This window comes from Pseudomonas serboccidentalis, assembly GCF_028830055.1.
GTDB classification, from domain to species: Bacteria; Pseudomonadota; Gammaproteobacteria; order Pseudomonadales; family Pseudomonadaceae; genus Aquipseudomonas; species Aquipseudomonas serboccidentalis.
On record NZ_CP101655.1, the window covers coordinates 2600498 to 2657612 of the forward strand.

The 57115-nt window shown below is 60.0% G+C and carries 53 protein-coding genes and 4 tRNA genes; 31 read left to right on the top strand and 26 right to left on the bottom strand.

Features of this window, described 5'->3' with window-relative positions:
* From msrQ to NN484_RS11835, 6 genes are all read right to left on the bottom strand, one after another.
* A partial coding sequence (gene msrQ / locus NN484_RS11810; RefSeq protein ID WP_215502119.1) for a protein-methionine-sulfoxide reductase heme-binding subunit MsrQ occupies positions 1-610 on the bottom strand: 610 nt, incomplete at its 3' end.
* Positions 610-1623: a protein-methionine-sulfoxide reductase catalytic subunit MsrP gene (gene msrP / locus NN484_RS11815; RefSeq protein ID WP_274659159.1), complete on the bottom strand. Its 1014-nt coding sequence runs from the start codon at positions 1621-1623 to the stop codon at positions 610-612. The genes msrP and msrQ, both read right to left, overlap by 1 nt.
* 63 nt (positions 1624-1686) lie before the next feature.
* A complete protein-coding gene (gene pssA / locus NN484_RS11820; RefSeq protein ID WP_127651995.1) occupies positions 1687-2544 on the bottom strand; it encodes a CDP-diacylglycerol--serine O-phosphatidyltransferase in 858 nt (285 codons plus the stop codon).
* Positions 2545-2692: 148 nt separating this feature from the next.
* Complete coding sequence (gene ilvC, locus NN484_RS11825) at positions 2693-3709, bottom strand: ketol-acid reductoisomerase (RefSeq protein WP_003228216.1); 1017 nt, start codon at positions 3707-3709, stop codon at positions 2693-2695.
* 48 nt (positions 3710-3757) lie between these two features.
* Positions 3758-4249: an acetolactate synthase small subunit gene (gene ilvN, locus NN484_RS11830; protein ID WP_003205610.1), complete on the bottom strand. Its 492-nt coding sequence runs from the start codon at positions 4247-4249 to the stop codon at positions 3758-3760.
* A gap of 2 nt (positions 4250-4251) precedes the next feature.
* Positions 4252-5976 (bottom strand): acetolactate synthase 3 large subunit, encoded by a 1725-nt coding sequence (locus tag NN484_RS11835; RefSeq protein ID WP_098968456.1) that lies wholly within the window; start codon positions 5974-5976, stop codon positions 4252-4254.
* Between the two features lie 399 nt (positions 5977-6375).
* Here NN484_RS11835 and NN484_RS11840 point away from each other — a divergent pair, with 399 nt between their 5' ends.
* Positions 6376-6792 (top strand): DUF4124 domain-containing protein, encoded by a 417-nt coding sequence (locus tag NN484_RS11840; protein ID WP_274659160.1) that lies wholly within the window; start codon positions 6376-6378, stop codon positions 6790-6792.
* Between the two features lie 99 nt (positions 6793-6891).
* Here the strand turns inward: NN484_RS11840 and NN484_RS11845 are convergent, their stop codons facing one another.
* Genes NN484_RS11845 through mrcB form a run of 3 tightly spaced genes read right to left on the bottom strand, consistent with a single transcriptional unit; the run spans position 6892 to position 10326 of the window.
* A complete protein-coding gene (locus tag NN484_RS11845) occupies positions 6892-7227 on the bottom strand; it encodes a YqcC family protein (protein WP_215502122.1) in 336 nt (111 codons plus the stop codon).
* Positions 7227-7985 carry a tetratricopeptide repeat protein gene (locus NN484_RS11850; RefSeq protein ID WP_127651993.1) on the bottom strand — a complete coding sequence of 253 codons (759 nt, stop codon included), beginning with the start codon at positions 7983-7985 and terminating at the stop codon, positions 7227-7229. Before NN484_RS11850 ends, NN484_RS11845 begins: the two co-directional genes overlap by 1 nt.
* Before the next feature lie 16 nt (positions 7986-8001).
* A complete protein-coding gene (gene mrcB, locus NN484_RS11855; RefSeq protein WP_127651992.1) occupies positions 8002-10326 on the bottom strand; it encodes a penicillin-binding protein 1B in 2325 nt (774 codons plus the stop codon).
* Between the two features lie 116 nt (positions 10327-10442).
* Between mrcB and NN484_RS11860 the strand changes: the two genes are divergently transcribed.
* From NN484_RS11860 to NN484_RS11875, 4 genes are all read left to right on the top strand, one after another.
* Complete coding sequence (locus NN484_RS11860) at positions 10443-11999, top strand: bifunctional aminoglycoside phosphotransferase/ATP-binding protein (RefSeq protein WP_274659161.1); 1557 nt, start codon at positions 10443-10445, stop codon at positions 11997-11999.
* Positions 12000-12090: 91 nt separating this feature from the next.
* On the top strand, positions 12091-12435 hold the full coding sequence (locus NN484_RS11865) for a pentapeptide repeat-containing protein (RefSeq protein ID WP_064589208.1): 345 nt from the start codon (positions 12091-12093) through the stop codon (positions 12433-12435).
* Positions 12436-12723: 288 nt separating this feature from the next.
* The gene (locus tag NN484_RS11870; RefSeq protein WP_064392505.1) at positions 12724-12996 is read left to right on the top strand and encodes a TfoX/Sxy family protein; all 273 of its coding nucleotides are present in this window, start codon (positions 12724-12726) and stop codon (positions 12994-12996) included.
* 15 nt (positions 12997-13011) lie between these two features.
* Complete coding sequence (locus tag NN484_RS11875; RefSeq protein ID WP_274659162.1) at positions 13012-13812, top strand: Crp/Fnr family transcriptional regulator; 801 nt, start codon at positions 13012-13014, stop codon at positions 13810-13812.
* 226 nt (positions 13813-14038) lie between these two features.
* Here NN484_RS11875 and NN484_RS11880 read toward each other — a convergent pair whose 3' ends face one another.
* Genes NN484_RS11880 through NN484_RS11895 form a run of 4 tightly spaced genes read right to left on the bottom strand, consistent with a single transcriptional unit; the run spans position 14039 to position 17587 of the window.
* Complete coding sequence (locus NN484_RS11880; protein WP_274659163.1) at positions 14039-14893, bottom strand: ChaN family lipoprotein; 855 nt, start codon at positions 14891-14893, stop codon at positions 14039-14041.
* A gap of 20 nt (positions 14894-14913) precedes the next feature.
* Positions 14914-15681: a heme ABC transporter ATP-binding protein gene (locus NN484_RS11885; RefSeq protein ID WP_215502126.1), complete on the bottom strand. Its 768-nt coding sequence runs from the start codon at positions 15679-15681 to the stop codon at positions 14914-14916.
* Positions 15681-16664 (bottom strand): FecCD family ABC transporter permease, encoded by a 984-nt coding sequence (locus NN484_RS11890; RefSeq protein WP_164747911.1) that lies wholly within the window; start codon positions 16662-16664, stop codon positions 15681-15683. Before NN484_RS11890 ends, NN484_RS11885 begins: the two co-directional genes overlap by 1 nt.
* 50 nt (positions 16665-16714) lie before the next feature.
* A complete protein-coding gene (locus NN484_RS11895; RefSeq protein ID WP_274659164.1) occupies positions 16715-17587 on the bottom strand; it encodes a heme/hemin ABC transporter substrate-binding protein in 873 nt (290 codons plus the stop codon).
* A gap of 162 nt (positions 17588-17749) precedes the next feature.
* Here NN484_RS11895 and NN484_RS11900 point away from each other — a divergent pair, with 162 nt between their 5' ends.
* A complete protein-coding gene (locus NN484_RS11900; RefSeq protein ID WP_274659165.1) occupies positions 17750-18067 on the top strand; it encodes a Rieske (2Fe-2S) protein in 318 nt (105 codons plus the stop codon).
* Here the strand turns inward: NN484_RS11900 and sfsA are convergent.
* Together sfsA and NN484_RS11910 are read right to left on the bottom strand one after the other, a co-directional pair.
* Entirely contained in the window at positions 18064-18777 is a 714-nt protein-coding gene (gene sfsA / locus NN484_RS11905) for a DNA/RNA nuclease SfsA (RefSeq protein ID WP_127651984.1), read from the bottom strand. The two genes, NN484_RS11900 and sfsA, sit on opposite strands and share 4 nt — an antisense overlap.
* A complete protein-coding gene (locus NN484_RS11910) occupies positions 18777-19949 on the bottom strand; it encodes a pyridoxal phosphate-dependent aminotransferase (RefSeq protein ID WP_274659166.1) in 1173 nt (390 codons plus the stop codon). Before NN484_RS11910 ends, sfsA begins: the two co-directional genes overlap by 1 nt.
* 334 nt (positions 19950-20283) lie before the next feature.
* Here NN484_RS11910 and dksA point away from each other — a divergent pair, with 334 nt between their 5' ends.
* From dksA to NN484_RS11990, 16 genes are all read left to right on the top strand, one after another.
* The gene (gene dksA / locus NN484_RS11915; protein WP_127651982.1) at positions 20284-20727 is read left to right on the top strand and encodes an RNA polymerase-binding protein DksA; all 444 of its coding nucleotides are present in this window, start codon (positions 20284-20286) and stop codon (positions 20725-20727) included.
* A gap of 197 nt (positions 20728-20924) precedes the next feature.
* Positions 20925-21821: a tRNA glutamyl-Q(34) synthetase GluQRS gene (gene gluQRS, locus NN484_RS11920; RefSeq protein ID WP_127651981.1), complete on the top strand. Its 897-nt coding sequence runs from the start codon at positions 20925-20927 to the stop codon at positions 21819-21821.
* A 77-nt stretch (positions 21822-21898) separates the two neighbouring features.
* Entirely contained in the window at positions 21899-22075 is a 177-nt protein-coding gene (locus NN484_RS11925; RefSeq protein ID WP_003176118.1) for a hypothetical protein, read from the top strand.
* Complete coding sequence (locus NN484_RS11930; RefSeq protein ID WP_007963899.1) at positions 22059-25013, top strand: sensor histidine kinase; 2955 nt, start codon at positions 22059-22061, stop codon at positions 25011-25013. The genes NN484_RS11925 and NN484_RS11930 overlap by 17 nt, the downstream gene beginning before the upstream one ends.
* A gap of 22 nt (positions 25014-25035) precedes the next feature.
* Positions 25036-26472: a sigma-54-dependent transcriptional regulator gene (locus NN484_RS11935; RefSeq protein WP_274659167.1), complete on the top strand. Its 1437-nt coding sequence runs from the start codon at positions 25036-25038 to the stop codon at positions 26470-26472.
* Positions 26473-27206: 734 nt separating this feature from the next.
* Entirely contained in the window at positions 27207-28607 is a 1401-nt protein-coding gene (locus tag NN484_RS11940) for a polynucleotide adenylyltransferase PcnB (RefSeq protein WP_274659168.1), read from the top strand.
* A 3-nt stretch (positions 28608-28610) separates the two neighbouring features.
* On the top strand, positions 28611-29096 hold the full coding sequence (gene folK, locus NN484_RS11945; RefSeq protein ID WP_274659169.1) for a 2-amino-4-hydroxy-6-hydroxymethyldihydropteridine diphosphokinase: 486 nt from the start codon (positions 28611-28613) through the stop codon (positions 29094-29096).
* A 404-nt stretch (positions 29097-29500) separates the two neighbouring features.
* Positions 29501-30301, top strand: coding sequence for a 3-methyl-2-oxobutanoate hydroxymethyltransferase (gene panB / locus NN484_RS11950; RefSeq protein WP_127651977.1), 801 nt, complete (start codon positions 29501-29503; stop codon positions 30299-30301).
* Positions 30298-31158 (top strand): pantoate--beta-alanine ligase, encoded by an 861-nt coding sequence (panC, locus tag NN484_RS11955; protein WP_274659170.1) that lies wholly within the window; start codon positions 30298-30300, stop codon positions 31156-31158. Before panB ends, panC begins: the two co-directional genes overlap by 4 nt.
* A gap of 211 nt (positions 31159-31369) precedes the next feature.
* Positions 31370-31750, top strand: a complete 381-nt coding sequence (gene panD, locus NN484_RS11960) for an aspartate 1-decarboxylase (RefSeq protein ID WP_003228271.1) — start codon at positions 31370-31372, stop codon at positions 31748-31750.
* Positions 31751-31980: 230 nt separating this feature from the next.
* Complete coding sequence (pgi, locus tag NN484_RS11965) at positions 31981-33645, top strand: glucose-6-phosphate isomerase (protein WP_127651975.1); 1665 nt, start codon at positions 31981-31983, stop codon at positions 33643-33645.
* 231 nt (positions 33646-33876) lie between these two features.
* Positions 33877-35814 (top strand): acetate--CoA ligase, encoded by a 1938-nt coding sequence (gene acs, locus NN484_RS11970; protein ID WP_274659171.1) that lies wholly within the window; start codon positions 33877-33879, stop codon positions 35812-35814.
* Between the two features lie 51 nt (positions 35815-35865).
* On the top strand, positions 35866-36738 hold the full coding sequence (locus NN484_RS11975; RefSeq protein WP_274659172.1) for an oxygenase MpaB family protein: 873 nt from the start codon (positions 35866-35868) through the stop codon (positions 36736-36738).
* Positions 36739-36855: 117 nt separating this feature from the next.
* Complete coding sequence (locus NN484_RS11980; RefSeq protein ID WP_274659173.1) at positions 36856-37872, top strand: class I SAM-dependent rRNA methyltransferase; 1017 nt, start codon at positions 36856-36858, stop codon at positions 37870-37872.
* A gap of 191 nt (positions 37873-38063) precedes the next feature.
* Positions 38064-41012: a DUF748 domain-containing protein gene (locus NN484_RS11985; RefSeq protein WP_274659174.1), complete on the top strand. Its 2949-nt coding sequence runs from the start codon at positions 38064-38066 to the stop codon at positions 41010-41012.
* Positions 41012-41308: a DUF2845 domain-containing protein gene (locus NN484_RS11990; protein WP_274659175.1), complete on the top strand. Its 297-nt coding sequence runs from the start codon at positions 41012-41014 to the stop codon at positions 41306-41308. The genes NN484_RS11985 and NN484_RS11990 overlap by 1 nt, the downstream gene beginning before the upstream one ends.
* A 235-nt stretch (positions 41309-41543) precedes the next feature.
* On the opposite strand, the gene NN484_RS11995 is transcribed toward NN484_RS11990, so the two are convergent.
* Both NN484_RS11995 and NN484_RS12000 read right to left on the bottom strand, forming a co-directional pair.
* Entirely contained in the window at positions 41544-41900 is a 357-nt protein-coding gene (locus NN484_RS11995) for a BON domain-containing protein (RefSeq protein ID WP_127651967.1), read from the bottom strand.
* Between the two features lie 294 nt (positions 41901-42194).
* Positions 42195-42635 carry a pilin gene (locus NN484_RS12000; RefSeq protein ID WP_127651966.1) on the bottom strand — a complete coding sequence of 147 codons (441 nt, stop codon included), beginning with the start codon at positions 42633-42635 and terminating at the stop codon, positions 42195-42197.
* Positions 42636-42861: 226 nt separating this feature from the next.
* Between NN484_RS12000 and pilB the strand changes: the two genes are divergently transcribed.
* From pilB to yacG, 5 genes are read left to right on the top strand one after another with little or no spacing between them, the layout of a single operon-like run.
* On the top strand, positions 42862-44562 hold the full coding sequence (gene pilB / locus NN484_RS12005; protein ID WP_215502138.1) for a type IV-A pilus assembly ATPase PilB: 1701 nt from the start codon (positions 42862-42864) through the stop codon (positions 44560-44562).
* A 2-nt stretch (positions 44563-44564) separates the two neighbouring features.
* Positions 44565-45782 carry a type II secretion system F family protein gene (locus NN484_RS12010; protein ID WP_274659176.1) on the top strand — a complete coding sequence of 406 codons (1218 nt, stop codon included), beginning with the start codon at positions 44565-44567 and terminating at the stop codon, positions 45780-45782.
* Between the two features lies 1 nt (position 45783).
* On the top strand, positions 45784-46656 hold the full coding sequence (locus tag NN484_RS12015; RefSeq protein ID WP_274659177.1) for a prepilin peptidase: 873 nt from the start codon (positions 45784-45786) through the stop codon (positions 46654-46656).
* Positions 46653-47276, top strand: coding sequence for a dephospho-CoA kinase (gene coaE / locus NN484_RS12020; protein ID WP_274659178.1), 624 nt, complete (start codon positions 46653-46655; stop codon positions 47274-47276). Before NN484_RS12015 ends, coaE begins: the two co-directional genes overlap by 4 nt.
* Positions 47273-47473: a DNA gyrase inhibitor YacG gene (yacG, locus tag NN484_RS12025; RefSeq protein ID WP_127651961.1), complete on the top strand. Its 201-nt coding sequence runs from the start codon at positions 47273-47275 to the stop codon at positions 47471-47473. The genes coaE and yacG overlap by 4 nt, the downstream gene beginning before the upstream one ends.
* Before the next feature lie 6 nt (positions 47474-47479).
* On the opposite strand, the gene NN484_RS12030 is transcribed toward yacG, so the two are convergent.
* The 3 genes from NN484_RS12030 to NN484_RS12040 all read right to left on the bottom strand — a co-directional run bounded on the left by NN484_RS12030 (position 47480) and on the right by NN484_RS12040 (position 48914).
* Complete coding sequence (locus NN484_RS12030; protein WP_064382081.1) at positions 47480-47695, bottom strand: hypothetical protein; 216 nt, start codon at positions 47693-47695, stop codon at positions 47480-47482.
* A gap of 65 nt (positions 47696-47760) precedes the next feature.
* Positions 47761-48450 carry an energy-coupling factor ABC transporter permease gene (locus tag NN484_RS12035; RefSeq protein ID WP_215502140.1) on the bottom strand — a complete coding sequence of 230 codons (690 nt, stop codon included), beginning with the start codon at positions 48448-48450 and terminating at the stop codon, positions 47761-47763.
* A complete protein-coding gene (locus NN484_RS12040; RefSeq protein ID WP_127651959.1) occupies positions 48447-48914 on the bottom strand; it encodes an FAD/FMN-containing dehydrogenase in 468 nt (155 codons plus the stop codon). The genes NN484_RS12035 and NN484_RS12040 overlap by 4 nt, the downstream gene beginning before the upstream one ends.
* Before the next feature lie 130 nt (positions 48915-49044).
* Here NN484_RS12040 and NN484_RS12045 point away from each other — a divergent pair, with 130 nt between their 5' ends.
* The 4 genes from NN484_RS12045 to NN484_RS12060 all read left to right on the top strand — a co-directional run bounded on the left by NN484_RS12045 (position 49045) and on the right by NN484_RS12060 (position 51781).
* A complete protein-coding gene (locus NN484_RS12045) occupies positions 49045-49671 on the top strand; it encodes a DUF1780 domain-containing protein (RefSeq protein ID WP_003228301.1) in 627 nt (208 codons plus the stop codon).
* Positions 49668-50195, top strand: a complete 528-nt coding sequence (locus NN484_RS12050) for an MOSC domain-containing protein (RefSeq protein WP_274659179.1) — start codon at positions 49668-49670, stop codon at positions 50193-50195. Before NN484_RS12045 ends, NN484_RS12050 begins: the two co-directional genes overlap by 4 nt.
* Before the next feature lie 50 nt (positions 50196-50245).
* Positions 50246-50419, top strand: coding sequence for a DUF3094 family protein (locus NN484_RS12055; protein ID WP_274659180.1), 174 nt, complete (start codon positions 50246-50248; stop codon positions 50417-50419).
* A gap of 63 nt (positions 50420-50482) precedes the next feature.
* Positions 50483-51781, top strand: coding sequence for an NAD(P)/FAD-dependent oxidoreductase (locus NN484_RS12060; RefSeq protein WP_127651956.1), 1299 nt, complete (start codon positions 50483-50485; stop codon positions 51779-51781).
* A gap of 265 nt (positions 51782-52046) precedes the next feature.
* Here NN484_RS12060 and NN484_RS12065 read toward each other — a convergent pair whose 3' ends face one another.
* The 6 genes from NN484_RS12065 to clpB all read right to left on the bottom strand — a co-directional run bounded on the left by NN484_RS12065 (position 52047) and on the right by clpB (position 57112).
* A complete protein-coding gene (locus NN484_RS12065; protein WP_274659181.1) occupies positions 52047-53672 on the bottom strand; it encodes a methyl-accepting chemotaxis protein in 1626 nt (541 codons plus the stop codon).
* 161 nt (positions 53673-53833) lie between these two features.
* Positions 53834-53910: transfer RNA gene (locus tag NN484_RS12070), tRNA-Pro, on the bottom strand.
* 97 nt (positions 53911-54007) lie between these two features.
* A tRNA-Lys gene (locus NN484_RS12075) sits at positions 54008-54083 on the bottom strand.
* A gap of 5 nt (positions 54084-54088) precedes the next feature.
* Positions 54089-54165: transfer RNA gene (locus tag NN484_RS12080), tRNA-Pro, on the bottom strand.
* A 9-nt stretch (positions 54166-54174) separates the two neighbouring features.
* A tRNA-Asn gene (locus tag NN484_RS12085) sits at positions 54175-54250 on the bottom strand.
* A gap of 297 nt (positions 54251-54547) precedes the next feature.
* Positions 54548-57112 carry an ATP-dependent chaperone ClpB gene (clpB, locus tag NN484_RS12090; RefSeq protein ID WP_127651954.1) on the bottom strand — a complete coding sequence of 855 codons (2565 nt, stop codon included), beginning with the start codon at positions 57110-57112 and terminating at the stop codon, positions 54548-54550.
* Positions 57113-57115 lie beyond the last annotated feature (3 nt).

Sequence of the window (57115 nt, forward strand, 5' to 3'; positions counted from 1 at the left end):
ATTGCAAAACCTGCTTTTTAGCCACTAAACGCGGGATTCGACGAGCAATCGCAGGCACACGCAGCAGTAAAAGCACGGTACCTATAAAGGCATAGATCGCCCACTCTTTAAGGTCTGCCCGCACAATCCACAGCATATGCAGCAATCCCAGCCCCAGAATCACGTACACCAACCGATGCAGTTTCTTCCAGCGCGTACCCAGACGACGCTGACTGTAGCGATTGGACGTGATCGCCAACGCCAACAATCCGAGAAAACCCAGCGCACCGACAATAATGTACGGCCGCTTACGCAACTCCACGCCCAACTGAGACCAGTCGAAACCCAGAATGAATGCCATATAGCTGCACAAGTGCAACACCACATACGCAAAACACCACAGCCCCAATTGACGACGCACAGCAATCCACCCCGCCCACCCGGTCAATTTCTGCAAGGGCGTCATGGATAATGTGATCAACAGCAACACCAACGTTCCCAGCCCCAGCCGATCAACCAGCACTTTGCCAGGATCCGGACCGAGCAAATCCGCAAACGCCTGATAAAACCAAAGCAATGGCCATATCGCCACAGCAATGAAAACGCCTACACGCCAGTACGGATATCGCATCAGTAGTTCTTCCGCAGATCGAGCCCTGCATAGAGAGAAGCGACTTCATCGGCGTAACCGTTGAACATCTGCGTATCACGCACGTTCGGTTTGAACAGACTGTTGGGCAACCGTCGCTCCCGCGCCTGAGTCCAGCGCGGGTGATCCACGGCAGGGTTAACGTTGGCATAGAAGCCGTATTCATCTGCAGCAATACTCTGCCAGGTAGTTTTCGGCTGCTCGCTGACCAGACTGATACGCACAATGGATTTGACGCTTTTGAAGCCATACTTCCACGGCACCACCAAGCGTAGCGGCGCACCGTTCTGATTCGGCAGCTCACGGCCATACATGCCAACCGCCAGAATCGCCAACGGGTTCATTGCCTCATCCAGACGCAAGCCTTCTACATAAGGCCAGTCGATCAGGGCGAAACCCGAGCGCTGCCCGGGCATGCTTTTAGGATCCTGCAAGGTTTCAAACCGAATGTACTTGGCGTTAGAGGTCGGTTCGACCTGCTTGAGCAGTGCAGAGATCGGAAAACCGATCCACGGGATAACCATCGACCAGGCTTCAACGCAGCGAAGGCGATAGATGCGCTCCTCCAACTGGTAAGGTTTCATGAAGTCTTCCAGCGCATAGCGCCCGGGCTTCCCCACCTCGCCATCCACGACCACACTCCACGGCTCGGTTTTCAGCGAACCGGCATTGGCTGCTGGATCGCCCTTATCGGTACCGAACTCATAGAAGTTGTTGTAGTGGGTCGCGTCTTTATAAGGCGTGATGGCCTCATCCTTGACGTTGACCGCGCCCCATTTAGTAGACAGGAGCTTATCGGCAAACCAGGTGGGCGCCTTGCCCGGCTCGACATCGGCATAGCGCGCCGCTTCTTCTGCGACAGCCCAACGTGGCAAGCTGCTCACGGCGATGCCTGCCGCGGTGGCTCCGAGCAGCTGTCGACGAGAAAGATAAATGGATTCAGGCGTGACATCCGACTCATGGCAGTCGGACGCTTTGGGGATTTTGATCAGCATGGCAACTCCGCAGCTTTGGAGGACAGATGCACCCATAGACTGCGGAGTATGCGGGAAATTACATCACTCGGCGTTTTTGTGACGACGAAGACGCAACAGGTATTGCACCGGGCCGGAAGCGGCGTAAGCGAGGAACACCAGCAGCAGAATCCGCGGTGGATCACTGAAGACCACGGCGAACACCAGCACCACCGCAAGGATCGCCACGAACGGCACACGGCCCTTCAAATCCAGCTCCTTGAAGCTGTTGTACTTGATGTTGCTGACCATCAGCATGCCGGCAGCCGCCACCATCAAGGCGACCAGGAACGACATCTTCGAACCCTGGATCCCGTAATCACTGAACGCCCAGACGATCCCCGCCACCACACCGGCAGCCGCCGGACTGGCCAGACCGATGAAGTAGCGCTTGTCTGCCGTACCGACCTGGGTATTGAAACGCGCCAGACGCAACGCGGCACCGGCGACATAGATGAAAGCGACCATCCAGCCGACCTTGCCCATGTCGCCCAGCGCCCAGCCGAAGGCCAGCAGCGCCGGCGCCACACCAAAGGCAACCATGTCGGACAGCGAGTCATACTCGGCACCGAACGCGCTTTGCGTATTGGTCATGCGCGCCACGCGACCATCGAGGCCGTCGAGCACCATGGCGACGAAGATCGCGATCGCGGCGAAGGCGAAATACTTGCTCGCGTTCGCAGAGTCCCCGGCGCTCAAGGCAGCCTGGGCACTCATCGAGTTGATGATGGAGTAAAACCCTGCAAACAGGTTCGCAGTGGTGAACAGGTTCGGCAGCAGATAGATACCACGATGCCGGACTTTACGACCTTCTGCGTCGTGCCCTTCTTCGATGTGTTCATCGATGGGCAGCAGGCTTTCGGCGTCAGAAGCCTGGTTCGGCTCTTCGGGACGTTCGCTCATGGACATTACCTTGCAACGTATTTGGAAAGTTTCGACAGGTGTCTGGGACGACGGTTCGGCCACAAACGCTGCAGCTTTATACCAGAACCTCCGGTTCAAACGAAAAAACGCGGCCGAGGCCGCGTTTTTTCATACAAGGGACGACGACTTAGTTTTTGGCTTTGTCGACGATCTTGTTGGCACCGATCCACGGCATCATGGAGCGCAGTTGCTCGCCGATGATTTCGATACCGTGAGCGGCGTTGTTACGACGCTTGGCGGTCATCGAAGGGTAGCCGGTTGCGCCCTCGCTGATGAACATTTTGGCGTACTCGCCGTCCTGAATACGTTTCAGGGCATTGCGCATGGCCTGACGGGATTCGGCGTTGATCACTTCCGGACCGGTCACGTACTCGCCGTATTCAGCGTTGTTGGAGATCGAGTAGTTCATGTTGGCGATACCGCCTTCATACATGAGGTCAACGATCAGTTTCAGTTCGTGCAGGCACTCGAAGTAGGCCATTTCCGGCGCGTAGCCAGCTTCAACCAGGGTTTCGAAACCGGCTTTTACCAGCTCAACGGTACCGCCGCACAGTACGGCTTGTTCGCCGAACAGGTCGGTTTCGGTCTCGTCCTTGAAGGTGGTTTCGATGATGCCGGTACGACCGCCACCCACGCCAGCAGCGTAGGACAGGGCTACGTTTTTGGCGTTGCCCGAAGCGTCCTGGTAGATCGCGATCAGGTCAGGGATACCGCCGCCCTTCACGAACTCGGAACGCACGGTGTGGCCCGGGGCTTTCGGCGCGATCATGATCACGTCGAGGTCGGCACGCGGAACAACCTGGTTGTAGTGAATCGCGAAGCCGTGGGAGAAGGCCAGGGTGGCGCCTTTCTTGATGTTCGGCTCGATTTCGTTCTTGTACAGCGAGGACTGGAACTCGTCCGGGGTCAGGATCATGACCAGGTCGGCAGCAGCAACAGCGGAAGCAACGTCGGTCACTTTCAGGCCGTGAGCTTCGGCTTTGGCAACAGTGGCCGAACCTTTACGCAGACCGACGGTAACGTCGACACCGGAGTCTTTCAGGTTGCATGCCTGGGCGTGGCCCTGGGAACCGTAACCGATGATGGCAACTTTCTTGCCCTGGATGATCGACAGGTCGCAGTCTTTATCGTAGAAAACTTTCATGAATTTCCCCTATATATCCAGGCCGTTCAGGCCATTCGCTAATTTGGTTTAGATGCTGAGTACTTTGTCGCCGCGGGCAATGCCGGTCACGCCGCTACGGACGGTTTCCAGAATCGATGCGGTGCCGATGGACTGAATGAAGCTGTCGAGCTTGTCGCTGGTACCGGTCAGTTGAACGGTATACACGCTGGCGCTGACATCGACGATCTGTCCACGGTAAATATCGGTGGTGCGTTTGATCTCGGCGCGCTGGGCGCCAGTGGCCTTGACCTTGACCAGCATCAGCTCGCGCTCGATATGAGCGCTTTCCGACAGGTCCACCAGCTTGACCACTTCGATCAGCTTGTTCAGGTTTTTGGTGATCTGCTCGATGATTTCATCATGGCCGACAGTGGTCAGCGTCAGACGCGACAGAGTCGGGTCTTCGGTCGGCGCCACGGTCAGGCTTTCGATGTTGTAGTTACGCTGCGAGAACAGGCCGACTACGCGAGACAAAGCGCCGGGTTCGTTTTCCAGAAGCAGGGAAATAATGTGCCGCATGATTAAGTACGCTCCGTCTTGCTCAGCCACATATCGCGCATCGAGCCGTCTTTGATCTGCATCGGATAGACGTGCTCGCTGGTATCGACCGAAATATCGATCACCACCAGACGATCTTTCATGGCGAACGCTTCTTCCATCTTCGACTTCAAATCTTTCGAATCGGTGATGCGCACGCCAACGTGACCGTAGGCTTCAGCCAGTTTGACGAAGTCAGGCAGCGACTCCATATAAGAGTGCGAGTGACGGCTACCGTAGCTCATGTCCTGCCACTGACGAACCATCCCCAGAACGCCGTTGTTCAGGATGACGATTTTCACCGGCAAGCCGTATTGCAGGCAGGTCGACAGCTCCTGGATGTTCATCTGGATGCTGCCTTCGCCGGTGACGCAGGCAACGTCGTCATCCGGGAAGCTCAACTTGATGCCCATGGCCGCCGGGAAACCGAAGCCCATGGTGCCCAGACCACCGGAGTTGATCCAGCGGTTCGGCTTGTTGAACTTGTAGTACTGCGCAGCGAACATCTGGTGCTGGCCCACGTCGGAAGTGATGAAGGCATCGCCTTTAGTCACTTCGCACAGAGTCTCGATCACGGTCTGTGGCTTGATCAGGCTGCCGTCGCCCTTTTCATAAGGGAACAGGCCACGATCACCGCGCCATTCGTCGACTTGCTTCCACCAGCTGGCGACGGACTCCTTGTTCGGGGTCTCGCCGATTTCCTTGAGGATCGCGACCATTTCGGTCAGGACGCTCTCCACCGGACCAACGATTGGCACGTCGGCCTTGATGGTCTTGGAGATCGAAGCCGGGTCGATGTCGATGTGAATGATCTTGGCGTTCGGGCAGAACTTCGCCGCGCCGTTGATCACCCGGTCATCGAAACGTGCGCCAACGGCCAGGATCACATCGGCATGGTGCATCGCCAGGTTGGCGGTGTAGCTGCCGTGCATGCCGAGCATGCCGATGAACTGACGGTCGGTGCCTGGGAAACCGCCCAGGCCCATCAAGGTGTTGGTCACTGGCAGGTTGAGCATTTTCGCCAGTTCGGTCAGCGGTGCGGAACCGTTGCCCAGAATCACGCCACCACCGGAATAGAGCACAGGGCGCTTGGCCGCCAGGAGCATTTCTGCCGCCTTGCGGATTTGCCCGGAGTGACCACGAACGGCCGGACTGTAGGAACGCAGCTTGGCTTTTTTCGGGAAGATGTATTCGAACTTCTCGGCCGGGTTGGTCATGTCTTTCGGGATATCGACCACGACCGGGCCCGGACGACCGGATTGCGCCAGGTAGAACGCCTTCTTCATGACTTCCGGGATTTCCGAGGCGTGCTTGATCATGAAGCTGTGCTTCACGATCGGCCGGGAGATACCGATCATGTCGGTTTCCTGGAACGCGTCGGTGCCGACCATGGTGCTAGGCACCTGACCGGAAATGATCACCATTGGAATCGAATCCATATAGGCGGTGGCGATACCGGTGATGGCGTTTGTGGCGCCTGGACCGGAAGTCACCAATACCACGCCGGCTTTACCGGTGGCACGGGCGTAGCCGTCAGCCATATGGGTAGCCGCTTGTTCGTGACGAACCAGGATGTGGGTCACTTCCGGTTCTTTGAACAGGGCATCGTAAACATGCAGGAGAGCACCACCCGGGTACCCGTAGATATATTTGACGCCTTCGTCACGCAAGAAGCGGACGAGCATCTCACCGCCAGATAAAAGCTCCACGTTGTTCACCTCTAAAACGCCAGAATACCGTCCACAAAAAAGGGGCGGGTCTTAATAGGTTTACTTCTCGGCAGAGCATGAGCGACGGTGGTCGCCGACTACGTCAGCACTGACTGAGCAAGTATTGGGATCGTCCCAAGTGTTGCGGGCCTTTCCCACCCAGCGCGAGGTAACGCGTTGCGGGTGTAACAGGTCGACGCGGATATGCGCCTCATGATCTACCGAGTGGGTCTGCTTCTGGCAGTCCCTCTACAGCGGACTTTGGATTCTTCTGTTTCGCCCTCTCCAAGTCAAGCCGTCAATGTGCTTAATTGTGGGTAAGCACATGAGAACGCAAGAAAAAACCTGAAAACCGCTACTCTGTTAGCGTCAATTGCGCAATTTTGCCAAGGAATCAGCATGCGAACGCTTCTGTTAACTCTGCTGATCGGCCTCAGCCCCTGGTGCTCGGCCGCTCAAATCTACAAATGGGTCGATGCCCAAGGCGTCACGCACTTCGATGCGCAGCCTCCACAAGGTCAGCCGGCCACCACTGTGCAAACGCCCTCCTCGCCCCCGCCGAAACCTGCAGCAATGTCTGGCAGCGGCGCGCTGGGCGATCAGAAAGCTATCGACGACAAGGTCAAGAAACAGGTAGCCGAGCAGCAGGCGCAGCTCAAGGCGTTTTGCGAACAGGCACGGACGAACCTGGCGCAACTGCAGAACAATCCGCGCTTGAGGGAGGAAGTGGAGGGAGAAACGCGGCGCCTCGACGATGCACAACGGCAGGAGCGCATTGTCGAAGCACAGAAACAGATCGCGCAGAACTGCGAATAGCGACGTGTAGGAGCTGCCGCAGGCTGCGATCTTTTGATTCTGTTTTTAAAGCAAGATCAAAAGATCGCAGCCTGCGGCAGCTCCTACAGGGGATCGGCGTTAGCGGGAGGCGGTGATCAGCAGGTCGAACTCTTTGAGCAGCACCTGCAGCTGTCGATCCTTGCCCTGCAGATTGCGCTGGGCAAAGACCATTTCGGCCATTTCCTGAATGCCCGAGGCATTGGGCAGCGGCAGGTCCTGTTCGAGGATCATCTTCATTCGCGGCAGGAAGATCCATTGCAGCCATTGCTCGAAATCCAGCGTGTCGACCGAAAACGGTTCGACACTGCTCAGGGCTTCGACCGACGGCTGAACCTCATCCCACCATCCCTGCGTGCGCAGTTCGCGCTCGATCAGCAGTAACTGGTCGGCGATTTTCGGGAAGCGAGTATCCATCAGAGCGAAACCTTGGCCTTCTGACGGGCCAGCGCTGCACCGGCGGAATCGCCCTGCTTCTCACGGGACTGCGCGATGATTTCCCACAGATTGGCTTGCAGATCCGGACGGCCGTTGGCCATGGTCAGCGCGCGACGGGCAAACTGCTCGGCCTGCGGCGCATCACCTTGCGCCATACGCACCTGCGCCAGACGATAAAGCACTTGCGGCTCACGCGGGGCGACGCGCTGGGCACGCTCCAGGCTGGAGGACGCACCATTGAGATCGCCGCCAGCCTGTTGCTGCTGCGCGGTGGTCAGCAAGGCGAGCACCGGACCGTCCAGTTGCTCGTCCGCCGACAGACCGCCGCCGCTGTTGCTGGCCGAAGGAATGCCGCTTGGCGTCGACGGCATGCTGTAGCTACCAGAGTTGATCGGCGCCGACTCGACCGACGACGGGTTGTACGGCCCCGGGGTGATACCGCCGGAAGCCGGGCCCGGAACGATCGGCGACGTGCTGATCGGCGCCGATGTCGTGGCACCGCCACCTGGCACCATCACCACTACGCCAGTGTCGCCTTGCGGGATGGCCTGGGATTGCGCCTGGCCCTGCACCGGGCGCTTGACTGTCGTCTTGCGGAAACCGCCGTTGGCCGACAGGCGCTCGCTGTTGGACACCGTCGTGCCGGAGTCCACCACCGGGATCGAACCACGCTGTACGGTAGAGCAGCCGCTGAGCAAAGCCACGGCGGTCACCGCTGGAATCAACCACTTGTTCACTTGAAACCCTCTTTGCTTAATTCATCCAGCCCTTGACCCAATCCATCACCGACTCCGGCGAAGCAGGCGTCTCGCTTGCACACGCGGCGCCGGGTGGCGGTTCGCTGCCGCGAATATACGGCATCTGCACTGCCCCCGGACAGTTGGCGTCAGAGCCTTGTCCGGTACGCGAATCGACCCACGCCTGAACGATGTTGTCCGGCTGCGGCATGTCCAGCGGCAGCGGGTCGGCCTTGCGCATGAAACTGGTCCAGACCTGCAGCGCACCGGTCGCCCCGGTAAACGGGGTCTTGCCGTTGTCGTCACGTCCGAGCCAGACCACCGCCAGCAGATCCTGACTGAAACCGGCGAACCAGCTGTCGCGCGAATCGTTACTGGTGCCCGTCTTGCCGGCCAGCGTCAGGGTTTTGGGCAGCACGTTATAGACCGAGCTGCCGGTACCTTCACGCATCACCCGCTGCATGGCGTTCTGGATCAGGTAGATGGACGCCGGATCGAAACGCTGCTCGATCTGGAACGGATAACGCTTGAGCGGCTCGCCCTCGGCAGTCAGTACGCTGCGAATCCCGCGCATCGGCGTATTGAAACCGCCGTTGGCGAGGGTCTGGTACATGGTCGCCACTTCGATCGGGGTCATGCCGCCAGCACCCAGCAACATCGACGGGAACGCCGGGAATTCACGGGTCACACCCAGACGCGCAAGGGTCTTGAGCACATTCGGCACACCGACTTCCAGGCCCAGACGCGAGGTCGACAAGTTGTAGGAGTGCGCCAGCCCTTGATAGAGGAACACCGTGCCGTGGGAGCGTCGATCATAGTTCTGCGGCTTCCACACCTGGCCATCAGCGCCTTTGATCGACAACGGATCATCCGACAGCCAACTGGTCAGCGTGTAGTGGCTCGGTTTCTCCAGCGCGGTCAGATACACCGCGGGCTTGACCAGGGAGCCGATCGGCCGCACGGCGTCCAGCGCCCGGTTGAAACCGGCGTAACTGGCCTGACGGCTACCGATCATCGCCTGGACTTCGCCGGTTTCCGGGTTGGTCACGACCATCGCCGCTTCCACGTCATCGGAGCCCTTGCGTCCGGCCAGCCGCTTGAAGGTGTCGTTGACCGACGCTTCGGCCTTCATTTGCAGAATCGGGTCGAAACTGGTGAAGATCCGCAGGCCTTCTTCGGTCAAGTCTTCGTCGCGATAGTCTTCGCGCAATTGGCGTTTGACCAGATCGATGAAGCCCGGGAACGAGCTGTCGGCGAGCTTGCCGCGCGTCGTCACACCCAGCGGCATTTTCTTCGCCGCTTCGACCTGTTCGGCAGTCGCCACGCCTTGCTGTTCAAGCACGTCGAGCACCAGGTTACGGCGCTCCAGCGCACGCTCCGGGTTGCGACGCGGGTTGTAGTAGGACGGGCCCTTGACCATGCCGACCAGCAGCGCGACCTGATGCAGCTTCAGCTCGGACAATGGCTGGCCGAAGAAGAACTGACTGGCCAGACCGAAGCCGTGCACTGCGCGCTGACCGTCTTGCCCGACAAAGACTTCGTTGAGGTACGCCTCAAGAATTTCCTTCTTGTCGTAATGCAGCTCCAGCAGCATCGCCATCATCGCTTCGGTGAGCTTGCGGCTCAGGCTGCGTTCGTTGGTGAGGTAGAAGTTCTTGACCAGTTGCTGGGTCAGCGTACTGCCGCCCTGGGTCATCTTGCCGCCAGAGGTGTTGACCCAGATGGCCCGGGCAATCGATTTCGGCGACACGCCCCAGTGGCTGTAATAGTCGCGATCTTCAACCGCGACCAGGGTTTCCAGCAGGTACGGCGGCACCTGATCGAGCTTGATCAGAATGCGGTCTTCAAGGTTTTTCGGGTAAATGCCGCCGATCATCAGCGGCTCCAGCCGCACCACGGACAATTTCGAACCATTGAGCCCCGAGAGCTCGGCCACATAGTCACCCGAGAAGCGCACGCGCACCGGCTGGGCTTTTTCCAGGCCTTCATAGAACTGGAAACCACGGGTGTTCAGGTCGACGGTATTGCCGCTGACCGCCGCAGCGCCGGGGCCATTGCTCACGGCTTCGCGGCGATAGCCGAGGGCATCGAGTTCGGTCAGGAAATCGTCCTTGCTGAGCTTTTGTCCGACGAACAGCTCAAGCGGACGCGCGTATACCTTGGCCGGAATAGTCCAGCGCTTGCCGGAGAACTTCTCCTGCACCACGGCATCGAGGTAAACGGCGAAGCCGGCCAGCACCACAAGGCCGACCAGACTGAGTTTAATGGCCCAGCCCAACCATGGGCTCAAGCCCTTGGCAGGTGGTTTTTTCTTGGTACGGGGGGATCGAGTTCGAGTCATGGCGGCGGATTATACGCACTTTATTCATACTCAACAGGAGCGCTCCGAGGTTTGCGTCAGGCTGGCGAGCGGCCATAATGGCGACCTCGAATTTCCCAGTCTCTGAAGGATCGCCCGTGAGCCAGTCCCTGATCGCTGCCCTGCAAAACCCGGCCCTCTACCCGCACCCCGTCGAAGGGTTCCAGGTCATCGAAACCCACATCTCGTGGGTGATCCTCACTGGCCCCTTTGCCTATAAAGTGAAGAAACCGGTGAATTTCGGCTTCCTCGACTTCACCAGCCTCGAATCGCGCGAGCACTTCTGCGCTGAAGAACTGCGCCTGAACCAGCGCCTGACCGATGATTTGTATCTGGACGTGTTGCCGGTCACCGGCAGCGTCGAAGCGCCACAACTGGGCGGCGACGGCCCGGTGATCGAATACGTGCTGAAGATGCGTCAGTTCCCGCAGACCGGCCTGCTCAGCACCTTGCAAGCCAATGGCGAACTGACCACTCGGCACATCGATGAAATGGCCGAGCAAATTGCTCACTTCCACCTCAGCGCGCCGAAAGTCCCGGCCGAACACGACGCCGGCACGCCGGACAGCGTGATGGCCCCGGTCTCGCAAAACTTCGAACAGATCCTGCCGTTCCTCAGCGACAAAAACGATCTGCTGCAACTCGAAGCGCTGAAAGCCTGGGCCGAAAGCAGCTTCGAACGCCTCAAGCCACTGTTCGCCCAGCGCAAGGCCGAGGGTTTCACCCGCGAATGCCACGGTGACATCCACTTGGGCAACGCCACCGTCATCGACGGCAAAGTGGTGATCTTCGACTGCATCGAGTTCAACGAACCGTTCCGCTTCACCGACGTCTGGGCCGACACCGGTTTCCTGGCGATGGACCTGGAAGACCGTGGCCTGAAATCCCTGGCCCGTCGCTTCATCAGCCAGTACCTGGAGCTGACCGGCGACTATCAGGGCCTGGAAGTGCTGAACTTCTACAAAGCCTACCGCGCGCTGGTTCGTGCCAAGGTTGCTCTGTTCAGCATGCCGGCGGACGCCACGCCGGTGCAGCGCGCCACCACCCTGCGCCAGTACCGCAACTACGCCAACCTGGCGGAAAGCTACAGCACCATTCCTTCGCGCTTCATGGCCATTACCCACGGCGTATCGGCAGTCGGCAAGAGCCACGTGGCGATGCGTCTGGTCGAAGCACTGGGCGCGATTCGCCTGCGTTCCGACGTCGAACGCAAGCGCCTGTTCGGCGAGCAAACCGTGGCCAACGACGTGCAGGCCGGTATTTACAGTGCCGATGCCAGCGCTGCCACCTACGCCCGCCTGCATGAAATCGCTGAAGTGATCCTGCATGCCGGTTTCCCGGTGGTGATCGACGCGACTTACCTCAAGCGCGAACAACGCGACAGCGCAGCAAAAATCGCCGAAGCCACCGGCACGCCGTTCCTGATCCTCGACTGCAACGCGCCGCAAGCGGTGATCGAGAGCTGGCTGGCGATTCGTCAGGCGGACAAGAAAGATCCGTCCGACGCCACGCTGGCCGTGATCGAGGCGCAACAGGCCAGTCGCGAAGCACTGACGCCGGAAGAGATCCTGCGCAGCAAGCGCGTGCAAACCAATGAAAGCGGGACCCTGGACACCGTCGTGGCGCAAATCCGCCAGCGCCTGCCGGGCCTGTAAGAAACTATTTCGGTCGTGAAGTCCTCGCTGGCTTCACGGCCGCCAAATAGTGGCACTATACTGGCGTCATAAAACCAACAGGTGATGTGACATGAGCCAGCCGAAACTTCTCGACACCCCGCTTTATGCCTTGCTGCACAAAGACGACATCGCAGGCTTCAACAAGGAACGCCCGAAGGACGGACCGATCGACATGGTCGGTGGCGATTTCCGTGGCCTTGATCTGCGTGAACTGAACGCCGATGGCGTGGATTTCAGGGACGCGTACTTCCGTTCCGCCGATTTGCGCGGTATCGATTTCCGTAATTCATCGCTCGAAGGCGCGAGCCTGGCCCACGCACAGATTTCCGGGGCGTACTTTCCGCCGGAACTGAGTGCCGACGAAATCCTGATGTCGATGAATTTTGGTACGCGCTTGCGTTATCGCACCCGCTGATACACCCATTTTTCCCTGACACAACGCCTCCACCCTGTAGGAGCGAGCCTGCTCGCGAAGACGTAGTGTCAGTCACCATAAATTTGAGCTTTAAACCGCTTTCGCGAGCGGGCCCACTCATACATTGATGTGTGTTTTCTCCCTTCTTTTTGCGTTCGCAGGCCTTTCAAGCTCCCTTTCTTAGAAGCGTTTGCGTTGAATCCGACCAAACAACCACGCTTTTCCTACTGATGGCTACACTCCTGAGAAGATCGCCCACGCACCATTCGGCCGTCGCAAGGAGGCTTGATGAATGATGAACTGCAACACCTGAAGAATCTTGGCAAGACGTCGGCGCAATGGCTGCATGCCGTGGGCATCCACAGCGCCTCGGACTTGCGTCGCCTGGGGGCGGTGGATGCCTATCGGGCCGTGCGTACCCGCGGGTTTCGCGCATCAAAGGTGTTGCTGTATGCGATCGAAGGGGCGTTGATGGATGTGCACTGGAACGACATCCCTGCCGAACGCAAAGACGCTTTGAACAAGCAGCTCGATGCCATCTCTTCGCGTCACAAGAACTGAACAGGCCTGACTGCCATGTACCTGCTTGGGGAACAATCGGTACCAGTCGATGCACTGATCAATCGTTTGCAGAGCTTGCCTGCACGCTGGCTCGAAGGGCTTGCGCCGTGCGGGCCGACGCTGGAGCCGGAAACCTCTGACGATCTGCAGCGACAATTACCCGGCGATCAACTGTTTATGCTGACAGAAGGCGTGATCAACGGCTGCATTGGCGGGCGCGCGATCGTTTATTGGCAGGAAGGCGACTTGATCGGTCTACAACAGGGCCAGGCCTGGTCTGACTGCCGCCTGTGCAGTGACGGACCATTGCGGTTGCTGCCGTATCGACGCACTGAACTGATTCAACACGTGTTTGCCGAGCCTGAGCGGGCCGAGCAATTGCTGGAGTACCTACTGGGGCAGATGGCGATGCTGGCCCATGCGGTGGCCGAACTGAAACCCCGGGAGTTTCGCAGCACCAATGGCTTCAAGCGGGTCGAGAGCGGTGAAGTGTTGATCCAGCAGGGCGATGTTGCCGATCACGTCTTTGTGCTCATCGAGGGGCATGCCGAAGCGTTTGTTGACGGGCACAAGGTTGGTGAAGTGCCAAAGGACGAGATTTTCGGCGCCATGGCAGTGTTCACCGGTGAACCGCGCAATGCCACGGTCATCGCTCGCGAGCCGAGCACCGTGATGCTGATCCCCGGCGATCAGTTTCTGAACATGACCCGCAACAATCCGAAAATCGCTCACAGCCTGATTGAGAGCATGGCCCGGCGCATCGGCCAGCTCAACCAGCAGATTACCCGGATGAGCGCACCCGAAGGTCAGCGTTAAGTCCCGTGTTTCCGGGGCATTCCGGCTATTTAAACGACTAAATCAAGCAAATCGAGAAACAGAGGTTGACTCGTTAATGAGAATCGCTATGATTATCACAACTGGTCGCGAGATCAGTCGATATTCTGAAAAGCCCTTGGTTCGGACTCTCAGATTATCTCCTCATCAGGCTAATCACGGTTATTTGACCCGGTTTTTACCGGGTCTTTTTTTGCCTGTGGAAAAGTCATTGGCCGAACTGTTTGCGCATCTGAGCGCAGTAATCCTGCTTGGGTGTCGCGGGGGTGTACCAGACGTAATCGGCCATCGCGGCGCTGACCTCAGCCCCCTGCTCGGCCAAGAGCAGCACCGTCGGCGCCCGGGCTGCGCCCAGATCCACAACATGCAGCGGCACGCCAACATCCTTGCGCGCATGCCAGGCCCCTGCCAACAGTACGGCTGGCGTGGGCGCCGCGAGCAAGCGTTCGGCCATGCGTCGATCGCGCTGCTGCTGGACGGCAAGCATCGCCGGCATTTGTGATTTTGGCAGCAAGCCGCAGTGTGATTCGCTGATCTGCTCAAGCAGCGTGGTCTTCACCGAAGCCGCATTGCTGAGAGCACCGCTCAGGTCTGGCGGCTGACGATAGAAGGCGCGGATTTCGCGGTTATCCAGATTGGCCGCCAACAACGGATAGGGTTGCGTGAGGGCGAACCGAACGATCGGCCCATAGAGATTCCAATCCCAACCGTCCTCCCAGGCCAATGCGCCGGGAAGATCAGTGGGCGGCGTGACCGCGTGACGAACTTGATCAACTTTCGGCTGTTGATCAGGCGTGAGCATTTCCAGCAGCAAACTGCCTTGGGGCCGCTGCTCACCGAGCGTCTGCAACAGCCACAACTGCACAGTGTGGTGATCAGCGTTGTCATGTTGTTCACCGATGATCAGCTGTTGCGGCTTGGCCAAACGCGTCAGCAGTTCCTCTGCTGTCAGTAACTCGCCGCTGTGCAGATCGCGAATCTCGCCGCTGATCGGCGGGGGCGGCGCGGCAACATGCTGACACCCCGCCAGCAGCAACACGATCAATAGCCACATCCCGCGCATGCCATCACCTCGATGAAAAATCAGCGGGCGATGATCAGCGGATGCCCACGTTCCGGGTGCGGCTGCACCAATACCTCGAGACCGAAAACGGCTTTGAGCGTATCCGGTCGCAATACCTGCTGCGGCGTATCCAACGCCACCGGGCGCCCGCCTTCGAGCAACAACACACGATCACAATAGCGCGCCGCCAGATTCAGATCATGCAGAATGACCAGCACTGCCGCGCCACGATCGGCAAATTCGCGTACCGCCTGCAGCGTCGTATGCTGATGCAGCGGATCGAGCATCGAAGTCGGCTCGTCCAGCAACAAGCTTTGCCCGGCCTGCCCCGGCCACAGTTGCGCCAACACCCGCGCCAGATGCACGCGCTGACGCTCGCCGCCCGACAATGCCAGATAACTGCGACCGCTCAGATGCCCGGCATCCGCCGCCTCCAGTGCTGCCGCGACAATCTCGTCATCGCGCACCCGACCGCTCTGATAAGGCAGGCGGCCCATGCCAACCACCTCCTCGACGCGAAAGGCAAAGTCCAGCGTCGACACCTGCGGCAGCACCGCCAGACGCTGCGCGCGCTGGGTGCCCGTCCAGTGACTCAAGGCCTGGCCCTCAAGCGAAACCTCGCCTTCACTGGCCGTCAGTTCGCCGCACAGGGCGCCGAGCAGCGTGCTTTTACCGGCACCGTTCGGCCCGAGCACACCCAGCACCTCACCCGGTTCAAGTTGCAGGCTGACCTCGCTGAGCACCGTCTTGCGCCCACGACGGATATGCAGGTTGTGCGCACACAGCATCAGGCACGCCCTCGCAACAGCAGATAAAGGAAGAACGGCGCACCGATAAACGCAGTGACAATACCGATCGGCAACTCCGCCGGCGCCAGCGCCAGCCGCGCCACCAGATCCGCCAGCAACAGCAGGCTGGCCCCGGCCAACAGCGACGCCGGCAACAGCACCCGATGATCCGGTCCAGCCAATAAACGCACCAGATGCGGCACCACCAGCCCGACGAAACCAATCATCCCCGCAGCCGCGACGGCCGCACCAACCCCCAGCGCGGTGCAAAACACCAATTCGCGCTTGAGCCGCTCGACATCGATCCCCAGGTGCCCCGCCTCGGACTCCCCGAGCAACAAGGCATTCAGGGCTTTGGCGCGACGCGGCAACCACAATGCCACACCGGTGCTGATGATCAGCAAAGGCCAGAGCCGCGCATAACTGGCGCCATTGAGGCTGCCCAGGTTCCAGAACGTCAGCGTGCGCAGGGTCGCGTCATCTGCCAGATAAGTGAACAGTCCCACCGCCGAGCTTGCCAGCGCCGTCAGGGCGATCCCCGCCAGCAGCATGGTCGCGACGTTGGTCTGACCGTTGCGCCGCCCGAGCCGATAGACCAGCGCGGTCACCCCGAGCCCACCGAGAAACGCACACGCCGATAACAGATACGGCCCGAACCACTCCGGCAAACCTCCAAAAAACGTACCACCGACAATCGCCACTGCTGCGCCCAGCGCCGCGCCACTGGACACCCCGACCAACCCGGGATCGGCCAATGGATTGCGAAACAAGCCCTGCATCGCCACACCGGACAGCGCCAGCACACCACCCACCGCTAACCCGAGCAAGGTGCGTGGCAAGCGAATTTGCCCGAGGATCAGTTCAGCCTGCTCCAGACCGTCCGGCGCCAGCGGCACGCCGAGCATGCGTAACGCAGCACGCAGGGTATCCAACAGCGGCAGACTGACCGGACCCAGCGCCAATGACAGCCAGATGGCCAGCAGACACAACAGTGTCAGGCCGATGAACAGGCTGCGGGGTTTGACCAATGGGGTCATGGGTGGCCCTTGGTCGGGTAGAAACCGTCAGACAGACGCTGCAACGCCGCCGGCAAACGTGGCCCGAGCCCACCGACCAGCAGCGTCGGATCCAGCTCCAGCACCCGTCCGGCCTTGGCCGCGCGACTTGATTGGAGAATCGGGTTTTCCTTGAACAGCGCCGCTTTCGCGGCCGCACCGCTCAGCGCGCGATCGGCGAACACCAGCACCTGCGGATCGAGACCGGCCAGCGATTCCACAGAGAACGGTTTGTAACCGGTATGCGTCGCCAGGTTATGCCCGCCCGCCTGTTGCAATAGCCAGTCGGCAGCAGTGTCTTTACCGGCGATCAACGGTTTGCCGCCGGCATGCCCGATCAGCACCAGCACGCCGGGGGCTTTATGCTCAGTCTGCAACTTGGCGACCCGGGATTTCTGCACCGCGAGTTGCTGTCGATAACTCTCCAGCAACTGAGTCGCCTGCGATTGCGCGCCCAGCAACTGCCCCAGATGCGTGACGTTTTCCTCCAGCGTCGGCAGATCCGGCTGCGCCGAGAACAGTTCAACCCGCACCTTGGCGCTCTTCACTTGGGCAATGACCGGCGGCGGCCCCATTTCTTCGGTGCCGATGAGAATGTCCGGGCGCAGGCTGAGAATGCCTTCTGCCGACAGGCTGCGCTGATAGCCGATGCTCGGCAGTGTCTTCAGCGCCTCAGGATGCTGGCTGGTGGTGTCGACGCCGACCAGTTTCGATTGGCCGCCCAGCGCACTCACCCACTCCGACAGCGCGCCACCGGCACTGACCCAACGTTGTGGCAAATCGGCCGCTAGTGCCTGCAGGCTGGCGACCAGTCCGACACACAGCACAACAACGTGGGTACTCAGGCGCATACGCAGCTTTCCTTGAACAGTTTTCCCGGGCAGCGGAACAGCAGGCCAAGTATCCTTGGCGATGGTTGCGCGTCGTGGGTGAAGGCGGCCATTTGATAATTGTTTGCATTTAAACGTCAAGCTCCGACATTTCCTAAAACGAGCCGACACTTGAGGATAGCCATGAAGTTTTTGTGCGCGGGGGCCGATCTGGCCGAGGCCGGCAGCCGTGGGTTCGACATCAACGGAAACAAACTGTTTGCCGTGCGCCGCGACGGCAAGGCTTATGTATACCTCAACCGTTGCCCGCACCGCGGCGTCGGACTGGAGTGGCAGCCCGACCAGTTTCTCGACTCCAGCAACAGCCTGATCCAGTGCGCCACCCACGGCGCACTGTTTCTGATCGAGAACGGCGAATGCGTCGCCGGCCCCTGCGCCGGGCAGTCCCTGACCGCCATCCCTTGCCGCGAAGATACCCAAGGGCTGTGGATAGATATTTAACCGTTGAGCAAAACATCCAGTCGCCGGTCGATTACCATTTCTTCATGGTTTAACCGTACGCCATAGGCCAACACCTCGACCCCGCACATCACTGCCTCGCGCAGCGCATCCGCGTAGGCCGAATCGATTTCCTCCGCCGGACGCACCGCGTCGATCCCGCTGAGATTGACGCAATACAACTGCACCGCACGAATGCCGTCACGGGCCAGATGCGCCAGCTCCCGCAGATGCTTGGCGCCACGCTGCGTGACTGCGTCGGGAAACGCCGCGACATTCGTCCCGTCGAACCCCAGGGTGACGCTTTTCACTTCCACATAGGCGGGGCCACTCGGGTATTCGAGGCGAAAGTCGATGCGACTCTTTTCCTGGCCGTACGCCACTTCTCGTTTAAGCGCCGTGAAGCCGTTCAACTCGCTGATAACCCCAGCCTGCAACGCTTCTTCGACCAGAGCATTGGCGCGCCCGGTGTTCACACAGAACAACCGGCCCTGCGGGGTTTCACCGATCTCCCAGGTCCCGGGCAGCTTGCGCTTGGGGTCGTTGGAGCGGCTGAACCACACCTGCCCGCCCTCGACCTGGCAATTGAGCATCGAGCCAGTATTCGGGCAATGCAGAGTCATCAGTTCGCCGTTGAGCGTTTCAACATCAGCGAGAAAACGTTTGTAGCGGCGAATCAGCCGCGCCTCTTCCAGGGCCGGATAAAAGCGCATCAGCCTTGCCAGCTCTTCAAGCCACGGGCGATCCGTTCCACCGCTTCCTGTAAGCGAGGGAGGTTTTGCGTGTAGGCAAAACGCACATGGTGACCGGCCTGATAACGCCCGAAATCCAGCCCCGGGGTAAAGGCAACGTGCTCGGTTTCGAGGAAATGTCGGCAGAACGCGAAGGCATCACCGCCGAACTGGCTGATATCCGCGTACAAGTAGAAAGCCCCTTCCGGCTCGACAGCGATGTTGAAACCCAACTCGCGCAACGCCGGCAGGAGAAAGTCGCGACGACGGCCGAATTCAGCGCGGCGCTCTTCGAGGATGGCGATGGTGTCTGACTCGAAACAAGCCAAAGCGGCGTGCTGCGCCATGCTCGGGGCGCTGATGTAGAGGTTCTGCGCGAGTTTTTCCAGTTCGCCGACGGCAGCGTCAGGCGCTACCAGCCAGCCGAGGCGCCAACCGGTCATGCCGAAATATTTGGAGAAACTGTTGAGAACAAACGCGCTGTCATCGACTTCCAGCACGCTCGCCGCGTCGGTGCCGTAGGTCAAGCCGTGATAAATCTCGTCCACCACCAGATGCCCCTGCCGCGCCTTGATGGCTGTGGATAACCCGGCCAGCTCATCACGGGTCAGGATCGTCCCGGTCGGATTGGCCGGCGAGGCCACCAAGGCTCCGACGCTGTCGTGGTCCCAATGCCGCGCCACCAGATCCGGGGTCAGTTGATAACGCACGTCCGGCCCGACCGGAACCAGCTGCGCCGCGCCTTCGACCAGACGCAGGAAATGCCGGTTGCACGGGTAACCGGGATCGGCCAGCAGCCAGTGTTTGCCGGGGTCCACCAGCAAGGCGCTGGCCAGCAACAGGGCGCCGGAGCCACCGGGAGTGATCAGGATCCGTCGCGGATCAATGTTCAGGCCGTAACGTGTTTGATAGAAACCGGCGATCGCTTCGCGCAACTCGGGAATGCCTCGCGCTGCGGTGTAGCGGGTCTTGCCCGCTGTCAGCGCCGCTTGCCCGGCACGGATGATCGGCTCGGCCGTGGTGAAGTCCGGCTCGCCGATTTCCAGGTGGATCACGTCGTGCCCTTCGGCCTGCAATTCGTTGGCCCGCGCCAGCAGCGCCATCACATGGAACGGTTCGATCGCACGACTGCGCGCACTGTAGGACTGAGCCATTGGTTTTCCTTCAACGGGGAAAAAGAGACGATTCTACCCATCTGCCGGAACGAGCGAGAACCCGTCGCGGTCACAGCCTCAAGAACGCTGGACTGTAACGATATGAGCGTACGTTCCAGGATTGACTAAAATCAGAGATTGATCAGGTCTTCATCACTGGATGACATGACTTGCCAGACTTCTGCAAGCGCCACCCGCCGGGGCCTCGACATCCGGGAGTAGCGCAGGCCGAATTGATCTGGTAAGTTCGCCCGCTTGCAGCCGCAGGGCCGGCAGGTGTCGGTGATGGAGCAATCCTGCGCAATGGATTACAAGAGTAGAGGCGGTCCATTTCATGCCCACCCAAGTAAAGCAACAGCAGAATCAGACGATCAGCGGTTTCGAACCTTATGTTCCGGCGAAAGGTGAAGAGTACATGGGCGCCCCGATGCGCGCGCACTTCACCAAGATCCTGAACAAGTGGAAACTGGACTTGATGCAGGAAGTCGACCGTACGGTTGATCACATGAAAGACGAAGCGGCCAACTTCCCTGACCCGGCCGACCGTGCCAGCCAGGAAGAAGAGTTCGCCCTCGAACTGCGCGCCCGCGACCGCGAGCGCAAGCTGATCAAGAAAATCGACAAGACCCTGCAACTGATCGAAGACGAAGAGTACGGCTGGTGCGAGTCCTGCGGCATCGAGATCGGCGTCAAGCGCCTCGAAGCCCGCCCTACCGCGGATCTGTGCATCGATTGCAAAACCCTGGCGGAAATCAAGGAAAAACAGGTCGGCAAGTAATCTCGACCTGAACGAAAAACGGAGCGTGCGAACGCTCCGTTTTTGTTTCTGCCTTTTGCCCCTTGCCTTTGTGGGAGCAAGTCTGCTCGCGAAAGCGGTGTGTCATTCAACATCAATATTGACTGACCCACCGCTATCGCGAGCAGGCTCACTCCTACAAGTTGACCTGCGTATGCCCTGAAAGTAGTTTCGTTTCCATGACTGCCAAAACCGCCCCCGCCTACATCGGCCGCTTCGCCCCTACTCCCAGTGGCCACCTGCACTTCGGTTCGCTGGTCGCTGCCCTCGCCTCTTACCTCGACGCGCGCGCGGTCGGCGGGCGCTGGCTGGTGCGCATGGAAGATCTCGATCCACCCCGGGAAGAGCCAGGCGCACAGGCGGCGATCCTCAAGGCGCTGGAAAGCTACGGTTTCGAGTGGGACGGCGAGATGGTGCGCCAGAGTGACCGGCACGCCGCCTACGCCGACGTTCTCGACAGCCTGTTCAATCATGGTCTGGCCTACGCCTGCACTTGTTCGCGCAAACAGCTGGAACCGTATCACGGTATTTATCCGGGGCTGTGCCGCAATGCCGGGCATGATCAGAAAGACGCGGCGATTCGCCTGCGTGTGCCGGAGCTGGAGTATCACTTCATCGACCGGGTGCAGGGCGAGTTTCGCCAGCATCTGGGGCGTGATGTCGGCGATTTCGTGATTCGCCGCCGCGATGGCCTGTACGCCTATCAACTGGCGGTGGTGCTGGATGACGCCTGGCAAGGCATCACCGACATCGTGCGCGGGGCCGATCTGCTTGATTCCACCCCGCGCCAACTCTATCTGCAAGAACTGCTGGGCTTTCGTCAGCCACGCTACCTGCACCTGCCGTTGATCACGCAACCGGACGGCAACAAGCTCGGTAAATCCTACCGTTCGCCGCCACTGGAAGCCGATCAGGCCACCCCACTGCTGCTGCGGGCCCTGCGTGCACTGGGACAAAACCCCGGTGCCGAGCTGGCGCATGCCACCGCGCAAGAACTGCTGAAATGGGGCGCCAGCCACTGGGATGCGACCCGGATCCCGCGCACACTGACCCTGCCCGAAGCGCAACTGCAATGACGACACTTGCAGTGGCGCGCCCATCCGTTACCATCGCCGCACGTTTTCGGGCACGCGCATAAAAAAGAGAGGCCGGGATGTACATCTATCGCTTGGTCCTGCTTCTGGTCGTGGGAATCTATCTGTTTTCTCCAGCCATCATGGATTGGTGGATCGACGCCACGGGCGCCTGGTATCGGCCGTATCTGCTCTGGTTGATCCTGATTGTCGTGACCTTCATCCTGCAGAGCCAAAAAGATGCCGATGAGCTTTAGCCTGACCCAGATGATCCTGATCAGCGCCGCGTACCTGGCGGTGCTGTTCGGTGTTGCCTGGATCAGTGAACGGGGCATGATCCCGCGGGCGATCATTCGCCACCCGCTGACCTACACCCTATCGCTGGGGGTCTATGCCAGTGCCTGGGCGTTCTACGGCACGGTGGGCCTGGCCTATCAGTACGGCTACGGCTTTCTCTCCAGTTATCTAGGGGTGTCCGGCGCGTTTCTGCTGGCGCCGGTGCTGCTGTACCCGATCCTGAAAATCACCCGCACCTATCAACTGTCGTCGCTGGCGGACTTGTTCGCCTTCCGCTTTCGCAGCACCTGGGCCGGCGCGCTGACCACGATCTTCATGCTGATCGGCGTACTGCCGCTGCTGGCGTTGCAGATTCAGGCGGTGGCCGACTCCATCGGCATCCTTACTGGCGAACCGATCCAGAGCCGCGTCGCACTGGCGTTCTGCGCGCTGATCATTCTGTTCACGATTTTCTTCGGCTCCCGGCATATCGCCACCCGCGAGAAACACGAAGGGCTGGTGTTCGCGATTGCCTTCGAGTCGGTGATCAAGTTGATCGCCCTCGGCGGCGTCGGCCTGTATGCGCTGTATGGCGTGTTCGACGGCCCGCAACAGCTTGAGCTGTGGCTGCTGCAGAACCAGACCGCCCTCGCCGCCCTGCACACGCCCCTGCAGGAAGGCCCGTGGCGCACACTGTTGCTGGTGTTCTTTGCCTCGGCAATCGTGATGCCGCACATGTATCACATGACCTTCACCGAAAACCTCAACCCGCGCTCGCTGGTCAGCGCCAGTTGGGGGCTGCCGCTGTTCCTGCTGTTGATGAGTCTGGCAGTACCGCTGATTCTCTGGGCCGGCCTGAAGCTCGGCGCCACCACCGACCCGGAATACTTCACCCTCGGCATCGGCATTGCCGCCAACAGCAAACCGCTGGCCCTGCTGGCCTACGTCGGCGGATTGTCCGCCGCCAGTGGCCTGATCATCGTCACCACCCTGGCGCTGTCGGGCATGGCGCTGAACCACCTGGTGCTGCCGCTCTATCAGCCACCCGCCGAAGGCAATATCTATCGCTGGCTGAAGTGGACCCGTCGGGCGTTGATCGTCGCGATCATCATGGCCGGTTTCTGCTTCTACCTGATGCTCGGCGCCGGGCAGGACCTGGCCAACCTCGGCATCGTCGCTTTCGTTGCGACCCTGCAGTTCCTGCCCGGTGTGCTTTCGGTGCTGTATTGGCCGACCGCCAACCGTCGCGGCTTTATCGCCGGGCTGCTGGCGGGGATTCTGGTGTGGGTGGTGACCATGCTGTTACCGCTGGTCGGCAATCTGCAGGGCTTCTACATTCCCCTGCTGAACATGATTTACGTGCTGGACGACACCAGTTGGCACATGGCGGCCATCGCCTCGCTGGCAGCCAACGTGCTGATGTTCACCCTGATCTCGCTGTTCACCAACGCCAGCCCGGAAGAAGCCAGCGCCGCCGAGGCCTGCGCGGTGGATAACGTGCGTCGTCCGCAACGCCGTGAGTTGCACGCCGCCTCGCCCCAGGAATTCGCCACGCAACTGGCCAAACCTCTGGGCGCCAAGGCGGCACAGAAAGAAGTGGAGCAGGCCCTGCGCGATCTGTATCTGCCGTTCGACGAACGCCGCCCTTATGCGCTACGCCGACTGCGCGACCGGATCGAAGCCAACCTTTCCGGCCTGATGGGCCCGAGCGTGGCGCAGGACATGGTCGAAACCTTCCTGCCGTACAAGGCCGGCGGCGAGAACTACGTCACCGAAGACATCCACTTCATCGAAAGCCGCCTCGAGGACTACCACTCGCGCCTCACCGGGCTGGCCGCCGAACTCGACGCCCTGCGCCGCTACCACCGCCAGACCCTGCAGGAGCTGCCGATGGGCGTCTGCTCGCTGGCCAAGGATCAAGAGATCCTGATGTGGAACAAGGCCATGGAAGAACTCACTGGCATCGCCGCGCAACGGGTGGTCGGTTCGCGCCTGAGCACCATTGCCAATCCGTGGAAGCAATTACTGCAAGGCTTCATCAACCTGCCCGACGAACACCTGCACAAGCAGCACCTGGCCCTCGACGGCCAGACCCGCTGGCTGAACCTGCACAAAGCAGCGATCGACGAACCGCTGGCACCGGGCAACAGCGGCCTGGTGCTGCTGGTGGAAGACTTGACCGAAACCCAGATGCTCGAAGACAAACTGGTGCACTCCGAGCGTTTGGCGAGCATCGGCCGACTGGCGGCGGGTGTGGCCCACGAAATCGGCAACCCGATCACCGGCATCGCCTGTCTGGCGCAGAACCTGCGCGAAGAGCGCGAAGAAGACGGCGAACTGACGGAAATCAGCGGGCAGATCCTCGAACAGACCAAACGCGTGTCACGCATCGTGCAGTCGCTGATGAGCTTCGCCCACGCCGGCAGCCACCAGCACAGCGACGAGCCCGTCTGCCTGGCCGAAGTCGCGCAGGACGCGATTGGCCTGCTGGCGTTGAACCGGCGCAATTTCGAAGTGCAGTTCTACAACCTGTGCGATCCGGATCACTGGGTCGAAGGCGATCCGCAGCGGCTCGCCCAGGTGTTGATCAATCTGCTCTCCAATGCCCGTGACGCCTCGCCTGCGGGCAGTGCGGTGCGGGTCAAGAGCGAAGCCGGCGAACACACGGTCGATCTGATCGTCGAGGACGAAGGCAGTGGTATTCCGCAGAACATCATGGACCGATTGTTCGAACCTTTCTTCACCACCAAGGACCCGGGTGAAGGTACCGGTCTGGGCCTTGCACTGGTCTATTCCATCGTTGAAGAGCATTATGGACAAATCACCATCGACAGCCCGGCTGATGTACAAAGCCAGCGCGGCACCCGTATCCGGGTGACCTTACCGCGTCATGTCGAAGCGACGTCCGCTGTGAACTGAGACCGTCGAGAGTATCGAATCAATGCCGCACATTTTGATCGTCGAAGACGAAACCATTATCCGCTCCGCCTTGCGCCGCCTGCTGGAACGCAACCAGTACCAGGTCAGCGAAGCCGGTTCAGTGCAGGAAGCACAAGAACGCTTCAGTATTCCCACATTCGATCTGATCGTCAGCGACCTGCGCCTGCCTGGCGCCCCCGGTACCGAGCTGATCAAGCTTGGCCAGGGCAAGCCTGTGCTGATCATGACCAGCTACGCCAGCCTGCGTTCGGCGGTCGACTCGATGAAGATGGGCGCGGTGGACTACATCGCCAAGCCTTTCGATCACGATGAAATGCTCCAGGCTGTCGCGCGGATCCTGCGTGATCACCAGTCGGCACCTGCCGTCGGCGAAGTGGTTGCCGGCAAAGCGAGCAATGGCAGCGGCAAATCGTCTGTCGACAACAGCAACGGCGAGATCGGCATCATCGGCTCGTGCCCGCCGATGCAGGATCTGTACAGCAAGATCCGCAAGGTCGCGCCGACGGATTCCAATGTCCTGATCCAGGGCGAGTCCGGCACCGGTAAAGAGCTGGTCGCCCGCGCCCTGCACAACCTGTCCAAGCGCGCCAAGGCGCCGATGATTTCGGTGAACTGCGCAGCCATCCCGGAAAGCCTGATCGAGTCCGAACTGTTCGGCCACGAAAAAGGCGCGTTCACTGGCGCCAGCGCCGGTCGCGCCGGTCTGGTGGAAGCGGCGGACGGCGGCACGCTGTTCCTCGACGAGATCGGCGAACTGCCGCTGGAAGCCCAGGCGCGCCTGCTGCGGGTGTTGCAGGAAGGCGAAATTCGCCGCGTGGGTTCGGTGCAGTCGCAAAAGGTCGATGTACGTTTGATCGCTGCGACCCACCGCGACCTCAAGAGCCTGGCGAAAATCGGCCAGTTCCGTGAAGACCTTTATTACCGCCTGCACGTGATTGCCCTGAAATTGCCGGCGTTGCGCGAACGTGGCGCCGACGTCAACGAAATCGCCACTGCGTTCCTCGCCCGCCAGAGTGCGCGTATCAACCGTACCGACCTGAAATTTGCCGCCGATGCCGAACAGGCCATCCGGCATTATTCCTGGCCGGGCAACGTGCGTGAGCTGGAAAACGCGGTCGAGCGCGCGGTGATCCTGAGCGAAAGCCCGGAAATCTCCGCCGACCTGCTGGGCATCGACATCGAGCTGAGCGACCTGGAAGACGACGAGTTCATCGGCTTGCCGGCGCAAACGGCGGGTAACACCAGCAACAGCAGCCATGAGCCGACCGAAGACCTGTCGCTGGAAGATTACTTCCAGCACTTCGTCCTCGAGCACCAGGACCACATGACCGAGACCGAACTGGCGCGCAAACTGGGCGTCAGCCGCAAGTGCCTGTGGGAACGCCGTCAGCGCCTGGGCATTCCACGACGCAAGACCGGGGTCACCAGCGAGAGCTGAACGTTACCTGTCGAGTGGGCGGGTAACGCTTGATGATGTGAAAAAACTGTTACCTCAGTCCTTTCACGTAACAGAAGCCGGGGTTATCGGTAACGAAACCCCGGCTTTTTTTCGCCCCGAGAAAACGGTTATATCGACCTAACCCCTTGTTTTATTGGGCTTCGCAAAAGTTGGCACGGCACCTGCTATATGTTTGGTACAAGAACAATAACAAGCAATGCACAAGACAATAAAAATAAGACGAATCGACTCACGCACAATAAAAACAAGACGGCGAGAGGCGCAGCTAACTGATTCTTTTGGAGAGGCGTTGTATTTGGGGCTAGCCCCACGACCAGGCCGAGAACAACAAAAACTGTCCTAAGACAGAGCCTGTACTGGTTGGATCGCAAGATCACTGCAACTCAGCGACCAAAGCAATCCGTTTGCTCTTGGCTCCCGATTGGGAGGGTCATGAAGGGAAAGCTTCATGGCGAGGGCACTCAACAAAAACAAGAAGCCCGAATCAATAATAAAAAGAGCACGCAACTACTTCTGGGGGAGCTTCGGCTCCCCTTGTAGTTTCTCCCTTCTGGAAAAAATCCTCCGTTCTACTCCGCTCCACCCTTGTAGCTTGCGGCTTTCAGCTTGAATCTGCTGTCTCCTACACCATCCCCCGACTAAATGCTAGAATCTGCGCCCATCATGCGGTCATTCTTTGGTATGGCCGAACATTCCTTCAAACAGTGCATCCCATGCTGAAGAAGCTGTTCCAGTCATTCCGAACACCCGTGCGTCGTACGCAACACATCCGCAGCACCCCTGAAGTGCTCAACAGCGGCCAACATTCGCTGCAAAAGGGGCAATTCAGCCGCTACGCGGTCAATATCGTCGAACGCTTGCAGGGCGCCGGCTACCAGGCCTATCTGGTCGGTGGTTGCGTGCGTGACATGCTCCTGGGCATCACGCCCAAGGATTTCGACGTCGCCACCAGCGCCACTCCCGAGCAAGTCCGTGCCGAATTCCGCAATGCGCGGATCATCGGTCGTCGCTTCAAACTGGTGCATATTCATTTCGGTCGCGAAATCATCGAAGTCGCGACCTTCCGCGCCAATCATCCGCAAAACGAAGACGAAGAAGACAGCAATCAGTCTTCGCGTAACGAGAGCGGGCGGATTCTGCGCGACAACGTCTACGGCACCCTGGAAGAAGACGCGCAGCGCCGCGACTTCACCATCAACGCCCTGTATTACGATCCGGTCAGCGAACGCATACTCGATTACGCCAACGGCGTACACGACATTCGCAATCACCTGATCCGCCTGATCGGCGATCCGAAGCAGCGTTACCAGGAAGACCCGGTGCGGATGCTGCGGGCTGTGCGTTTCGCCGCCAAACTGAATTTCGGCATCGAGAAGCACACCGTGCAGCCGATCCGTGAACTGGCGCCGATGCTGCTCGAGATTCCATCGGCGCGTCTGTTCGAGGAAGTGCTCAAGCTGTTCCTTTCCGGCCACGGCGCGATCACCTTCGAAATGCTGGTCGATCTGCAACTCTTCGCCCCGTTGTTCCCGGCCAGTGCCGAGGCGCTGGAATACAACCCGGAATACACCCACACGCTGATCAGCGAAGCGCTGACCAACACCGATCTGCGCATCAAGCAGAACAAACCGGTAACCCCGGCCTTCCTGTTTGCCGCACTGCTGTGGCCTGCCCTGCCGGCCCGTGTGTTGCGTCTGCAGGAGCGTGGCATGCCGCCGATTCCGGCCATGCAGGAAGCCGCGCACGAGCTGATCGCCGAACAGTGCCAGCGCATCGCCATTCCAAAGCGCTTCACCATGCCGATCCGTGAAATCTGGGATATGCAGGAACGCCTGCCACGCCGCAGCGGCAAACGCGCCGACCTGCTGCTGGACAACCCGCGTTTCCGCGCCGGTTACGACTTCCTGCTGTTGCGTGAAAGCGCCGGCGAGCAGACCGATGGCCTGGGCGAATGGTGGACCGACTATCAGGACGCCAACGACAGCGAACGTCGCGACATGATCCGTGACCTCAGCGGCAAGGGCGATGACGCCAGTAATGCACCGCGCAAACGTCGCCGCAGCAGCGGCTCCAAGCGCAAGCGCGCCGGGGCTCCGAGCGCATCGGGCGAATAAGGCATGGAACGCATTTATATCGGCCTGGGCAGTAACCTCGCTGACCCGGTCGAACAATTGCGCAGCGCGCTCAATGCGCTGGGGCAGTTGCCGCAGACCACCCTCGCCGGCGTCTCGGCGTTCTATCAGAGCGATTCACTGCTGCCGGGCCAACCGCGTTACACCAACGCGGTAGCAGCCCTCGACAGTGATCTCGCACCGCTGGACCTGCTCGATGCGCTGCAAGCGATCGAAAACGATCAGGGGCGCGAGCGTCTGGAGCGCTGGGGCCCGCGCACACTGGATCTGGATATCCTGTTGTTCGGCGCTCGACAGATTGATGAGCCACGGCTGAAAGTCCCGCACTACCAGATTCAGGAACGCGCATTCGTGCTCTATCCCCTCGCCGAGCTGGCTCCGCAGGATCTGCGGCTTGCCGATGGCCGTGCGCTGGTCGATCTGCTCGCTGCCTGCCCGTTCGTCGGCCTCGAACGCCTGCCCCACGCCTGACAAAAATCCCCCTGTAGGAGCTGCCGAAGGCTGCGATCTTTTGATCCTGCTTTTGTTTCTAAAAAGCCAGGATCAAAAGATCGCAGCCTTCGGCAGCTCCTACACAGAGAGAGCGTGCAGCATTGCTATTTTTGTCGGACAAAAACCCCGCAAATCAGGCCCGCCGCGCCGCTGAATCGCATCAGTAACGCCGGTAACACTCCCCTCGTAACAATGCGGTAACACATGCAATTGACTTCCTAGGTTCTCCTCACGACTATAGGCGTCCCGCTGCCGCCAACCCGGCACATACGGGCGCAATCCAGGCCTTATAAGCACGACACAAGACCGTGCGCCTGAGTAGATGAAGAATCACGCGCGTTACTCGCAGTAGTTTCCAAAGCGCCTGAACGAGGATTTTTTACATGCCAGCCATCACCCTGACCACGCTCCAGAGCCTCAAGCAGAAAGGTGAAAAGATCACCATGCTGACCTGCTATGACGCGACCTTCGCCCACGCCTGCAACGAGGCCGGTGTCGAAGTGCTGCTGGTGGGCGACTCCCTCGGCATGGTTCTGCAAGGTCACGACAGCACCCTGCCGGTCACCATCGCAGAAATGGCCTACCACACCGCCTGCGTCAAACGCGGCAACACCGATGCCCTGATCCTGGCCGACCTGCCATTCATGGCCAACGCCACCGTCGAACAAACCCTGACCAACAGCGCCATGCTGATGCAGGCCGGCGCGCACATGGTCAAGGTCGAAGGTGCGCTGTGGCTGGCGGAGTCGATCCGCCTGCTGGCCGAGCGCGGTGTGCCGGTCTGCGCGCACATGGGCCTGACCCCGCAAGCGGTGAACATTCTCGGCGGCTATAAAGTGCAGGGCCGCAACGAGAACCAGGCGCGGCAGATGCGTGCCGACGCGATTTCGCTGGAGCAGGCGGGCGCGGCCATGCTGCTGCTCGAATGCGTACCGAGCGAACTGGCTGCGGAAATCAGTCAGGCCGTGAAGATCCCGGTCATCGGCATCGGCGCCGGTAGCGCCACCGACGGTCAGGTGCTGGTGCTGCACGACATGCTCGGCCTGTCGATCACCGGCCGCGTACCGAAATTCGTCAAGAACTTCATGCAGGGTCAGGACAGCATCCAGTCCGCACTGAAGGCTTACGTCAACGAAGTCAAAGGCGTTACTTTCCCTGGTGTCGAACACGGATTCTCTGCATGAACACCGTAAAAACCGTACGCGAACTGCGCGCCGCCGTGGCGCGCGCCCGCAGTGAAGGCAAGCGCATCGGCTTCGTGCCGACCATGGGCAACCTGCACAGCGGCCACATTGCGCTGATCACCAAAGCCACCCAACGGGTGGATTTCGTGGTCGCGAGCATCTTCGTCAACCCGCTGCAGTTCGGCGCCGGCGAAGACCTCGACAAATACCCGCGCACCCTGGCGGCGGATCAGGAAAAGCTGCTGCAAGCCGGCTGCCATTTGCTGTTCGCCCCGACGGTTGAAGAGATGTATCCCGATGGCATGGCCGGACAGACCCGGGTCAGCGTTCCGCAACTGTCTGAAGGCCTCTGCGGCGCCAGCCGTCCGGGGCACTTCGAAGGTGTGGCGACGGTGGTCAGCAAGCTGTTCAACATGGTCCAGCCGGACCTGGCGATCTTCGGCCAGAAGGACTTCCAGCAATTGGCGGTGATCCGCGCGCTGGTGCATGACCTGAACATGCCGATCCAGATCATTGGCGAGCCGACCGTACGCGCCGCCGACGGCCTGGCGCTGTCGTCGCGCAACGGTTTCCTCAGCGAAGTGCAGCGTGCCGTGGCCCCGGTGGTCTATCGCACCCTGAGCACGATTGCCGAGTCGATCAAGCAAGGTGAGCGCGACTACCCGGCGCTGATCGCAGCCCAGGTGCAACAGCTGGAAGCTGCCGGCCTGCGCCCGGATTACCTGGAAATCCGCCACGCCCTGACCTTGCGTCCGGCGACGGCTGAAGACCGCGATCTGGTGATTCTGGTGGCCGCGTTCCTCGGCACCACCCGGCTGATCGACAACCTGCACCTGAATCTCGATACCCCGACTTAAACAACAGCGCAGTACCCCCTGTAGGAGTGAGCCTGCTCGCGATGAGGCCCTGACATTCAGCATCATTGTTGAATGACAGTCCGCTATCGCGAGCAGGCTCACTCCTACAGTGTTTTTCAGCGTTCTGAAAATTGCATTTCAAGCCATATTGCCGCCCCCAAAGCCTTCGGGCACACTGCCCGCCGTTCGATTCCAACCCGGGAAATCCCTCATGCACGCCATCATGCTCAAGGCCAAGCTGCACCGCGCCGAAGTCACCCATGCGGTACTCGATTACGAAGGTTCCTGCGCCATCGACGGCGAGTGGCTGGACTTGTCCGGCATCCGTGAGTACGAGCAGATCCAGATTTACAACGTCGACAACGGCGAGCGTTTCACCACCTACGCGATCCGGGGTGAAGAAGGTTCGCGGATGATTTCGGTCAACGGCGCGGCCGCGCACAAGGCCAAGGTCGGCGATCGGGTGATCATTTGCGCCTACGCCCATTACAGCGAAGCGGAGCTGCTGAATTTCAAGCCGCGCATGCTATACATGGCACCGGGCAATGAGCTGAGCCACACCAGCAATGCCATTCCGGTTCAGGTGGCCTGAGCCGCTTCGACGCGCCAATCCCCTTCCGTTGGTCGGCTTGTTCCCGGTATCGATGTTAAAAAAGTACAGGGAACAGGTCAGAAGAAGTCAAGACAGATCGCAGCGCGAGGTTTACTGTATTCGCCCTGCGTCGAAAAATCGTGTCGATGCATTTGACCCTCGCCCAAACATGGCGTATCGGTCTGTTCTGTGTTCAAAAGGCCGTTCAAGTAAAAAGGAAAACCGCAGCGATGGCGTACTACCGCACTCCTCACGACGTTACCGCTCTGCCTGCCTGGCAAGCGTTGAAAGATCACCGCCAAGCCATGCAGGATTTCAGCATGCGCGAGGCCTTCAACGCCGATCCGCAGCGCTTCAATCAATTCACTCTCAGCAGCTGCGGACTGTTTCTCGATTATTCGAAGAATCTGATCAATGCCCAGACCCGCAATCTGCTGGTGGGTCTGGCCAATGAAGTCGATTTGAAAGGCGCGATCAAAGCGCTGTTCGACGGCGAAATCGTCAATGCCTCCGAAGGCCGCCCGGCGCTGCACACCGCCCTGCGCCGCCCGGTGGGCGACAAACTGTCGGTCAACGGCGTCAACGTGATGCCGGAAGTGCACAAGGTGCTGAACCAGATCACTGATCTGGTCGGCCGCATCCACGATGGCCTGTGGCGTGGCTACACCGAGAAGCCGATCACCGACGTGGTGAACATCGGTATCGGTGGCTCGTTCCTCGGCCCGGAGCTGGTTTCCGAAGCGCTGCTGTCCTACGCGCAGAAAGGCGTGCGTTGCCACTACCTGGCGAACATCGACGGCAGTGAGTTCCACGAGCTGACGCAAAAGCTGCGCGCCGAAACCACGCTGTTCATTGTTTCGTCGAAGTCCTTCAACACCCTTGAAACCCTGAAGAACGCCCAGGCCGCACGCGCCTGGTACCTGGCTCAGGGAGGTTCGGAAGCCGAGCTGTATCGCCACTTCATCGCGGTATCGAGCAACAACGCCGCAGCGGTAGCATTCGGCATCCGTGAAGAAAACATTTTCCCGATGTGGGACTGGGTTGGCGGTCGCTACTCGCTATGGTCGGCCATCGGTCTGCCGATTGCGCTGGCCATCGGCATGTCCAACTTCAAGGAACTGCTGTCCGGTGCCTACACCATGGACCAGCATTTCCAGAGCGCACCGTTCGAACAGAACATGCCGGTGCTGCTGGCGCTGCTCGGCGTGTGGTACGGCAACTTCTGGGGCGCGCAAAGCCACGCGATCCTGCCGTACGACCACTATCTGCGTAACATCACCAAGCACTTGCAACAGCTGGACATGGAATCCAACGGCAAGAGCGTGCGTCAGGACGGCACCTCGGTGTCGACCGATACCGGCCCGGTGATCTGGGGCGGCGTCGGCTGCAACGGTCAGCACGCCTACCACCAGTTGCTGCACCAGGGCACCCAACTGATCCCGGCCGATTTCATCGTGCCGATCGTCAGCTTCAACCCGGTGTCCGACCACCATCAGTGGCTGTACGCCAACTGCCTGTCGCAGAGCCAGGCGCTGATGCTCGGCAAGACCTTGGCCGAAGCCGAGGCTGAACTGCGCGACAAAGGCATGAGCGAAGAACAGGTGCACAAACTTGCACCGCACAAGGTGATCCCGGGCAACCGTCCAAGCAACACCATTGTGGTCGAGCGCATCAGCCCGCGTCGTCTCGGCGCGCTGGTTGCCTTGTATGAGCACAAAGTGTTCGTGCAGAGCGTGGTCTGGGGCATCAACGCCTTCGACCAGTGGGGCGTGGAACTGGGCAAGGAACTGGGCAAAGGCGTTTACAACCGCCTGGTCGGCAGCGATGAAACCAGCGCTGACGATGCCTCCACTCAGGGCCTGATCAACTACTTCCGCGGGCGTCACCGCGGGTGATAGGCTGAAGGGGCGGTTTGCCTGCCCCTACAGCTTGCAACATCGACAGTTCCACGGCACCGGGCCAATCGCAGAATCGGTGGCGTACGCGGTCCTCTATAGGAACTGTCGAAGGCTGCGATCTTTTGATCTTGATCTTAAAAAACAAGATCAAAAGATCGCAGCCTTCGGCAGCTCCTACGAGGGTCGTACAGCTTCCCTCTTGTCGCACAACAAGAATAAGGAACCGTCATGTTCGATATCAGCACGTTCCCCAAAGCCGATGCCGTCCGCCGGGCTGCGCAGTTGAGTCAGGACGACTACAAGCGCCTGTATCGCGAATCCCTCGAACACCCCACAACCTTCTGGGCCGAACAGGCCACGCGCTTTCTCGACTGGAGCACACCGTGGCAGACCGTCCAGCGCTACGACCTGAAGACCGGTGAAGCCTCCTGGTTTGCCGGTGCACAACTGAACGTCAGCTACAACTGCATCGACCGCCACCTCGCGCAGCGCGGCGAGCAGACCGCGATTCTCTGGGAAGGCGACGACCCGGCCGAATCGGTGCAGATTACCTACAAAAAACTTCACCACCATGTCTGCCGACTGGCCAACGTGCTGAAAAGCCGTGGCGTGAAAAAAGGCGACCGGGTGTGCATCTACATGCCGATGATCCCTGAAGCCGCCTACGCCATGCTCGCCTGCACGCGGATTGGCGCGATTCATTCGGTGGTGTTCGGTGGCTTCTCCCCGGATTCACTCCGTGACCGCATTCTCGACGCCGATTGCCGCACGGTGATCACCGCCGACGAAGGCGTGCGCGGTGGCAAGTTCGTGCCGTTAAAACAGAACGTCGACAAAGCCCTGCAAAGCTGCCCGGACGTCAGCACAGTGGTGGTGGTCGAGCGCACGCAGGGCAAGGTCAATTGGGTCGAGGGCCGCGACCTCTGGTATCACCAGGCGGTGCGCGATGTCAGCGACGACTGCCCGCCAGAGCCGATGGACGCCGAGGATCCATTGTTCATCCTCTACACCTCCGGCAGCACCGGCAAACCCAAAGGCGTGTTGCACACCACCGGCGGCTATTTGCTGCAGGCGGCGATGACCTTCAAATACGTGCTCGATTACCGCGATGGCGAAGTGTTCTGGTGCACCGCCGACGTCGGCTGGGTCACCGGTCACAGTTACATCGTCTACGGCCCGCTGGCCAACGGCGCGACCACGCTGATCTTCGAAGGCGTGCCGAGTTATCCGAGCACTTCGCGTTTCTGGCAGGTGATTGATAAACACAAGGTCAACATTTTCTACACCGCGCCGACGGCCCTGCGTGCGCTGATGCGCGAGGGTGCCGGGCCGTTGCAGGAAACGTCGCGGCAAAGTCTCAGACTGCTCGGCAGCGTCGGTGAGCCGATCAACCCGGAAGCGTGGGAATGGTACTTCAACGTTGTAGGAGAACAGCGCTGCCCGATTGTCGACACCTGGTGGCAGACCGAAACCGGCGGCATCATGCTCAGCCCGCTGGTGAGCGCGCAACGAATCAAACCGGGGTGCGCCACACAACCGATGTTCGGCGTACAACCGGTGCTGCTCGATGAACACGGCAAGGAAATCAAAGGCGCCGGCAGCGGCGTGCTGGCGATCAAGTCGAGCTGGCCGGCGCAGATCCGCAGCGTTTACGGTGATCCGCAGCGCATGGTCGACACCTATTTCAAACCCTACCCCGGCTACTACTTCACCGGCGACGGCGCGCGCCGCGATGAGGACGGCGACTACTGGATCACCGGGCGCATCGACGACGTGATCAACGTCTCCGGCCACCGCATCGGCACCGCCGAAGTGGAAAGCGCGTTGGTGCTGCACGACAGCATCGCCGAGGCCGCCGTGGTCGGTTACCCGCATGACGTCAAAGGCCAGGGCATCTATGCCTTCGTCACGCCCATGAACGGCGTCGAGCCGAGCGATGAGCTGAAGAAGGAACTGCTGACCCACGTCAGCAAAGAAATCGGCAGCTTCGCCAAGCCGGACCTGATCCAGTGGGCGCCGGCCTTGCCGAAAACCCGCTCAGGCAAGATCATGCGCCGCATCTTGCGCAAGATCGCCTGCAACGAACTCGACAGCCTTGGCGACACCTCGACCCTGGCCGACCCGAGCGTGGTGCAGGGCTTGATCGACAAGCGCCTCAATCAGTAACGTCCACGGCGCGGTCAACCGGCCGCGCCTGTCCACCATCAATGAGTTGTCATGGAATTCATCCGCAGCCGCATCGAAAACCAACTCATGAGCCTGACCGGGCTGTCCCTCGGTCAGCTCGACCTGGAAAACCCCAAGGGCGATCCCGGGCTGTTCGGCCCCGACTCGATCAGTTGGCAAGTCCATGGCGACTTCAGCAGCATGCTGATCGGCGGCATCAGCGCTTTGCTCCTGCAAGCCCTGCATCCGCTGGCACTGGCCGGGGTCTGGGATCACTCGAATTTTCGTCAGGACATGCTCGGACGTTTGCGTCGCACCAGTCAGTTTGTTTCCGGCACTACCTTCGGCTCGCGTCGCGACGCCGAATGGCTGATCGAGAAAGTGCGCACCATTCACCTGCAAGTGGTCGGCACCGCACCGGATGGCCGGCCCTATGCGGCCAGCGACCCGGACCTGCTGACCTGGGTGCATGTGGCAGAAGTCAGCAACTTCCTCGCCGCGCATCTGCGTTACCGCAACCCGCAGCTGTCGCTGGCGGAACAGGATCGTTACTACGCGGAAATCGCCGTGGTCGCCGAGCGCCTCGGCGCGCGGGATGTCCCGAAATCACGGCAGGCCGTGGCCGATTATCTGCAACGCATGCGCCCGCAGTTGCTGTGTGATGAACGCAGCCGCGAAGTCTTGCGCCTGTTGCTCGACGCGCCAGCCCCGAGTGTTCTGGCGCGGCCGTTTGGCGACCTGATGATGAAAGCTGGCATCGACCTGCTGCCGGACTGGGCCAGCGACATGTTCGATGCGCGACAGAATCCGCTGCAGCGCCAGTTGATCCGCGCCAGCGTCAAACGCAGCGCACCGATGCTGCGCTGGGCGATGCGCAATGGTTCGGTGCAACGGGCCAAACGCCGAATGGGGCTGCTTCGCTGACGCTCAGAGCTGCAAGCTGCAAGCTGCAAGTTTTGAGCTTGAGGCTTGAAGCTTGGAGCTTGCAGCTCAGTAACTGCTAAACTCCCGCGCCCCAATTCTCACCAGCAAGGCGCCCGCATGTCTTCCTTGAATCAGGCGCTGCGCGCCGCTCTCGATCAACGCCAGGACTTGCTCACTGCACTGCACAGTCAGGGCACCGATTGCTATCGGCTGTTCCACGGCAGCCAGGAAGGCGCCGGTGGGTTGACCATCGACCGCTACGGTCCGCAATTGCTGGTGCAGAGCTTTCACCAGACGCTGGAGCGCGATGACCTGCTGCAACTGCACGCCATGGTCAATCAGACGCTGGGCTTCGAAACGCTGCTGGTCTACAACGACCGCTCCCGGGGCAACTCGCGGATCGATCGCGAAGACAGCGTCTACAAAGCCGACGAAGCCGCGCTGGCGGATCTGGTCGGTCATGAGTGGGGCCTGAACTACCGCGTGCGCGGGCGGCATGCCGGGCAGGATCCGCTGTTGTTCCTCGACCTGCGCAACACTCGCGGTTGGGTCAAGGATCACGCCAAGGGCAAAAGCGTGCTCAACCTCTTCGCCTACACCTGTGGCGTTGGCCTGAGTGCGGCTGCCGGTGGTGCGCGTGAAGTGTGCAACCTGGATTTTGCCGAAGGCAACCTGGCGGTCGGTCGCGAAAACGGTCTGCTCAACCCACAGTTGCCCGAGATGCAATTCATCCAGTCCGACTACTTTCCGGCAATCCGCCAACTCGCCGGCCTGCCCATCAGCCAGCGGCGCGGGCAGAAACTGCCGAGCTATCAGCGCCTCGAACAGCGTCAATACGATCTGGTGCTGCTCGACCCGCCCGCCTGGGCCAAGAGCGCGTTCGGCACCGTCGACCTGCTGCGCGACTATCAGAGCCTGCTCAAACCGGCGCTGCTGACCACCGCCGACAACGGCGTGCTGATCTGCTGCAACAACCTGGCGAAAGTCAGCATGGACGACTGGCGCGAACAGGTACTGCGCTGCGCGGAAAAGGCCGGGCGACCTGTGCGCGAGTGGAGCGTGATGCCCCCGGGTGCCGACTTCCCGTCGATGGACCAACAGCCACCGCTGAAAACCCTGATTCTGCAGCTCTGATAGTAATCCCCTGTAGGAGCTGCCGCAGGCTGCGATCTTTTGACTTTGATTTTTAAAAAACAAGATCAAAAGATCGCAGCCTGCGGCAGCTCCTACAACGATTGCGGACAAATCTGAACATTCCTGTAACCGACGATGTACTTCGGAACCAGAATCGCGTGCCATACTCCAAGACACTCCGATTCAGACAGATGAAGCCGCACATGCCCAAAGGATTGATTCGCGCGATTGGCGCCTTGTTGACTGCTCTGGCCCTCTACAGCCTGCTGGGGTTTCTGATTTTGCCGGGCATCGCCCTGCGCATTGCCAACCAGCAGTTGGCCAACTACGCCACGGTGCCTGCACATATCCAGCGCATCGAACTCAATCCGTTCAGCCTTGAAGTCACCCTGTGGGGGCTGGTCATCGGTGAGCCGGGCAAGGAACAAGTCGGCTTCGAGCGGTTGTATGCCAACCTGCAACTCGACAGCCTGTGGACCAAAGCACTGCACCTGGCCGATATCGAGCTGGACAAGCCGAAGACCGAAATCCTCTTCGCCAAGGACGGCCAGCTCAATCTGCTGGGCCTGTTCAAACTTCCAGCCAGCGAACCGACCCCGGCCGACCCGGATGCCAAGCCGTTCCCGCTGCGCATCGACCGCATTCAACTGGCCGGCGGCAATGTGCACTTCGAGGACGCCCGGCCAAGCGAGCCGATCGAATTCCTCTACGACAAACTCGACTTCGAGCTGAAAAACCTCAGCACCCTGCCCGAAGACAACGCTGACATGACCCTGGTCGCCGCTGGCCCGGCCGGTGGACAGATCGACTGGAAAGGCAACTTCAGCCTGATCCCGTTCACCTCCGAGGGAACGCTGAAAGTCACCGATGGCAAGATGAAATCCTTCTGGCCCTACGTGCGTGACGCGGTGCCGCTGGTGCTCGAAGACGGCGTGCTCAACCTCAGTACCGAATACAAACTCAACCTGTCGAAAGAAACCGAGCTGCTGCTGAACAACGTCGCGGTGAGCATTGCGCCGTTCGCGATCAAGGCGCCGGACGGGCGTCCGCTGGCAAAACTTGAACGCCTCGACGTCAGCGAGACCTCGCTGGACCTGGCCAAACAGCAAGTGGTGGTCGGCAAGATCCGCAGCAACAAACTGGAAACCTGGGCCGCACTCGAAGCCGACGGCCAGCTGGACTGGCAGAAACTGTTCGCCAGCCAACCGTCCAAACCCGCGGCCAAGGCAGCAGCCGAACCTGCCAATACCCCGGCAGCCGCCGACTCGCCGAAAGCGCCGCCGGTGCCGAGCAAGCCATGGCAAGTGCTGCTCAAAGACGTGCAGTTGCGCAACTATACGGTGCATCTGGCCGACCGTTCGGCGACGCCAGCGGTGGCCCTGGATGTCACGCCGCTGAACATTGATCTGCAGGATTTCGACAGCCTCAACGGTTCCCCCTTCAAGGTCAAACTCGACAGCGGCCTGGGCAAACAAGGCAAGATCAACGCCGACGGTGTGGTCAATCTCGCCCCGGTCACCGCCCAGCTCAACGTGAAAACCCAGGATATCGACCTGCGTGTCGCGCAGTCCTACATCAATCCGTTCATTCGCCTGGAACTGCGCAGCGGCATGCTCGGCAGTGACCTGAAGGTCAACCTCAAGAGCACCGCGCCACTGGCACTCGGCGTGACCGGGCGTGCGCAGATCGATCAACTGCACACCCTCGACACCCTGAAAACCCGCGACTTCCTCAAGTGGCAGCAAGTGGTGGTCGAAGGCATCAACTATCAACACGGTGACAGCCTGTCGATCGACAAGATCAACCTGTTCCAGCCGTACGCGCGGTTCATGATCAACGATGACCGCACCACCAATATCGACGACCTGCTGATTCCACAGCCCGCCGACGGTGGTGCGAAAACCGCAGCGGCCAAACCGGCCAGCCAGGACAAGCCACTGGGCATTCACATCGGCGCGATCGCGATCAACGACGGTTCGGCCAACTTCGCCGACTTCAGCCTGACCCCGAACTTCGCCACCGCGATCCAGCAGCTCAACGGCCAGATCGGCACCATCGACAGCCGTCAGGCGAAACCGGCCAGCGTCGACATCAAGGGCAAGGTCGATCGCTATGCACCGGTGACCATCAAAGGTGCGGTCAACCCGTTCGACCCGATGGCCAGCCTCGACATCGCCACCAGTTTCAAACGCGTCGAGCTGACCACCCTGACGCCGTACTCCGGCAAATTCGCCGGTTACCGCATCCGCAAGGGCCGTCTCAACCTCGACCTGCATTACCTGATCACCAAGGGCCAGTTGAAGGCCGAGAACAAAGTGGTGGTCGAGCAATTGCAACTCGGCGAGAAAGTCGACAGCCCGGATGCCGTGAGCCTGCCACTGAAACTGGCGATTGCCCTGCTCAAGGACGTCGACGGCAAGATTTCCATCGAACTGCCAGTCACCGGCGACCTGAACAATCCGCAGTTCAGCGTGATGCCGATTGTCTGGCAGACCCTGCGCAACCTGATCGTCAAGGCTGCCGCAGCGCCGTTCAAGATGATTGGCGGGCTGATCAGCGGTGGCAGCTCCGAGGACCTCGGTACCGTGGCCTTTGCACCGGGTTCCAGCGACCTGAGCAAGGACGCCGAGTCCGCTCTGGAGAAGCTGTCCAAAGCCCTGAAGGAGCGTCCGGCCCTGCGTCTGGAAATCGAAGGCACCGCCGCCCAAAGCAGCGACGGCCCGCTGATCGCCGAACAGCGCCTGGAACGCGAATATCAGTACAACTACTACAAGATGCTCCAGCGCCGTGGCGACAAGGTGCCGGCGCAAGCCTCGCTGCTGCAAGTGCCGGAAAACGAGAAAGGCCCGTTGCTCGAAGGCATCTACCGCACCCGCCTGAAAACCCAGCCACCGGCCGAGTGGAAGGATCTGGGCAAGGAAGAACGCACGGCGAAAATGCGTGAAGGCGTGATCAAGTTCTGGAGCTCCAGTGACGTGTTGCTGCGGCAGTTGGGTCAGGAACGCGCCAGCAGCATCAAGGATTATCTGGTCGACAAGGGCCAACTGGCCGATGACCGGGTGTACTTCATCGATGCCAATCTTGGCGAGGCCGAAAGCGATGGTCGGGTCGTGACGCAAATGCACCTGGACGCCGAGTAATGAAGCACAAGTGGCTGGTTGCGATGACGCTGATGCTCGCCGCCAGCCCTGCCCTGGCCTCAGACACCCTGCGCTGTGGCAGCCAACTGGTCAGTCTCGGCGACCGCGCCAGCGAAGTGCTGCAGAAGTGTGGCGAGCCGGTCAGCCGCGATGTCCTCGGCTACAAGCGCAGCGCCAACCGCCGCGAAGAGTTTCAGGTCGAAGAATGGACCTACGGCCCGAGCAACGGCATGTACCAGTACCTGCGCTTTGAAGGCAATCGCCTGCGGCAGATCAACAGCAAGCGCGGCAACTGAAAGATCAAAAGATCGCAGCCTGCGGCAGCTCCTACAGGGAAATGCATTCCAAATTGTAGGAGCTGCCGAAGGCTGCGATCTTTTGCTTCTAAAAATAGAACAGGCCCCGACACAAGTGCCGGGGCCTGTAATGGTCACATCCGTGTGACCGTTCGCATGAACTCTAAAGTTGCGGCAGACGTATTGCTCGGCCCGTCTGTCGCGCCTTCTCCCGGTCCAGGCGAGAAGTCATGCCTTACTCGGCTTTCAGGCCGTCAGCGGAAACCGCTTTGACGCCTTTGATTTTCTTGGTGATGTTCACAGCCGTGGTTTTCTGAGCTTCGGTGATGGCGACATCGGAAGACAGGGAAACCACACCTTTGTTGGTTTCGACTTTGATGTCGGTACCAGGAATGCCTTTTTCGGTTACCAGGTCGCTTTTGACTTTGGTAGTGATCCAGGTATCGGAAGTAGCTTCTTTAGCCTTGGTCATTTCACCGGCAGCCAAAGTCATTGGAGCCTGGGTAGTCTGAGTGGTTTGTGCAAATGCACCGGAAGCCATGGTCAGGGTCAGCGCGGTAGCAGCAGCGGCAGTGATAGCGAACTTCTTCATACGAGTAACTCCTGTTTTTCTGGAAAGTCTGCTGGTTGTCTTGTCAGCAGGGTTACTGGAGATGTTGCGAAGGCTGTGCCAACTTTTCGAAAGACAATAATCCCTTATAAATCAATGAGATATGAATCATGCAAATTTTCGAAATCATGCAATTTGCATGACCACTGAATAAACGACATGCAAGTTGCGGCTTTTCGGAAAGTTCCTAACACGCTGAAATTATTGAAGCTTTTTTCAACGTTCGAAAACAAAAATGCCCCGCATGGCGGGGCATCTCTGACCTTGTTGACTCAATCAGGCACCGGTGCCTGCGCAACCTTTAGGCGCGTAGTCCGGGTTTACGGTCGAAGCACAGCTCCAGACGCCCGAGGTGCTGCCAGTCGCAGCACCGGTACGGGTCAACGTGATGGTTTTACCCAGCACCGGACCCGGGGCATTCACCAGTGTGCAGGTTATAGTGCCCGCACCCGTCGAGGCGGTTCCCGATGCCGCCAGTGTGCAGTTGGAGGTGGTCGCTGTAGCGCTCCCGGCCACGAGTAGCAGCGTTGGGTCCGTGCCTTGATTGATCGTGTCTTCGAACGGCACCTTGAGCGCACTGATTTCTGCCAGACCTGCCGTCACCTTCGAACGCGCCTGGTACTTGGAGTATTGCGGCAAGGCGATGGTCGCCAGAATGCCAATGATCGCCACGACGATCAGCAGCTCGATCAGAGTAAAGCCCTGTTGTTTTTTCATAGACAAGCTCCATGCATGAGTCGGAATCTCATGATCTGAGAAGGGCTCAGCATAGCCCATGCCAACCGGGTGCCGGCCCCGAATACTCGGCATGAGCACGATGCGGCGGCCTTTCCTACAACAGACAACCGCACTATCTGACACTTTTTGTCACCTGCGCCCGACGTGTTTGGCGCTGTCACTTGACTAGGCTATAAGTCATGAACGGCAAGCGTGCGGAATCCTCATGAATGACATCGCTCTGAGCGGTCTGGCCAAGCAACTGGTACAGGCCGAACTGCTGACGGAAAAAAGCGCCCAACAGGCCTGGCAACAGGCGCAGCGCAATCGGCTGTCGCTGGTCAGCTACCTGGTGCAGAACAAACTGGTGAAGAGTTCACAGGTGGCCGAGATCGCTTCAGAGCATTTCGGCATGGCCTTCATGGACCTCAATTGCCTCGACAAGGAAACTCAGCCCAAGGGCCTGGTCAGTGAAAAACTGGTGCGTCAGCACCATGTCCTGCCCTTGTGGCGACGCGGCAACAAGCTGTTCGTGGGCATTTCCGACCCGAGCAATTACCAGGCGATCAACGACATCCAGTTCAGCACAGGATTGAATACCGAAGCCATCCTGGTGGAAGACGACAAGCTCACTGACGCCATCGAGAAATTTTTCGACACTCACACCAGCGGCCTCGAAGAGATGGCCGACGTCGACCTCGACGGCGTGGATGTCGAATCCGTCGATGACAGCCGACAGGACGCCATCGGCGGACTCGATGCCGATGACGCTCCGGTAGTCCGTTTCGTCCACAAGATGCTGCTGGACGCAATCAAGAGCGGCTCCTCCGACCTGCACTTCGAACCTTACGAAAAGAACTTCCGGGTGCGGGTACGCACCGACGGCATCCTGCGCGAGGTGGCCAAACCGCCGATCCAACTGGCCGGGCGGATCGCCGCACGCTTGAAAGTCATGGCCAGTCTCGACATCTCGGAACGGCGTAAACCCCAGGACGGGCGGATCAAAATGCGCCTGTCGAAGAACAAGTCGATCGACTTCCGGGTCAACACCCTGCCAACCCTGTGGGGCGAAAAAGTAGTGATCCGGATCCTCGACCCGTCCAGTGCGCAAATCGGCATCGATGCATTGGGTTACGAACCGGCGCAAAAAGACCTGTACATGGCCGCGCTCAAGCAGCCACAGGGGATGATTCTGGTGACCGGCCCTACCGGCTCGGGGAAAACCGTATCGCTGTACACCGGGCTCAATATCCTCAATACCGTCGACATCAACATTTCCACCGCCGAAGACCCGGTGGAAATCAACATGGAAGGCATCAACCAGGTCAACGTCAATCCCAAACAGGGGCTGGATTTTGCCCAGGCGCTGCGCTCGTTTCTGCGTCAGGACCCGGACGTGATCATGGTTGGCGAAATCCGCGACCTGGAAACCGCCGAAATCGCGATCAAGGCCGCGCAGACCGGTCACCTCGTGCTGTCCACGCTGCACACCAACAGCGCCGCCGAGACCCTGACCCGCCTGCACAACATGGGCATTCCGGGGTTCAACATCGCCACCTCGGTGAGCCTGATCATCGCCCAGCGCCTGGCGCGCAAATTGTGCAGTCACTGCAAGAAACCGATCGAGATCCCTCGCGAAACCCTGATCAAGGAAGGCTTCCCGCCGGAACAGATCGGCAGTTTCACGATCTATGAGCCGGTCGGCTGCGATCAATGCAACGGCGGCTACAAGGGACGCGTGGGGATTTATGAAGTGGTGAAAAACACTCCCGAGCTGCAACGGCTGATCATGGCCGAAGGCAACTCGCTGGAAATCGACAGTCAAATGCGTCGCGACGGTTTTGACGATCTGCGCACCTCGGGCCTGCGCAAGGCCATGCAAGGCATCACCAGCCTGGAAGAAATCAACCGGGTCACCAAGGACTGAACATGGCGGTCAAGGCAGCAAAAATCAGCATCTACGCCTGGGAAGGCACGGACCGCAAAGGCAGCAAGGTCACCGGCGAGCTGAGCGGGCAAAACCCCGCGCTGATCAAGGCGCAACTGCGCAAGCAGGGGATCAACCCCGGCAAGGTGCGCAAGAAATCCACCTCCCTGCTGAGTTTCGCCAAACGCATCAAGGCCCAGGACATCGCGCTGTTCACCCGGCAGATGGCGACCATGATGAAAGCCGGCGTGCCGCTGCTGCAGTCGTTCGACATCATTGGCGAAGGCTTCGACAACCCGGCGATGCGCAAACTGGTGGACGAGGTGAAGCAGGAAGTTGCCGCCGGTAACAGCTTCGCCACCGCCCTGCGCAAGAAGCCGCAGTATTTCGATGAACTGTATTGCAACCTGGTGGATGCCGGCGAGCAGTCCGGCGCCCTCGACACGCTGCTGGAGCGGGTCGCGACCTACAAGGAAAAAAGCGAAGCGCTCAAGGCCAAGATCAAGAAAGCCATGACCTACCCCACGGCGGTGGTGCTGGTCGCGATGGTGGTCACGGGGATTCTGCTGGTGAAAGTGGTGCCGCAGTTTCAAGCGGTGTTTTCCGGTTTCGGCGCTGAACTGCCGGCCTTCACACTGATGGTGATCGGCATCTCCGAGTTCATGCAGCAATGGTGGTGGGCGGTGCTCGGGATCCTGATTGGCGTGTTTTTCGGTACGCGTCACGCCCTGAAAACGTCTCAGGCGCTGCGTGATCGCAAAGACACCTGGCTGCTGAAAGTACCGCTGGTGGGCACACTGATGTACAAGTCGGCGGTGGCGCGTTTCGCCCGGACCCTGTCGACCACTTTCGCTGCCGGCGTGCCGCTGGTGGAGGCACTGGATTCGGTGGCCGGGGCCACCGGCAACGTGGTGTTCAAACGCGCGGTGCTGCGCATCCGTCAGGACGTCGCCACCGGCATGCAGCTGAATTTTTCGATGCGCACCACCGGGGTGTTCCCCAACATGGCGGTACAGATGACCGCTATCGGCGAGGAATCGGGTGCGCTGGATGACATGCTCGACAAAGTCGCCGGTTTTTATGAGGACGAGGTGGATAACATGGTCGACAACCTCACCAGCCTGATGGAGCCGTTCATCATGGTGGTGCTCGGTGTCATCGTCGGCGGTCTGGTCGTGGCCATGTACCTGCCGATCTTCCAACTCGGCTCAGCGATCTGACATGCCTATCGACGAACTTTTCAGTCTGTATCCGCTGGCCTTTGTTTTCACCGCACTGCTGCTGGGTCTGGTGGTCGGCAGTTTTCTCAACGTGCTGGTCTGGCGTCTGCCGAAAATGCTCGAGCGCGATTGGCGCCAGCAGGCCCAGGACGTCCTCGGCCTGCCGACCGATACGCCACTGCCGACCTACAACCTGATGCTCCCGCAGTCCGAATGCCCGCATTGCGGCCACCGGATTCGCGCGTGGGAAAACATCCCGCTGCTCAGCTATCTGTTCCTGCGCGGACGCTGTTCTGCGTGTGCCGCCCCGATCAGCAAACGTTATCCCCTGACCGAACTGGCCTGCGGCCTGCTCTCGGCCTTCGTCGCCTGGCAGGTGGGTTTTGGCTGGGCGGCGTGTCTGTTGATCGTCCTCACCTGGGGATTGCTGGCGATGAGCCTGATCGATACCGAACATCAACTGCTGCCCGATGTGCTGGTGTTGCCGTTGCTGTGGCTGGGGCTGATCGTCAACAGCTTCGGGCTGTTCGTCTCGTTGCACGCGGCGCTATGGGGCGCGGTGGCCGGTTACATGGCGCTGTGGTCGGTGTTCTGGCTGTTCAAGCTGCTGACCGGCAAGGACGGCATAGGTCATGGCGATTTCAAGCTGTTGGCGCTGCTCGGGGCCTGGGGCGGGTGGCAGATTCTGCCGCTGACGATCCTGCTGTCATCGCTGGTGGGAGCCGTTGTCGGGGTAATTCTGCTGCGTTTGCGTGAGCAGAAAACCTCGACGCCAATCCCCTTTGGCCCGTATCTGGCAATTGCCGGCTGGATTGCCTTGCTCTGGGGTGGTCAAATAACCGACTTCTATTGGCAGTTTGTCGGTTTGAAATGAATACCCCTGTGGAAAAACCCTGGATTCTCGGCCTGACCGGCGGCATCGGCAGCGGCAAAAGTGCCGCGGCCCAGCACTTCATCGACCTCGGGATCCATGTGGTCGACGCCGACCATGCAGCGCGCTGGGTGGTCGAGCCGGGACGTCCGGCGCTGGCGAAGATTGCCGAACACTTCGGCCCAAAGGTGTTGCAGGCTGATGGCACGCTGAACCGCGCCGCCCTGCGCCAGCTGATCTTTGAAGTGCCGGAGGAACGCCGCTGGCTCGAAGCCTTGCTGCATCCGTTGATCGCCGAGGAAATCGCCCACCATCTGGCGCTGGCAAAATCGCCTTACGCGATTCTGGTTTCGCCGCTGTTGATCGAATCCGGGCAATACGCGATGACCCAGCGCATCCTGGTGATCGACGCCCCGCAACAACTGCAGATCGAACGCACCTTGCAGCGTGACCAGACCAGCGAACAGCAGGTCCAGGCGATCCTCAAGGCCCAGTCCAGCCGCGAAGACCGCGTGAGCCGTGCCGACGATGTGGTGGTCAACGACCGCGACCTCGCCTGGCTGCACAGCGAAGTCGAGCGCCTGCATCACCTTTACCTGACTTTATCCGGAGGCCAGTCATGAGCCAGATCCCGACCGTAGAATGCCCAACCTGTGGCGCCCCCGTGGAATTTACCCCCGAGAACAAATTCCGTCCGTTCTGCTCCGATCGCTGCAAGCTGATCGACCTCGGCGCCTGGGCGTCCGAAGAGCACAAGATTCCGGTCGCTCCGGATGCCGAAGACGAAATGTTCTCCGGCGATTTCGACCCGCGTCACTGATCGCGATCAGGGCCGCATAAAGCCGTAGTCCTGATCGTCGTCGAGGTTTTCCGCCAGAAAGCGCAACTCGTCGGCCAGGTCTTCGGCGTTGCGCACCGTCTTGCTCTGTTGCACCACCGCGCTGAGCAAGGCGCGCAGGCTCAGGCCCGGATCGAAGCCCACCTCCTGCGCCATCTCCAGACTCTGCCGCGTTTCCTGCCTCGCCCACTCATACACACTCATGCCGCTGCTCCTGAAGGGATTTGGCCGAGCATGAAATGCCGCGCGGGAGGCGGATTTGATGTGGATCAAGACTTGGGATCGTCGTCCTTCCAGGGCGCTGAAAGGTAGCGAGTGCGGTTGAAGGTTTCCAGCCACTCGGGACTGAACACCACCAGCGCGCTGATCACCATGCCGTTGATAAAGGCTTCGGGAAAAATCAGCAGCCACAGATAGCCAAGGAAGTCTTCCAGCCATTCCGGCATGGCGAACAGGCCGTCGTACCAGAGCAGACCCAGGCTGAGCACCAGACACAGCAAGGCCGACAACGCCGCCGCAAAGAATCCGGAACAGAAGATATACACGAACGGATTACGCGGCTGGGCGCGCTCGACAACGATCGCCACGCATTCGGTGATCAACACCGGCAGCAGGATCAGCAGCGTACCGTTGACCCCGACCGCCGCCAGATCCTGACGCCCGAGCATGACCAACCCGAGCTGCGCCACCAGACCGCCGACAATCGCCAGCGGCCAGTCCAGCAGCAGCGTCACCGCCGTCATGCCAATGAAGTGATAAGAGACCCCGGTGTCGAAATCCCTGCGCACCATCCACAACAGAAACAGGGCGAACACGGTGCCAAACAGCAGATGCTGACGGCGACTGTCACTGAACAACTCGACCCACGGCGCACGGCAGATCGCCCAGATCAGCACCGGCGCGTAAATCAGCCAGCCCACCGTCAGGCTTTCAAATGACAGCAGCTGCGCGCCGATCATGGGCGGGCCTTCTCCAGTGCCTCGTGCAGTTGGGCCGCGTCGGTGTACTCATGTTGTTCGAGCAATCGGCCGTCCTTGAGTTGCAGCCACAGCACCGAGCCTTCGGCGCCGGGATAACGCGATGCCACCCGTCCCTCGCGGTCGAGCATGACCCGATAGCTGTAGTCACGCATGGCCGGAACCGCGAACATCTTCGCGATCAGCGCCGGCATGCGCTGGATGTCGGCGACAAACACGGCGTGGCGCGCTTCCAGATAGCCTTTGGGCTGGTCTTTCAACGCCTGCTTGATCAGCTTGGCACCGTCCATGTCGCGCGCCACCAGCAGCGTCGTGGTGCGGTTATCGAGGGTGAACGCTTGATCGTACTGATCCAGCAGCGTCCAGGGTGCCAGCCGTTCGCCGATTTCAAGCGCCTGGGCCCACAGCGGAACAACAGCCAACAGCAACAGCCAGCGATATCTCACGTTCAATCCCCTCGATTCGGCATTAATGGACGGTTTTCATCAGTCTACACCGCCCTTTCCGCCTGCCCACTGATGCTCTTTGCCGCATGGTGCTTTCTGCTTGTCGCATTTGAACGCTAAGCTTGGGCATATGGATGACTCAGATTATTTACGCCTGCTGACCATCGCGGCCGAGCAAGCCAACGCGTTCCTGTCCAATGCCCGCAAATGGGAGCGTGAGCGTTGGGTCTGCCAGCGCCTGCTGCAAGGCTTGAACATTCCTTATCGCGCCGACGAGTTCGCCCCCGCCGGCGAGCCGCCCGACGTGCTGTTTCGCGACGCCAATTTCGAAGTGTTCTTCGTCCTCGATGAGGGACGTCGGCTCAACGACGAATGGCGCGACGAATTGCAGCGGCGGCGCAGCGCATTCTCGCTCAGCCAACTGGTGCGCCGTGAAGCCAAGCCCCGGCGGATCCCGGCCAACGAGTTCCTGTTGCGACTGGCGCCGACCTTGCGCAAAAAAGCGCACAACTACAAGGAACGCGGCATGGATCTGGGCGAACTGGACATCATCGCCTTCGCCAGCCTCAAGCGCGAAGTGCTGGACCTCAACAGCCACTTTCCACCACCCACCGAATATCTGCGCCAGGGCTGGCGTTCGCTGTCGCTGGTCGGCCCGACGTTCGCCCGGGTGCTGTTCGCCCATCCCGATGCGCCGGATTTCCTGCGCAGCAACCTGGGACGCAGCATCGTCTTCGATGTCGGGATCAGCCTGTGACGCCGCTGCAGCAGTTGATCGCCGACGTCCCGCAGACCGGCCGCGTGCGCTGGATCGGCGTGCGCCCGCAGTCCCGTGGGCCGATGCTCGAACTCGATGCCGTCGAGGCACGACTCGAGGCTGGGTTGACCGGCGATCACGCCCGCCCTGGAGCGCGTAACGCGCGGCAGGTCACACTGATTCAGTTCGAACACCTGGCGGTCATCAGTGCGTTGGTGGGCCGGCCTGAAGATCAACCCGTGAGGCCTGAAGATCTGCGGCGCAATCTGGTTATCAGCGGCATCAATCTGTTCAGCCTCAAGGGCCGGCGCTTTCGCATCGGTCAGGCAATTTTCGAAACCACCGGTTGGTGTCAGCCCTGCGCACGCCTGCAAAACAACCTCGGCCCCGGCACCTTTCAAGCGGTGCGCGGGCATGGCGGAATTACCGCACGAGTGTTACAAAGCGGGATCATTCGCCTCGACGACGGTGTTTCTGTCGAACCGGTTCCGGCCAGTGGCTATGCTGCGTTCAACCCGGGATAAAACCGCTGTAGCGTCCCCACCTTCAGCAACGTCTACCTGACGAGGCCTTTATGACCAGCCGCCTGAAACCCGAAGACCAGAAGCATGTCGAAGAGTACCTGCAATTGTCCCAACACCAAGTCGAGCGCCGGCCTTTCCGGCCGTGGATGCTCCTGGTGCTGGTGCTGGCAGTGACCATTGGTCTGGGCCTGCTGAGCCGACTTATCAGTTACCTGACGCTATGAGCTGCCTCGCGCTCGCTCGGGTAACCGCACCGATTTCCTTTAAAAACCTTGCGAGTTATCCCCATGTCCCATCGTATTGTTATTGTCGGCGGCGGCGCCGGCGGTCTGGAGCTGGCTACCCGTCTGGGTAAGACTCTGGGCAAACGCGGCACAGCCAGTGTGATGCTGGTCGACGCGAACCTGACGCACATCTGGAAACCACTGCTGCACGAGGTGGCCGCCGGATCGCTGAACTCTTCCGAAGACGAACTCAACTATGTTGCCCAGGCGAAATGGAACCACTTCGAGTTCCAGCTCGGGCGCATGAGCGGGCTCGATCGCGCGCAGAAAAAAATCCAGTTGGCGGCCACCTACGACGAAAACGGCGTAGAGCTGGTCCCGGCGCGGGAAGTGGCCTATGACACGCTGGTGATCAGCGTCGGCAGCACCACCAACGACTTCGGCACCCAAGGCGCAGCGCAGCACTGCCTGTTCCTCGACACCCGCAAACAGGCCGAGCGCTTCCACCAGCAGTTGCTCAACCACTACCTGCGCGCCCATGCCGGGCAGACCGATGTGGTCGAGCAGATCAGTGTGGCCATCGTCGGCGCCGGCGCTACGGGCGTCGAACTGGCGGCAGAACTGCACAACGCGGCGCATGAGCTGGCGGCATACGGTCTGGACCGGATCAAACCGGAAAACATGCACATCACTCTGATCGAAGCCGGCCCACGGGTGTTGCCAGCCCTGCCGGAGCGCATCAGCGGACCGGTACACAAAACCCTGGAGAAACTCGGGGTCAATGTGATGACCAACGCGGCGGTCAGCGAAGTGACGGCCGACAGCCTGATCACTGCCGATGGCAATGTGATCAAGGCCAGCCTGAAAGTCTGGGCAGCGGGTATTCGTGCGCCGGGTTTCCTCAAGGACATCGACGGCCTGGAAACCAACCGCATCAATCAGCTGCAGGTGCTGCCGACGCTGCAGACCACTCGCGATGAAAACATCTTCGCCTTCGGCGACTGCGCGGCCTGCCCGCAACCGGGTTCGGACCGCAACGTGCCGCCGCGTGCGCAAGCCGCGCACCAACAGGCGTCGCTGCTGGCCAAATCGCTGAAACTGCGCATCGAAGGCAAATCCCTGCCGGAGTACAAGTACACCGACTACGGCTCACTGATTTCGCTGTCGCGTTTTTCGGCTGTGGGTAACTTGATGGGCAACCTGACCGGCAGCGTGATGCTGGAGGGCTGGCTGGCGCGGATGTTTTACGTGTCGCTGTACCGCATGCACCAGATGGCGCTGTACGGGCCGTTCCGCACGGCGATGCTAATGCTGGGCAGCAAGATCGGTCGCGGGACCGAGCCACGCCTGAAGCTGCACTAAAACCAAAACCTGTGGGCGCTGGCTTGCCCGCGATAGCGGTCGTTCAGTCGGCGAAGATGTCGACTGATCCGGCGCTTTCCCCGGCAATCCACGCTCCCACACTGTTTTGCGCTGCCTAAAAAATCAGCAGACGACGGCAATAAATGTAGGAGTGAGCCTGCTCGCGATGGCGGTGGTTCAGGCAACGAAGCGGTGAATGACAGACCGCTATCGCGAGCAGGCTTACTCCTGCAATGGATCTCCACCCGTCTTTTTTGGCTGTCGATTACAGCTGAAAGCGCCGCACCATGCCTTGCAGCGCGTTGGCCAGTTGCGACAGTTCGTGACTCGACGCACTGGTCTGATCGGCACCCGCCGCCGAGCGTACCGACAGGTCGCGAATGTTGACCAGATTGCGATCCACTTCCCGCGCAACTTGTGCCTGCTCTTCGGCAGCACTGGCGATCACCAGATTGCGCTCATGGATCTCATGCACCGAAGCGGTGATGGTTTCCAGCGCCTCCCCGGCGCGCTCAGCCAACGCCAGCGTGGTAGTGGCCCGTGCAGCACTGGCCTGCATCGAATCCAGCGCCAGGCTCGAACCACTGCGCATGCCCTGCACCATCTGCTCGATCTCCTGAGTCGATTGCTGCGTGCGATAGGCCAGCGCCCGAACCTCATCGGCGACCACCGCAAAACCTCTTCCGCTCTCCCCTGCGCGGGCCGCCTCGATGGCCGCATTGAGCGCCAGCAGATTGGTCTGCTCGGCAATGGCACGGATGACATCCAGTACTTTGCCGATGTCCTGTGACTGGTTGGCCAACGATTGCACCAACTCGCCTGTGTGCTGTACATCGCCGGCCAGCGCATTGATGGCCGTGGCTGTTTCACTGACCCGCGCCTGCCCCAGTTGCGCCGACTCACTGGATTGACGGGTGGCATCGGACGTCGACACGGCATTGCGAGCGACTTCTTCAACGGCCGTGGTCATTTCATTGACCGCTGTGGCTGCCTGTTCGATTTCGTTGTTCTGTTGTTGCAGGCCTTGTGTGCTGTCGAGTGTCACCGCATTGAGTTCATCGGCAGCGCTCGCCAGTTGCGTGGCCGAACCGCTGATGCCTAGCAGCGTTTCCCGCAAGTTCTGCTGCATGGTCGCCAGCGCTTTGAGCAAACGGCTGACCTCATCGTTGCCGTGGGTTTCAATCGGTCGGGTCAGATCGCCACGGGCCACGCTTTCTGCGGCGCCCACTGCTGTGCTCAACGGATGGACGATGCTGCGGGTGAGCAACATGGCCAGCGCCACCGTGGCCAGCGCCGCCAGCACGATGAACAGACTGACGATGGTGCGCGACGTCTGGTAATGGTCGGCGGATTTCTGGCTTTCAGCGGCAACCTGTTTCGCGAACAGGTCCGCCAGGTCATTGAGTTGCTTGCCGGAGCCGTCGACCACGGTTTTCATATCAATTAACAGCAGCCTGGTCAGTTCGTCACGCTTGCCTTGATCGGCAAGGGTGAAGGATTGCGCGATCCCGGTACGATACGCCGCGAAAGTTTTTTTAAACTGGTCATAGAGCTGCTGGCCTTGCGGCGTAATCACCAGTTTGTCGTAGGCGGCGATCTTCTCGCTCAGCTCCTTGTCACGAGTGTCCATCTGACTGCGGTACGTCGCGATACTCTTCGGATCCTGATCAAGCGCCATGCGCAGGGAAATCGTGCGGATCCGCAACATCAACTCGCGAATCTCGTCACCGCCGCGAATGCTGGGCAGCCACTGACTCTCCACCGCGACTTCACTGTCGCGGATACTCGACATCTGTCCCAATGCAAAGACGCCAAGCAACGCCACCAATACTGCGATCAGGGCAAAACCCAGTGCGGCACGTGGAGCAATATTCAACTGACGAAGCAACATGACGAACGCCCTTATTCTTTTATTGGCAGATAGAAGGGGCGAACCGCGGCAGTCCCCTCTCGTTAGCGGGCTATCGGCAAGTTGTACGATGACTTGAAGGGATTTGTCTTTCGCGAGGGCAAAAAAAATCCCCGTATCTTTCGATACGAGGATTTTTAATATGGTCGGGGTAAGGGGATTCGAACTCCTGACATCCTGCTCCCAAAGCAGGCGCGCTACCGGACTGCGCTATACCCCGGTAAAAAAAAGGCGACCTTTCAAAGATCGCCTTCTTCGATCAGCGCTTTTGGCCTCTGATCTTAAGATTCGATCCCAGTGTTAACTGGTTTCAAAAATGGTGGGTCGTGTGGGATTCGAACCTACGACCAATTGGTTAAAAGCCAACTGCTCTACCAACTGAGCTAACGACCCAAAAATGGTCGGGGTAAGGGGATTCGAACTCCTGACATCCTGCTCCCAAAGCAGGCGCGCTACCGGACTGCGCTATACCCCGGTTTGAAATTGGCTCCGTGACCAGGACTCGAACCTGGGACCCAATGATTAACAGTCATTTGCTCTACCGACTGAGCTATCACGGAACTACATATTTCAATTTACAACGGTGAAACTTGAAGCTTCTCGACACCGTTTTCGCATCGCTGCGTTCGTGTGTCTGAGGCGCGCTATTCTACAACCTAGAACACCTCTGTCAACCCCCTAAATTGCTTTCAAGTTAATGATTTGCAACTTATTTCAGTTTTCAACCCAGTGGGTTGAAACGCTGCCGGTGACTGACTGCGGGGCGCACTTTACAAGCCTTTTCCTTAGAGTTCAACAGCCTAACGAAAAAAAGGCCTCACAAAGCGAGGCCTTCCTTATTTCATTGGCATTGAGGCTCAGTCGAAAACGATTTCGTCGTTCACCACTTTGCCGGTTGCCGTCTCGCCCGGCATGAAATGCCCCGACAGGATCAACTGCGCCAACGGGTTTTCGATCCAGCGCTGGATCGCACGCTTGAGTGGACGTGCGCCATAGACCGGGTCGTAACCGACGGCAATCAGCTTGTCCATCGCTTCCGGGCTGAGTTCCAGCTTCAGCTCGCGCTCGGCCAGACGACTGCGCAGACGGCCCAGCTGGATCTCGGTAATGCCCGCGATCTGATCCCGCGCCAATGGCTCGAAGATCACCACTTCATCGACCCGGTTGATGAACTCGGGACGGAAGTGGCTGGTCAGCGCGTCCATCACCGCTGCACGCTGCGCCTCACGGTCACCCACCAGCTCCTGGATCTGCGACGAACCGAGGTTCGAGGTCATGACGATCACGGTATTGCGGAAATCCACCGTGCGCCCGTGGCTGTCAGTCAGACGCCCATCCTCCAGCACCTGCAGCAGGATGTTGAACACGTCCGGGTGAGCCTTCTCGACCTCGTCCAGCAGAATCACCGAGTAAGGCTTGCGACGCACCGCTTCGGTCAGGTAACCGCCCTCCTCGTAGCCGACGTAGCCCGGTGGCGCACCGATCAGCCGCGCCACGGAATGTTTCTCCATGAACTCGGACATGTCGATCCGCACCATCGCCTCTTCCGTATCAAAGAGGAATTCGGCCAGCGCCTTGCACAGCTCGGTTTTACCGACACCGGTCGGGCCGAGGAACATGAACGAGCCGCTCGGACGATTCGGATCCGCCAGCCCGGCACGGGAACGCCGTACCGCGTTGGCCACGGCCACTACCGCCTCGTCCTGACCGATCACGCGCTGGTGCAACAGGCTTTCCATTTTCATCAGCTTGTCGCGCTCGCCTTCGAGCATTTTCGAAACCGGAATACCGGTCCACTTCGAAACGACTTCGGCGATTTCCTCTTCGGTCACCTTGCTGCGCAGCAACTGGTTTTCGCTCTTGCCGTGCTGGTCGACCATTTGCAGGCTGCGCTCCAGATCCGGGATCACCCCGTACTGCAATTCGGCCATGCGGTTGAGGTCGCCTTTACGGCGTGCGGCTTCCAGCTCCTGACGCGATTGCTCGATCTTTTGCTGAATCTGCGCAGAACCCTGCACCTCGGCTTTTTCCGAGTTCCAGATTTCTTCCAGATCCGAGTACTCACGTTCGAGGCGGACAATTTCTTCCTGAAGTTTTTCCAGGCGCTTCATCGCCGCTTCATCGCTTTCTTTCTTCAGTGCCTGGGATTCGACCTTCAACTGAATCAGGCGACGCTCCAGACGATCCAGCACTTCCGGCTTGGAGTCGATCTCCATGCGGATACGGCTGGCGGCCTCGTCGATCAGGTCGATGGCCTTGTCCGGCAACTGCCGGTCAGTGATGTAGCGATGGCTGAGCTTGGCAGCGGCGATGATCGCGCCGTCGGTGATCGCCACCTTGTGGTGAACCTCATAACGCTCCTTGAGGCCACGCAGGATGGCGATGGTGTCTTCTTCGCTCGGCTCGTCCACCAGGACTTTCTGGAAACGCCGCTCAAGCGCCGCATCCTTCTCTATATATTGGCGGTACTCGTTGAGTGTGGTTGCGCCGACACAATGCAGCTCGCCGCGCGCCAGTGCCGGTTTGAGCATGTTGCCAGCATCCATCGAGCCTTCGCCCTTACCAGCGCCGACCATGGTGTGCAGTTCGTCGATGAACAGGATGATCTGCCCTTCTTGCTTGGACAGCTCATTGAGCAGCGACTTGAGGCGCTCTTCGAACTCGCCGCGATACTTGGCACCGGCAATCAGCGCGCCCATGTCCAGCGACAGCAGACGTTTGCCCTTGAGACCGTCCGGCACTTCGCCGTTGATGATGCGCTGGGCCAGACCTTCGGCAATCGCGGTTTTACCCACGCCAGGCTCACCGATCAGCACCGGGTTGTTCTTGGTGCGGCGTTGCAGAACCTGGATGGTGCGGCGAATTTCGTCGTCACGGCCGATCACCGGATCGAGCTTGCCATCTTCGGCGCGCTTGGTCAGGTCAACGGTGTACTTGTCCAGTGCCTGACGCGACTCCTCATGGTTGGCGTCATTGACCGCCTCACCACCACGCAGGTTGTTGATCGCGTTTTCCAGGGCTTTCTTGCTCACGCCCTGACCGAGCAGCAATTTGCCGAGCTTGCTGTTCTCGTCCATCGCGGCGAGCAGCACCAGCTCACTGGAAATGAACTGGTCGCCCTTCTGCTGGGCCAGACGATCGGCCTGATTGAGCAGGCGCGCCAGATCCTGCGACATGTTGACGTCGCCGGTCGGGTTCTGGATTTTCGGTAATTGGTCGAGCTCTTTGGTCAGCTCTTTTCGCAGGCTGTTGACGTCGAAGCCCACTTGCATCAGCAGAGGTTTGATCGAACCACCCTGCTGTTCAAGCATCGCTTGCATCAAGTGCGCCGGCTCGATGGCCGGATGATCGTGGCCGACGGCCAAGGATTGGGCGTCGGACAACGCCAACTGAAGTTTGCTGGTTAAACGGTCTATACGCATGGG

Coding starts and splice junctions, on each gene's coding strand:
- NN484_RS12000 (WP_127651966.1), bottom strand. CDS start 42,635: ATGAAAAAACAACAGGGCTTTACTCTGATCGAGCTGCTGATCGTCGTG.
- NN484_RS12010 (WP_274659176.1), top strand. CDS start 44,565: ATGGCGGTCAAGGCAGCAAAAATCAGCATCTACGCCTGGGAAGGCACG.
- NN484_RS11940 (WP_274659168.1), top strand. CDS start 27,207: ATGCTGAAGAAGCTGTTCCAGTCATTCCGAACACCCGTGCGTCGTACG.
- NN484_RS11895 (WP_274659164.1), bottom strand. CDS start 17,587: ATGCGCCTGAGTACCCACGTTGTTGTGCTGTGTGTCGGACTGGTCGCC.
- NN484_RS11980 (WP_274659173.1), top strand. CDS start 36,856: ATGTCTTCCTTGAATCAGGCGCTGCGCGCCGCTCTCGATCAACGCCAG.
- NN484_RS11985 (WP_274659174.1), top strand. CDS start 38,064: ATGAAGCCGCACATGCCCAAAGGATTGATTCGCGCGATTGGCGCCTTG.
- NN484_RS11995 (WP_127651967.1), bottom strand. CDS start 41,900: ATGAAGAAGTTCGCTATCACTGCCGCTGCTGCTACCGCGCTGACCCTG.
- NN484_RS11875 (WP_274659162.1), top strand. CDS start 13,012: ATGTACCTGCTTGGGGAACAATCGGTACCAGTCGATGCACTGATCAAT.
- msrP (WP_274659159.1), bottom strand. CDS start 1,623: ATGCTGATCAAAATCCCCAAAGCGTCCGACTGCCATGAGTCGGATGTC.
- panB (WP_127651977.1), top strand. CDS start 29,501: ATGCCAGCCATCACCCTGACCACGCTCCAGAGCCTCAAGCAGAAAGGT.
- dksA (WP_127651982.1), top strand. CDS start 20,284: ATGCCCACCCAAGTAAAGCAACAGCAGAATCAGACGATCAGCGGTTTC.
- ilvN (WP_003205610.1), bottom strand. CDS start 4,249: ATGCGGCACATTATTTCCCTGCTTCTGGAAAACGAACCCGGCGCTTTG.
- NN484_RS12015 (WP_274659177.1), top strand. CDS start 45,784: ATGCCTATCGACGAACTTTTCAGTCTGTATCCGCTGGCCTTTGTTTTC.
- clpB (WP_127651954.1), bottom strand. CDS start 57,112: ATGCGTATAGACCGTTTAACCAGCAAACTTCAGTTGGCGTTGTCCGAC.
- pgi (WP_127651975.1), top strand. CDS start 31,981: ATGGCGTACTACCGCACTCCTCACGACGTTACCGCTCTGCCTGCCTGG.
- NN484_RS11840 (WP_274659160.1), top strand. CDS start 6,376: ATGCGAACGCTTCTGTTAACTCTGCTGATCGGCCTCAGCCCCTGGTGC.
- NN484_RS12055 (WP_274659180.1), top strand. CDS start 50,246: ATGACCAGCCGCCTGAAACCCGAAGACCAGAAGCATGTCGAAGAGTAC.
- NN484_RS11930 (WP_007963899.1), top strand. CDS start 22,059: ATGCCGATGAGCTTTAGCCTGACCCAGATGATCCTGATCAGCGCCGCG.
- gluQRS (WP_127651981.1), top strand. CDS start 20,925: ATGACTGCCAAAACCGCCCCCGCCTACATCGGCCGCTTCGCCCCTACT.
- NN484_RS11910 (WP_274659166.1), bottom strand. CDS start 19,949: ATGGCTCAGTCCTACAGTGCGCGCAGTCGTGCGATCGAACCGTTCCAT.
- panC (WP_274659170.1), top strand. CDS start 30,298: ATGAACACCGTAAAAACCGTACGCGAACTGCGCGCCGCCGTGGCGCGC.
- NN484_RS11900 (WP_274659165.1), top strand. CDS start 17,750: ATGAAGTTTTTGTGCGCGGGGGCCGATCTGGCCGAGGCCGGCAGCCGT.
- NN484_RS11925 (WP_003176118.1), top strand. CDS start 21,899: ATGTACATCTATCGCTTGGTCCTGCTTCTGGTCGTGGGAATCTATCTG.
- NN484_RS12065 (WP_274659181.1), bottom strand. CDS start 53,672: ATGTTGCTTCGTCAGTTGAATATTGCTCCACGTGCCGCACTGGGTTTT.
- NN484_RS11870 (WP_064392505.1), top strand. CDS start 12,724: ATGAATGATGAACTGCAACACCTGAAGAATCTTGGCAAGACGTCGGCG.
- NN484_RS11975 (WP_274659172.1), top strand. CDS start 35,866: ATGGAATTCATCCGCAGCCGCATCGAAAACCAACTCATGAGCCTGACC.
- NN484_RS11990 (WP_274659175.1), top strand. CDS start 41,012: ATGAAGCACAAGTGGCTGGTTGCGATGACGCTGATGCTCGCCGCCAGC.
- panD (WP_003228271.1), top strand. CDS start 31,370: ATGCACGCCATCATGCTCAAGGCCAAGCTGCACCGCGCCGAAGTCACC.
- ilvC (WP_003228216.1), bottom strand. CDS start 3,709: ATGAAAGTTTTCTACGATAAAGACTGCGACCTGTCGATCATCCAGGGC.
- NN484_RS12045 (WP_003228301.1), top strand. CDS start 49,045: ATGGATGACTCAGATTATTTACGCCTGCTGACCATCGCGGCCGAGCAA.
- sfsA (WP_127651984.1), bottom strand. CDS start 18,777: ATGCGCTTTTATCCGGCCCTGGAAGAGGCGCGGCTGATTCGCCGCTAC.
- mrcB (WP_127651992.1), bottom strand. CDS start 10,326: ATGACTCGAACTCGATCCCCCCGTACCAAGAAAAAACCACCTGCCAAG.
- NN484_RS11885 (WP_215502126.1), bottom strand. CDS start 15,681: ATGCTGTGTGCGCACAACCTGCATATCCGTCGTGGGCGCAAGACGGTG.
- NN484_RS11865 (WP_064589208.1), top strand. CDS start 12,091: ATGAGCCAGCCGAAACTTCTCGACACCCCGCTTTATGCCTTGCTGCAC.
- NN484_RS11935 (WP_274659167.1), top strand. CDS start 25,036: ATGCCGCACATTTTGATCGTCGAAGACGAAACCATTATCCGCTCCGCC.
- NN484_RS11845 (WP_215502122.1), bottom strand. CDS start 7,227: ATGGATACTCGCTTCCCGAAAATCGCCGACCAGTTACTGCTGATCGAG.
- acs (WP_274659171.1), top strand. CDS start 33,877: ATGTTCGATATCAGCACGTTCCCCAAAGCCGATGCCGTCCGCCGGGCT.
- folK (WP_274659169.1), top strand. CDS start 28,611: ATGGAACGCATTTATATCGGCCTGGGCAGTAACCTCGCTGACCCGGTC.
- yacG (WP_127651961.1), top strand. CDS start 47,273: ATGAGCCAGATCCCGACCGTAGAATGCCCAACCTGTGGCGCCCCCGTG.
- NN484_RS12030 (WP_064382081.1), bottom strand. CDS start 47,695: ATGAGTGTGTATGAGTGGGCGAGGCAGGAAACGCGGCAGAGTCTGGAG.
- NN484_RS12060 (WP_127651956.1), top strand. CDS start 50,483: ATGTCCCATCGTATTGTTATTGTCGGCGGCGGCGCCGGCGGTCTGGAG.
- pilB (WP_215502138.1), top strand. CDS start 42,862: ATGAATGACATCGCTCTGAGCGGTCTGGCCAAGCAACTGGTACAGGCC.
- coaE (WP_274659178.1), top strand. CDS start 46,653: ATGAATACCCCTGTGGAAAAACCCTGGATTCTCGGCCTGACCGGCGGC.
- NN484_RS12035 (WP_215502140.1), bottom strand. CDS start 48,450: ATGATCGGCGCGCAGCTGCTGTCATTTGAAAGCCTGACGGTGGGCTGG.
- NN484_RS11880 (WP_274659163.1), bottom strand. CDS start 14,893: ATGCGCGGGATGTGGCTATTGATCGTGTTGCTGCTGGCGGGGTGTCAG.
- pssA (WP_127651995.1), bottom strand. CDS start 2,544: ATGAGCGAACGTCCCGAAGAGCCGAACCAGGCTTCTGACGCCGAAAGC.